Genomic DNA, 56,158 nt, shown 5'->3' on the forward strand with positions numbered 1-56,158 from the left:
TATTATCATTTAAGGTGTGTTATCTTTTAAAGACACTTAGTATAGTGCTAAATGCTATTTCTAGTTGCAGCTAAAGTTATCCCACTTAAAATAAAACTTAATTTTCTCATAATTAATTCCTTTTGTTTTGATTTACAAAAGGAATTGTATTTTGACCTTATGACAGGTTGTGTCATTTTTTTATAAATTATGCAGTCGGTAACTCTTGGTTTAATTCTCCAATGCGATTTTTTATATCTAGCAATTTAGCATTTAGTTCTTTTGCATTAAGTTTTTCAGATATTTTTGTATCAATGATTGGTTTATAAATATCATTAACTTGTTCAGCTATTGCTTTTGTAAAGTTGTTTTTAATACTAAGAATGATATTTTTTATTTCATTTATGATATGCATTTGTTTTGCTTTATTTTTTTTATTTTGATCTTCTGTTTCATCGTCTAAAAAGAAGGATAGTATAACATTTAAAGGTTTAATAAACCTCAGAGCTATTTGTGCATAAGGATGTGGAATTGCTAAAAGTGCAGCTTCTAATCCGTCCAACCATTTTTTCGCATCATTTTTTGAGAAATCTGTTATATCAGTATCTTCATTATAAGTATTAATTTTAACATCACCGCATTTGTTTAATTTATCAAAAGTGTAGTTGATATTTTCAATATTTTTTTTGAGATTTTCAATCTTTTCTTTCGCAGTATTTTCTAACTCTTGTTTTATTTCATCTACATTTTGTTTTATTATATCTTCAAGCAAAGCAGTGCTATATTCGCTTTTATCATATAACTCACATTCTAATTTAGAACATTTTTCATTGACAATACCTAGTAATTCATTCTTTACTGCTTCTTTTTCACGTTGAGTATTGCTGATAAAATTTTCTATAATTTCTATAGATTTATCATCTAACTTTTTATCTATAGAGGTATTAATATCATATACAAATTCATTAATATTTTTATTGCACAATTGTATTATTTCTTTTTCGCCACTGCTATAGAATAAATCTTTGATTTTATTTTCAAGCTCATAAAATCCGCTGTTTTCATATAAAAGTTTTTTATTTTCAGATTTGCCCTTAAAAGCACTTAATGCATTGACTGAATAAACTGATATTTTTTCTTTGGCATCTTCTTTGCTAAAGCCAAATTTTTCAAGATTTAAGTAAATTGCTTCGCGTTGCTTAATATCATCTTCATTACTTACATTTTGTTTTTTATTTAAGATAATAATAGCTGATTTATTATCATCTATAATTTTTTTTATTTTTTCATACAAAAATGTTTGTTCTATATTTTCATTGCTCATCACAAACAAAATCAATTCGCACTGCTTGTAATAATCATCAGCTATTTTTTGATCTTCTTCGGGTGCATTTACACCTGGAGTATCAAAAATTTCAAAATCATTGTATTTGTAAGATTGCACTTGTTTTGTTTCTGGAGCATCACCAGTTTTTGACACTTCTTTACCTATTAAGGCATTTATCAAGGTGCTTTTTCCAGAGTTATACACTCCATAAACCATCATTTTTGGTTTAAAATTTTCTATTTTATCTTGTAAGATATTTTTAAGATAAGTTATTTTTTCTTGATCGCAAATTTGATGATTAGTTAGCTCTAATTCTACATTTTGCAAAATAGCAATTTTGCTTTCGTATTGTTCTATTGTATTTTTCATTTATTCCCCTTTGAGTTTTAATAAGTCGTTTTCTAGGCTTACAATGTTTATTTTTAATCCATCTACTATTTTTTCACAAGGATTTAAAACATCATTATAGAATGTTTTAATGCTCTCATTTATTACTTCCTCATAGTGTTTTTGTAGCAATTTGATATTTTTTTGTATCAATTCAATTTTATTATCACCCGCTTTGATTTTTTCACTTGTTGTTTCTTTCTCGCAAAAAAAGCCAAAAGAAATGAAATTTATAGTCTTTTCTAAAAAATTTCTTGGTATGGTATGTTTGTATGTTCTGTATTTTGTTTTTATTTTTGAATCCAAAGTAGGAGCTATGATATCAAATCGCATAACAAAATCTTTTACAAGCTTGTTGATTTCAGAGCATATTTTATCATTTACTTCTTTTGATATAATTTCTGCTATTTCTTTGAATTTTTCTTCTGCGTTATTTTCGTTGATTTCACTCTCCATAGTGAGTAGCTTTTCATTTAATAATAAAGAAATTTCATTATTTAAATGAGATTGTATGGTTTGTCCTTCTCTATTTTTTTCTTCGATTAGCCTTTCTAAAGCTTGATAGTCATCTTTGGCGTTTGATTTTTCTAAAATAAAATTAATTAAAGAATTTAATCTTTTTTGTGGCACTTCTTCTTTGAGTTTTTGGGCTTTTTTTGTTAGCACTAAAGACATAGAATTGTAAAATTCTTCTATATTGCTATTTTTAAATAATTCTATATTGTTTATTTTAATTCCTTCTTGTGCTGTAAAAACTGAAATTGACATAATTTTTTCATTTTGTTCTAAATTTGGAATTTTTTCTTTTGTTGTATTTAAAACATACTCTTCTTGTTTTTTTCTATCTTCTTCATTTTTATTTTCTAATACAGCAACTATATTTCCATCTACTTCATCTTCGGTCGTTTTATCTGATTTTGTGATGATTAATCTCAAGGCAGAGCCTTTGCCAGAATTTACTAATTCTTTGATTTGTTCTATTTCATCATTTTGCAAAGGTGCATCAGAGCTAGTTGGAAAGATGATATAATCAGCTGCTTCGATGTATTGTTTAGCCAAATTTCCATTTTCCTCTGTTGTAGATAATAATCCTGGAGTATCTACCCATGCTATGCCACCACTTTCATTTTTTCCACCTAGTTTAAACAATTGTATAGAGCTAGTGCATTCTGTAATATCTGTTTTAAATTCTTGAATTTCTTCTAGTTTATTACTTTCTCTTTCTTTTCCTGCTTTCTCATAAACTTTAAAATAAGGTTTTTGACTTTCTAAGCAATTACTAGCCACAAAATTCCCTAAAGTGCTTTTACCAGCTTTAACTTTTCCATAAATGATAACGATGAAATTATTTTCTAATTCATCTCTAAATTTATCTTCATTAGAAAGTTTTAAAATTTCATTTTCCCAATTAGATATTGCTAAGTGTATCGAATCTAATTTTTGTTTTAAAAATTCACCAATATCTTGATTTTTAGCTTCAAGTTGAGCTATATTGATTTTGATACAATTTTCTTTAAATTTTTTGATACAATCTTCTACTTGTTCTCTTTTTTTAAGTAAATTAGTTCCTATGATACTTAATTTTTCTAAGTTGTGATAGAATTGATTGAGTTGTTCTTTCATTATATTTCCTTAGACATCGTTCTTAGATCATTTTGAAATTTTTCTATTTCCTTAATTTCGTTTTCTAGCGAGTGTATTTGCTTATCAAGATTATCGAGCTCTTGACTTTTTAAAAACTCAATAGGTTGAAGAGGGAAATGCTTAGGTTTAGGTGTAATGTGTAAAAACCAAAAACATTGAAGAAGTAAATCCTTAGCTTGAGAATAACTAATAGTTCTGATTTCTATATTTTTAGATCTAAATTTTTTTGTATATTCATCAAGTAAAATATCATAACTTTTCTCTTCATTGGATTTTTCTGATTCATCATTATAATTATCATCATCATAATTATCATTAAGACTATCATATATTTTTTTACCAACTACAGCAGATGCTATAACTCCTCCTATCCATAATAACGGCAACATAATATCTCCTTTAATTTAAAATTTTTGCTAATTCTTCATTAGCTTTTTTGATTTCTTCGTCAATCTTTGTTTTTAGTTGTTTTCTTTTTGTAGTCTTATCTTTTAATTCTTTGTTTTTTAGAGAAATTAAATCATTTATTTTTGTAAAAATTTCATGATTGTATAGCTTATTTTTTCTATTTTCATCTGTTTTTAAATTAGATTTTAAATCATTGAGAGTTTGATTTAATAATTCTATATTGCTATTTTTTATAAGTAGTTTTTTATTTTCATTATGACCCTTAATATAGCTTTCAGATGAAACAGCAATTATTTTTATTTTATCAATTGATTTTTGATCGATAAAATTTATTAATTGTTTTTTTATATTTTCTTTTACTTGCTCGATTTTCTCTTTGTCTATTCCATCAGATTTTGATAAAATAATGACTAAATTTTTAACAAAATTATCATCATTATTTTGAACTAATTTTTTAAGATACTCAAATTCTTGTTTATGTAATTCTCCTGTTGTAACATTATGCACAAAAAGATATATATCAGATTGTAAAAAACCCTTATAAGCATTCGCATCATCATTTTCATCAACATTTAACCCAGGTGTATCGATAAAAATTACATCTTCATATTCTAAAGATTTAATTTCTTTTGTTTCAACTACATCAGCCACTGAAAAATTATTTTTATCAAAAGAATTCGTTAAAGCATTAAGTAGCGAACTTTTACCACTATTATATAAACCTATAACACAAATAGTTAAATTTTTATTAATAGTTCCTAAGATAGTTAAGTAACTTTCATACTCATTTTTTATATCAAATTGATCACATAAAGATCGAACATGTAAAGTTAAGTAACTTTCATACTCCTCATTTTTTATATCAAATCGATATCGATCTAATTCTACTAGTAGATCTGATGCCTCTTGTTTCTCTTTTTTTATTTCCTCAAACAACATTTTTTATCTCCTTGTTTAATAAAAACATAATTTCCCTTTTTTTAATTATATAAAACCCCCCCCCATTGTCAAGATATTTATGATAGTTTGTATTATCATTTAAGGTGTGTTATCTTTTAAAGACACTTAGTATAGTGCTAAATGCCATTTCCAAGACATTAGCATTTTTTCTTTGGAGGGGTTCTTTACATTTTGGACAAGAAAAAATTTCACCATTAAAAGGCATAACATCAGATTTTGGAACTATAATTTTGGAGTATCCACATTTTCTACATACTTTTTTAAATGGCATAGGGCGTATCATTAAATTTCCTTGTTTTATTTAATTTCTTTTTTTGTTAAGTGAATCCATAGAAGATTAAGATTTGTTAAAAATTTTATCTACTGCATCAGATACATCATAAAATTTATCCTCTACTGCATCAGCTGCATCATAAACTTTATTAGCAGCTTGTTTAAACATTTCGCAGGCTATGTCTTTTGGATCATCACTCCAGTATGCATTTTCTTCTTTAGTTTTGTCATACCATTTTTTTATACCATATCCAGTTGCAGCCAAAGCTATCCCGCCTAAAATAAAACTTAATTTTCCCATAATTAATTCCTTTTGTTTTGATTTACAAAAGGAATTGTATTTTACATTTATGACAGGTTGTGTCATTTTAAAGCATTAAAATAAATTATTTTTAAAATACTCTAGATCTTTATTTTCGATAGAGTCGTTTAGATATTTATCTAAAAAGTCATAAGCTGTATCTAGCTTGCTTTCGTTGAGATTATTTTCAAGTATAAAAAATCTTGCTAAAAAGGTAAGATCAAACATTTGTGCAATATGTTTTAGATTTTTTAAAATCTTTGGTGCGATTTTTTGTTTTTTTTCATAGTGATCTTTTAAAGCTTTCATTATATTTTTTCTTTGAAGTTCTAGCAGATTTTCTATTGTTTTAATATCTACATTTTCTAGCCACGCTGAACCAAGTATAACACCATCTTTATAGTTTTTAGCATAGAAATTGTAAATATTATGTTGTATTATTTTTTCATCTATTAATTCATTTAAAGTTGTATTTGAGCTTTGATTGATTTTTACTGCTACTGCTTTGGAAAAACCACCTGAAAAAACTATAGCCGTTCCTATATCTAATTTGCTTAAGAATTCTGCTTGTTCGTCTTCTAAAGCCATAGTGTTTGCGATAGCTTTTTTATCATCTGCAGCAAAAATTCTATGAACAATTTTTGTGTTTGTGTTTTTTAATACTTCTGGTGTTAGCTTATTTGGAATTTGATCAGCTATCATCAAACATTCGCCATACTTTCTAATCTCAGCAAGCATATCGGTAAATACTTCAACACCTTGTTTTTTATTTAAACTATCTCCTGCTTCATATTTGCTTAATAATCTGTGTGCTTCTTCTATTAAAAGTATGTGTTTTAAATCGTGCTTGTTTTTACTAGTTTTGAAATTTGCTTTGATGGCTTCTATAAAATTAGTAAGTATAAATCCCATTACTAAGGACTTTTCATTACCATTTCTAATCTCTTCAAGTTCAAATACTACTTTTTTATCAAGTAACTTTTTAAAATCTATCGATCTTTTAGTATTTAGCATAAAGCCTTTTGAGCCAACTAAAAGTCCGTTTAATCTAGCTTTAATAGAACCTATATAATCATTTTTTAATCTTTCATCAAAACCTTGTGTTTTTACTACATCTTCTATTTTTTCGATTAAATCTTGCAAAGTTGGAAAAGAATAAATCCCCTCATCAAAAGCATTATCTTCATAAATTTCATTTTTATTGGTAGATATATTCCAGCCTTTGTCTTTATAGCATTCATATATTGCACTTTCTATGATTTGTGGTATAGCAGCTTCCATATCAAATGCAGCTTCTATACTAGCTTTTATCATATCTACTCTTGAAGTGATACTCTCGTGAGGAAAAAATTCAAACGGATTTAATCTAAAAGGCGATAATGTGTCATTTCCTAGTGTAAAGATAAGTAAATCATCGTAGATATTTTTTAAAATTCTATATTCTGTTTTAGCAGGTTCTATTACTAAAAATGGTTTGTTTGAGTTAATGAGTATGTTTTGGCAAGTTGTTGTTTTTCCACTTCCTGTTACACCGGTGATAAATATATGTTTATCAAGGTCAAATTTGTTTATGCTTAATTCTTTGTTTGTTATATTGCCACTTTGTATTAATTTTCCAAGAACTAAAGAATTTTCTTGAGAAAATTCTTTATAATTTAAGCCAAATTCAACTTCTTCATTAAGCTCTAAGCCTACTACTTCTTTTTTTGGTAAATCTGCAATCAAGCTTAATTCTTTAGAGCTTATTAAATTTCCAAGAGAATGTGAGCTTTGAGAAAATAATGATGAAATTTTTTCATCATCTTTATTCATTTGTATTTTTGGTAATTGTAAATTTCTAAAAGCGTGAAGTCTTTTGCCATTATCTAGTAAAAATGCTCTAAGTGGAAGTTTGTTTCCGCTTTCTCCGCTAAATAACGATACAATGGTATTTTCAAGCTTTTGCAAAACAGCCTTTGAATTTGCAAAGCAAAACATAGAGCTTGTAAAAAGTCCTTTTCCTTTGCCATAGTCTATTCTAGGTAATAAAATTTCATCTATATATTTTACCCAATCTTGTATTTGTTTATTGGTTGTTTCTGTAGTTGTTGCTGTGGATTCTGTAGTTCCTTCAGTAGTGCCTGTGGTTTTACTTTCATTAGTTCCTGTGGTTTTACTTTGGCTATTTCCATAACTTTTTGATATTGATTGGCTTTTTCCGCCAGTGATTGTTATGCTACTACTTTTAGATGTGCTTTTGGATTCAGAGCTTCCTTTGTTTGTGGAGTAACGATCTTCAGTATTGCTAGAACCACTAGAAGTTCCATAGGTTGTGCTGTCGCTAGTTCCATTTTGCTTGCTTTCTCCAGAATTTGTCGCTTCATTTCTACTTTCACTTTCATTAGTGCTTATAGATTCACTTTTGTTAGTTCCTATACTTTTACTTTCATTAGTGTTAGAATTTTTACCTTGTGTATATTGTTTGCTTTGTTTTATTATAGGACTTAGTATATCATAAATATCAAATATATTTTTTTCAATATCTGCTATAGTTTTATCATCTACTAAAGAAGCTATAATCATAAAGCCAAATTCAGAATTTATCCCCATAGTATCTGCAAGTCTATCTACTCCTTGAAATTCATCTTTGTTTTCTAAAATACCAGGAACGCCTTCTATGATACTTTGGTATTGATTATTTGTGATTTTTTCTAAAAGTTTTTTTTTGGATTCTTTTGTAACAACTTCTACTTTACTACCTCTAAAATTTCCTTTTATACTAGGACATAGCAAAAACTCTCCTATTTCTTGTATATTTAAACTTGGAGATGATTTAGAATAATCTCTACTAATGCCATAGTAAAACTCAATACCCTCATCATTGCCTAAAATTAAATATATAAAATTAACACCTTCTATTCTAAGAGTGCTTAAGACATTTTCTAAAGCTTGTCTTTTTGGTGCATCTTTTTTAAAGGTTATGCTATCTACTTTATATAAAGCAACATCACTTATATCTAATTTATCTGTTTCAAGTGTGGTAATGTTTGTTTTATGGTTTAAATATAAATTGTTTGCATTAATGGTTTCTATGATTCTTTTTTTCATTTTTTGTTCCTTTCTTGTGCTTCTTTTTTCATTAGCTCTCTAAAATATTTTTGTGATTTTGTTTCTTGTTTTAACATCTCCTCTTCTATGTAAATATCTTTTGAAATTTTATTTTGTAAAGTGATATTGGTATAAAATGAGTTTTGCGTATGTGTTTCTTGTTTGTTGGTAAGTTTAGAATGTGGTATATGTTTATCTAGTATTTTTTTTACTATGCTTATATTCCATATAGTATCTTCTAAATTTTCAACAAAAAAAGAATGATTAAAAATCAACTCATTTTTTTTATTCCATACAAAACATAGATCAAGCTCATCATCTTTGACATATTCAACTATCTTTTCCCACCAAATCCAAAAATCCTCATTTATGGTAAAAAAAATTTCACCCTCTCTTTTTATAGCTTCTATTTTTTCATTTCTATATTTAAATACTGCTATTTTTTCATTATCTATTAAAAATAAATTTCTAATCATTTTCTTCCTTGGTTTGTTTTAGTTTTTTTAAGTTGAGTAATAAATTCTTTAATAATTTGTATTTTTTTAAATCTTTATTAAATTTTCGTTGATTAAATATCTTTTCAATATCTTTATCAAAATCAAAAAAATCTTTGTCATCAATTAGAGTGTAATCTTCTTGAAAATCGTATGTTTTCCACTTTGAAGGAGTGCGTATTTTAGCACTCCTTTTTGTGTATTCTTCTTCAGCAATTTTTTTCTGAGTCGCAAAAAATATTCTCTCGCTACTACTAATTGCACCACTAATTGCTCTACCAATTCCACTAACCACACTACTTCTCCCTAACTCTTCTAACTTCTTAATCATACTTGAATCAAAAAGCCCCATTTTATCTCTCTTGTTTTAAACGTTTTTATTGCTTTTAATCTTTTTTTACAAATTTATTAAATTTTTCTGTAATAGCATCATCGCTTAAATTTGGATTAGCTTCTTTGAAACCTTCTTTTATGGTAGCAGAAATTTCACTTTTGCTTGCTCCGCTTTCAAGCTTTTTATCATCTACATAGTTTGCTACATCATTGATATCAATTTTTTTCTCACTTGCAGTTTTTAATAAAGAATCAACATCTGTTGCATCAAGCTTGCCTTCATCTACTTTTTTTGCAGTGAATTTCCAAAATTCAGCACTTGTTTTTAAAGAGTATTTTTCATCTAAAGCTTTTATGGTTAAACTTGAACCCATAGCTGTATCAACTGCTTTTTGTATCTCTGTTTTTTCTTCATTGAGATTAATATTTCCTGTTTTAATCTCATTTTTAAGATAATCAATATAAGTATTAATACTATCAAAATCTTCAGGTTTTTTACCGCTTTGTCTCATAGCTGCACCAAGATTTTCGACATTATCATCTTTATTAATAAACAATCCTATAGCTTGTCCTATTGTATTTAAAACAGATGATATAGTTCCAAGAAAAGGAGCTATAGCTCCAGCTAGCTTTCCAATTCCTCCCGCAATAGCTCCACCTATAGCGCTAACTGCACTACTAATTCCACTAACTACACTACCAATTACACTACCAATTAGACCAAACATATTATCTCCTTTATTTTAATTTTGTTTCGTTAAATTCGTTAAGTTGTTTGCCACCTTCATAAATATAATGTTTTATAGTATCAGGGCCTGTTATTTTTATACATATTACTGCATTATCTGAGTATTCTTTATCATCAAGATGTAATACCTCTTTATTTGTTTCGTTAAGAGGTAGTTTGTTTGTTGTAGCTCTTGAATCTTTAGTGTAATAAATTTCAACACTTTCATCAACAAAATCAAACAATTCTATTGCTTCTCCGCCATTTACTTCTGCCTCTTCTGGATCCATAATAATTTCAAAATTTCCCTCACCATCATCTTTACCAATATAATAATTAAACTTGGCTTCATCATCAACACCTACTTCTGAAATAATGTTGAAATTTCCTCTTTTTCTACCATCGAGCAAACCAAAAACAACCCCTGTTTTGCAAGTTACTTTTTTAGATAGATCTTCTTCTATTAAAGCTTTATCGCCTTTTATTTCTTTTATTATTTCATCTGCTTCTTTAGTTCCAAGTGGAGGGAAAATTTTATATATTGTTTCATCTCCATTTTCTTTTGCTTTGCTTTCCATTTCCTCAAAAGCTTTTTTTACTAGTTTTGACTTAGAAGAATTTCCACCTAAGAAAATGTTTAAAGTTTCTAAACCTTCCATTTTTTGAGATGCTTTTTTGAAAGCTTGATAAAATTTATCAACTCCTTCATTTATTTTTGATTCAAGAATGGAGAGTAATTTTTGTGGATCAAAGTTTAAGCTTATTTCTTTTGTGTCGCCATTTCCATCATTGTTTCTGGCTAAACGTATTTTTATTTTGTAAAGATCAGAATCACCTTTTTCTATTTGTCCAAAATTTAATAACTTGTTAATGTTTTCAATATTTTTAAAATTTTCTACATCTTCCCATAAAGGTCTAAGTGTTTCTTTAAGAATTGAGGTATTTTTTCTAGCTTCTTGAGAATCTTTTATAACACTTTCGTGTCCTCCAAAAATTTGAGCATTTTCAGGTTTAGTAAAAGATATATTTTCTTTTATAAGCTCTTCTTTGTTTGTTTTTACGATTTCATATGCTAAATACTCAAGTAAATTCTCACCACCTAAGTATTGATCTCCATCAGCACCAAAATGTTCTATATCATAATGATATTTTTTATTTTTGCTTTTTTTTAAAATTCCAAAGTCAAAATCAGTAGTTCCACCACCAAAATCAAATACACCATAATGCACAGGTTCTTCTATATCTTTTTTTACAAAGCCATATTCTTTTAACGCACTTATAGCATAAGCAGCAGGTTCGCTTGCACTTAAGATTACTTCAAATCTTTGATTAAATTCCTCACTACAAAGAACAGCATAAGGTATAGAACTTTTAATTCCTCTTTCAAAACTTTCTTTGATTTTATTTCTAACTTGTAAAGAGTATTTAACAGGAAAGGAAAGTAAGTATTCTAAATATATACCACTATACATATTGTTAATATATCTTCCTATATAATAAGCATAGATTTCAATAGGATTTAAGTCTTTTTCTTCACACTTTGCAAAATCTTTTAATGTTTTTACAACATCTTTTTTATCTTTTATACGAAATTTATTTTCACTGCTTCTAGCCCATTGTTTTAAATTTGAGAAAAATCTATAAAAATCATCATCTTTTGCATTTCCTAAATTGTTTAGTGCAACGTGAGAAACTGAAATATCATTAAAATTTGTATAAGGGCGTGATTTGCAGACATTATAAGCTTGCATAAAATTATCAATATCTACAAACTCAATTATTGTTGGATTTTCATAATCGTTTTTATTTTCTATAGCTCTATTGCCACTTCCTATACGTATGAGTTGTTTGTAAGATCTTTCATCTAAAAATCCAGCTGTCGTGCTTTTGGTTCCAAAGTCAATAGCAACTACACCTTTTTTAATATCTAATACAGGCGATCTAGCGATTAACTCACCAGTATTTATTTTGATTGTTTCGGTTTTGCTAGTTCCTCCTGATCTTCTATAAATATCCCAGTGGCCTCTATTAATATCTGTTAATAAACCCACATCATATTCATCTAATCCTACTGCATTATGATCAGATTTTAAAAGAATTTCTGCTATTTCTTTTATATCTATTACTTTATCTTCACTTCTATTTACAATATAGTCTTTTATAGCTTGAAATAAGCCTTCATCTTTGTGTAAAACAAGTTCTTTGATATTTAATGTTTGTTCCATATTTTTCCTTTTATAAAAATTTATTTATTCTACTTCAACAAGTGAGTTGTATTTTTGATCTGATATTTTAAAGCCTGTAAAAAGAACCTTTTTAATTTTGCCTTGATTCACACCTCGGATTTTATCGTGCTTTTGTGTGTCAAATTTTTCACCTTCTTTTGTTTCATAACGCTCTAGGTTATTGTGATATCTTTCCAAGGTTTTATATAGTTTTTCAAAAAAATCAACATAATATTCTAAGTCATTGCTTTCCCTTTGTGTTTTAGTTTGAATTATCTGATAAAGATTTTTTAGAGCATTTAAATTAAATACTTCAACAAGAAAATTGCATTGATCTTTAAGATCATTGTTGGTAAATTCTTTTAAATTTTCTTGGTTTGTTTGATAGTATTTATATAAAGAAAAATGTGTATTTTCTTTTATATTATCTAGCTCGTTTGCAGTTTTTTCTAACTCATTTAACTTAATAGCTAGTTCATTTTGAGTTCGTTTAAACTCGCTTTTGGTTTTTTCTAACTCATTTGACTTAATAGCTAATTTATCTTTAGTTTGATTAAGCTCGTTTGTAGTTTTTTCTAACTCATTTAATGCACTACTTAATTTAACTTGAAAGTCATTAGCTCGTTCTTTTTCAGAATTTAATTTATCTTGAGTTTGCTTAAGCTCGTTTGTAATTTTTTCTAACTCTTTATTTTTTTCTCTCAAAACACAATCAACTTCTATTTTGTTAATAAGCTCGCATTCAATATCTATACCACGTTTATCCTCAATTTTAATACTTATAGTATTAAATTCACTCATTATTTTCTCCTTTTATTAATTTATCTATGATACGACAAGTTCTTTCAAATATTAATTTCTTTTCTTTTATTTTCTCCTTTTGTTCTTGGTTTGCTTTTGCATAAGCTAAAATTTGCATAATAGATAATTTTGGCAATCTACTTGGAGATCCATCTATGCTTAGTATTTCTTGTGCATATGCATAAAGTATTTTTTTATTCTCATCATTAAATAATGTGTTTAAATCTTTTGTATATTGGATATTTATAATCTTTAAAAGCTCTATGAAATTCATACTAATTAAACTAGGTTCTTCATCATATAAAACATAAAGAATATTTTCTTTATTTAATTTTTTAAATTTTTCTTTCACTTTTTCATTTGCTAAATAAAACGCTATATTTTTGCTACTGATAAATATTTTTGGTTCTTTTTGCATATCATCTTGTTCATTTATTTCATCTTGTTCTTTGTCAATGCGTTTTCTTGATTTTTTATTTATTTTTTCAGTTTCTTCTACTAAATCTTTAAATAAATCATCTGCAACTTCTATCAAAGCAGCTAAACGATCAAAATATCTTTTTTTGTCATCATCAAGTTCTTCGCCTGCTTTATATCTAGCCTTATGTTCTACTTCAGCCCAAACGTGTTGCAAAAGAGTTTTAATCTGAATTTCTGCTTTGAAATTTGTGAAATCTTTGCTGTCGTATTTATCGCTATTTTCAATTAGCTTTAGCATTTTATCATCGTAGCTTATAACCAAATGTCTTCCAAGATAGCCAAATTTTCTTTCTTTTTTGATATCTTGTGTTTTATCTATGCTATTTTCCCAATCAATATTATCCTTAAGTTCTATTTTTAAAAGCTCATATAGGATATTTTCATCTTTTAAAGAAGTGAGTAAAATTTTTACACCAACTAAATCAGTAATTTCATCTAAAGGGTTTTTGTATTTTGATTTTTTATCATCTCTTGAAATTTTACCTTTGAAGCTATCTATTGTTTTTGTTCTTGATTTTATTTCTATAGCATTTTTATCAAGCTTAACCTTATTTTCTTTTATGACTTGATCTAGTAATTTATTAATATACTCAACTAAAATACATCTAAAAGATTCGTATAAATTCCATTTGTTTTTATACTCATTTACTGTGTGTTCAATATTGTAGTGAGAAGTTGTATCAATACCATTATTATTATTTGTTAAAGAAGTGTTATTTAAAGATGTCATAATATTTTTCTCCATTTTAGTGTAAAACAAAATTATACAAATCCCCCCCCCCCCGTTGTCAAGATATTTAATTTTGTTAATAAAATTATATTTTGTATTTATGACAGGTTGTGTCATTTAGAAATTTAATTTTAAAATGAGATAAATGATAAGTAAGAAAGTATTGTGTATCACAATACTTGTGTGTTATTTAGGCTTTGCTTTTGAAGTAAAATTCCTTTTAATACGCTAAAAGTATCTATACCTAAGATGAGATTTCTTAATTTTTTAGTTTGTTCTATTGAAGGAATTTTTTCATGCACGGCTGCATTTCTTATGTCTTGTAAGGTATTGATATGTTTAGAAAGTTTATAAATGATGAAATTTTTGCATTTGATTTCAAGTAAATTTTGAATTTGTCTATGTATAAGTAGAAATTTCATAGTGCCTATATTTGGCTTGTGCTTAAAAAAATCATCTAAGGTATAAGATCTTTGTTGCACGCTGTAGCTTATATTTTTTATACTCTCATCTTTTTGATAAAGTTGTAAAAATATTTTTTTACAAAAATCATAAATTTCATATTCTAAAGTTTTAGAATATTTTACTATGATAGAAGTAAAATCATACAAAGGATTTTGCTTATTTTCATCAAATTCTATTTCAGCACATATAAGATTACTAATGCTATCAGGGTGCAACATATTAAAAAGTTTATTTCCAAATATATATTTTTTAAAAATATCTTGGACTTTAAGGTATTCTTGGCTTTTATAAATATCTAAGCAATGTTTGCTTTCATCTAAAAAATAATCAATCTCATTTTTTTGTTTGATAATTAAAGGGTATATATATGAATTTCCGTAGATAGCATAGGAATTATTTTTGTAATTTGGCGTAATAAAATTTGATAAGTAATGATTTTTAATAGTTGTAAAATCTTCACAAACTAATTCTCTTAAATCCTCTATGATAAAATAGTTTTCAATATTTAGTTTTTTTTCTTTATAATAATTTGGCAATAAGCTCTCATCATCTAAATTTTTGCTCACTTGTATGACTTTTGCTACAAACAAATTTGCATAATCACTTAAAAAAAGTTGCAAAGGATTATTTTTGCTAGTGCTAGCATAAATTTCATCTAAGTCTTTTTCAAAAGAATTATTTTGATCGTTGATTTTTGATTTTATTTTAGCAAAGGCAACTTGACCTTTGTTAAGTAAAATTTGCAAATGTTCTTTGATAACATTATCTTGATAGTAAGGATTATAAAGTATTAAAATATTATTCATAATTTTCCTTGAGTTAGTATTTATTTTTTGATATTTTACTTAAATATAAAGCAATTTATCAAGAATAAATTTAATTTTTCTAAAGCATAATCATAGTAAAATGGTAGCTTTCTTTTTATGAAAAAAATTATCCAAAGGATACATATGCCAAAGATGAAAAGCGTTAAAAGTGCTGTTAAACGCTTCAAAGTAGGTAAAAATAAAATCAAAAGAGGCTCAGCTTTTAGAAGCCATATTTTGACTAAAAAACCTGCTAAAAGAATGCGTGATCTTCGCACTTCTAAGTATGTTCATTCAACCAATGTTAAAGCGGTTGAAAAAATGTTAGGAATTTAAGCTCGCTTAAATTTAGTTTTTGACAAAAAAGTCATTCAAACTCCCCTTTAAAAAGGGCAAGATTCGTTCAACGGACGCCAATTTGTGAAAGGATAAATATGGCAAGAGTAAAAACAGGCGTTGTAAGACGTCGCAGACATAAGAAAATTCTAAAGCTTGCACGTGGTTTTTATAGCGGTCGTCGCAAACATTTTAGAAAAGCTAAAGAGCAATTAGAAAGAAGTTTGGTCTATGCGTATCGTGATAGACGTCGTAAAAAACGAGATTTCCGCCGTCTTTGGATAGTGCGTATCAATGCAGCTTGTAGATTAAATGGTATTAGTTATTCAAAATTTATAAATGGTCTTAAAAAAGCAGGCATTGAGCTTGATAGAAAAATTTTAGCTGATTTAGCGATGAATGACGCAGCTGCTTTTGCTAAAATTGCAGATGCTGCTAAAAAAGCACTTTAATCTTATAGCAAGGCTTTTTAGCCTTGTTTTTCTTTATATATCTTTTTTTAATTTTCTTTTTGCAAAAGATATCTTACTTTTTAAAACTTATGATGAAAAAATCTTTCAAGATAAAAATTTAAGTCATTATTTAATGAGCGAAAAGCTTGATGGCGTAAGGGGAATTTGGAATGGTAAAAGTATGCAAACAAGAGCAAGAAATCCTATAAAACTTCCTCAATTTTTCACAAAGAACTTTCCAAATTTTCAATTAGATGGTGAGTTATGGATACAAAGAAATTCTTTTGAACAAATATCATCTTTAGTGCGTCAAGAAGATACTAATTTACAACACTGGAAAAATGTAACTTATAACGTCTTTGATGTGCCAAATGCTTGCGAAGAATTTAAAATCACTTTATGCACTTTAGAAAATAGATTGCAAATTTTAAGGGATTATTTATCTAAAAATCCTAGTAAATTTATAAGGATAATTCCACAAATTCGCATTAAAAATCAAGAGCATTTAATGCAATTTTACCAAGATTTAATAGCACAAAATGCAGAAGGGGTGATTATAAGAAAAAATGACGCGTTATATGAAAGAAAGCGATCTGATAATGCTTATAAATTAAAGCCTTTTAAAGACGCAGAATGTATGGTAAAAAAACACTATGAGGGCAAGGGCAAATTTGCAGGAAAAATGGGATCTTTATTGTGTGAAGGATATATTGATGGTAAAAAAGTAGAATTTAAAATAGGTTCAGGCTTTAAAGATAAAGACCGCATTAATCCCCCAGCCATTGGATCTATAATCACTTATAAATACACTGGCTTTACTGCCAATAAAAAACCAAGATTTGCTACTTATTTAAGAATGTATAGGTGATTTTTTAGGGTATTAAAGCAAAGATAAATTACAAAACCTATACAAGCAGTAAATATAATGCAAGCACCGCTAGATAGATTAAATATATAACTAAAAATTAATCCCACCAAACAAAATATCAAACTCAAAATACTTGCATAAAACATCATCAATCCGAGTTTTTTACTCAATCCTTCTGCTATAAAACTAGGTATGCTAAGCAAAGCGATAATTAAAATCAAGCCGACAAGTCTTATACTCATAACTATACACAAAGCTATCATAAAGATTAAAATATAATAAAACAAACTAGCATTAATGCCTCTAGTTTGAGCAAATTCATTATCAAAACTAATGATTTCAAATTGTCTATAAAAACAAATAATAAGTATCATAAAGATAAGATCACAAATTAACATTAACAAAAGATCATCATAAGAAACAGCTAAAATACTACCAAATAAATATGCCATTAAATCATTATTATAACCAGGACTTAGATCAATTAAAATAATTCCAATAGCCATACCAAGAGCCCATATAACAGCAATAATACTATCGCTTCTATGAGGATAATATTTGCTTAAATATGCCACCATAAAAGCTAAAATAAGTGTAAATAAACTTGTGCTAAGTAGTATAGGCAAGGCAAAATAAAATGCCATTCCAATGCCACCAAAAGCTCCGTGTGTGATACCACCTGCCATAGAAATAAGTCTATTTATCATCACTAAGCTTCCTACACATCCACAAGCTATGCTAATTAAAATTGAAGCTAAAATTGCGTTTTGAAAAAAATTAAAATTTAAGATTTCAAGCATTGTATCCCTTGCATAAACAAGAATTTAAACTCATTTCCACATCACAAATATGATTGTGATTTTGATATAAATGCTTAATATGATCGATTTTAGCTTGATTTTTAACATTAGTATGTATAAACATTTCTTTATTTAAGTATGCAATTTTATCGCTATATGCTAAGATGATATTAATATCGTGGCTAATGCAGATAATTCCTATATTTTGTTGGTGTAGTTTTTTTAGTAAATCAAAAATTTGCAAAGCATTTTTAGTATCAACATTTGCAGTTGGCTCATCTAGTATAAGTAACTTGCAGGAGCTAACTAAGGCTCTTGCTATGAAAATCCTTTGTCTTTGACCGCCACTTAAAGTATTAATTTGTCTATCCCAAAAATCTTGCATATTAACTTGTTTTAACGCTAAAAGAGCTATTTGTTTATCTTTTTTTGTATAAAAGCCAAAAATTTTTTTATCTACTTGACCCATTAATACTACTTCTAATACTCTTGCAGGAAAATTTACATTTGCTAATGTATTTTGCGGAACATAGCCTATTTGATTTGCTTTTATGTTATTAAATTTTATTTCATTTTTGCTTTTTAAAAGTCCAAGTATGAGTTTGATTAATGTAGATTTTCCACCACCATTTGGACCTATTATAGATAAAAAATCATTACTATCATAATGTAGATTGATATCTTTTAACACGCACTCATTATTGTATGCAAAATTTAAGTTTGTAATCTTAAACAACTCCATTAAAATACACCTGCTTTTGTATTAATAAATAAAAACATACCAAAAAACAACATAGCGATAATTCCTAAGTATTCTAATGTAAGTCTTAAGCGTTCTTGTTTTAAGCTTTTGTGAAATTTATTTGTGCTGATTGCAAATAAAAACAATATAAAACACATTCCTAATGTTATAAACACAGCTGAACTTATAGCATAAAAAAAGCCAAATTCATAAGCAAAAACAAACAATAAAACAACTCCTGGACAAGGCACTAAAGCCGCACTTAGTATAATGCCCCATTCATTGAGTTTGCTATGGTTGCAACAGGTGCAATTTGATTTGTGCTTGTGTAGAATTTTTTTACTTAGCATAAATAAAGCTATAAATATAATACACAAACTAGCAATTTGAGTTAGTATATAACTTGCTTGATTATTGACATCTTTTAATAAATTTTCAAGTAAAATTACACCTATGCTTACGAGTAAAAATGCACTTATAATGTGAATAACACCTATTCTTAAAACAAAATAGAAAATTTTTAAAAGAGAGCTTTTGTGCGTCATAAAATAAGCACTAGTTAGCATTTTTGCGTGGCCTGGAGCACTAGCGTGAAAGACTCCATAAGCAAAAGAAATAGATAATAATATTAAAAAAGTTTTTATATCAAATTCTTTTTGTAATAAATTCTTTATATAAGCGAAAAGTTCATTATTTAGTTGATTTAATTTAAAGAGTAAATTTTGTGATTGTTTAGGAGTATTTTTGCTTTTTTCTGCAAGTGTTAAATCAGGTATTTTTCCTTGATGAATTTGTAAAAACATAAGGTTTAAGTTAGGATTTAAAGCAAGATAATAATTAAAATCAAGTGTCATAAAGCCATCATTTTTAAATTTAAAATTAAAAAATCCTTCATCATCGTGAATTTGTATGCTAAAAGTCGTTTTATCTTTAATAGGTAAATTTAATATAACTTTGTATTCAAAAAATAATTGTGAATTTTTTGTGTATAAAATAGGATCTTTAAATTCTTTTATATAAATAGTATCATCTAGATCGTAAAATTGAAATTGTGTTAAAAAATTTTTAGGCTCTATGTAGTCTAAGAGTGTGTATTTTATATTTACAATTTCATCATCATCAAGCTGATTGTTATAGTTTAAATCATAATTTTCTATCAAAACATTAAAAAATTCTTCTGAAAATTCCCATTTTATATCAATTTGAGTAAGATTTTCTTTACTAGTGTTAAAATCTAAATATACATTTGCAGAAGGTGTATAGGCTGCACATAAAGCACAAGCATATAGACCTTTAAAAGTGAAAAAAAATAAAATAAATAAAATTCTCATTGTAATGCCAGATTGAGAGCATTTACACTTTTTAATAACTCCTCATCCCAGTTTCTTGCAAGATGATTTATAGAAATTATCTTAGCATTTAATTCTTTAGCTAAAGTTTTTACCGCATTTTCTGAAAATCCTGGTTGTATAAAAATTATACGTATATCTTTTTCTTTTGCAAGTGAGATTAAATTTTGCAAATCTTTTGCTTTTGGTTCTTTACCATTAATTTGCACTGGGATTTGTATGAGATTGTATCTTTTTGCCAAATAAGCCCAACTAGGATGATATACAATAAATTCATTTTTTTTGATATTTTGTAATTTTGCTTTGATTTTTTCATCTAATTCATCTAATTCTTTAAGAAAAATTTTTAAATTTTCTTCATAAAATGTTTTATTTTGTGGGAATACTTCACTTAAAGCTTTGCTGATATTTTTAGCTTGAATTTTTACTAAAATAGGATCAAGCCATACGTGAGGATCTTTTTCGTGCTCGTGATCTTTATGATGATCTTCCTCCTCGTGTTCTTCAAAAAGTTCGATATTTTGATTGATATTAACAATTTTTACATTTTTTAAAGTATTTTTAAATTTTTCTTCTAAGATTTTTTCAAGTTCTAAATCAGCTAAAAAATAAATTTTACTTTCTTCTAATTTTTTTAAAATTTGAGGTTTAAATTCTACATTGTGCTCATCTGAATTTTGCGGTATAAGAACATTTATCTCTACGCTATCTTTTGCGATTTTTTCTACGAAAAATGCTTGAGGTGGTATGCTAACACTTACTATAGGTTTAGCAAAAATAAAAACACTACAAATACACAATAATAATATTTTAATCATCACTTCTCCTTAAAAAATCAAAATTATACATAATGCAACTTAGTTGCGACTTAAGTATAAAGTTGCAATTATGGGATTTTTTTGTGCTACAATGCTTTTTTATTTTAAGGTGCAAACAATGGAAGCAGTCAAAATACTAAAAAAATACAATATACCCATAACAACTTTACGCTTAGAAATTTTGCAAATTTTAGCTCTTACTAAAATACCTCTAAGCTATGATCAATTTGATCTTCAAGCTAATAAAACAAGCTTTTATCGCAATATGGAGCTTTTTGAAAAGAGTGGTATTGTGATTAAAAGCGAACTCAATCGTAAAAGTTTTTATGAATTAGCCAATCAAGCAAAAGCCCATTTTGTGTGCGATGTGTGTCATATTATTAGCGATATTAAAATGCCTAAAATTAAAGGTGTAATTAAGAGTGTTGTAGTAAAGGGCATATGTGAAAAATGTGAGGACGGACGATGAATTTATGGGATAAAAAGGCGAAAACTTATACAAGATATGATGAAAAATTAAATGAAATTCAAAAATTAACTTTTGATAAATTAAAGGCTTTAAATATACATTTTGATAATAAATATATTATAGATATTGGCTGTGGGACAGGAGTTTGGACCTTGCATTTAGCTAAAAAAGCAAAGGAAATTTTAGCTATTGATAATGCTAAAGCTATGCTAGAAATTTTAAAACAAGACGCATTAACTCATAATATAAATAATATCAAAACATTAAATATAGACTTTAAAGATTTTTGTGAAAATTATAAATTTTCATTTGATTTGGCCTTTTTAAGTATGTCTCCTGCTTTACAAGAGGAAAAAGATTATGCAAATTTTTTAAATTTAGCTCCTAAAAAAGTATATTTAGGCTGGGCAAGTAAGCGTAAAAGTAGCTTTTTAGATCCTATATTTGAGCATTTTAATACCGAATTTAAAGGTTTTTACAAACAAGACTTTCAAAATTTTTTAGATATTAAAAGTATTCCTTATGAGTGTGAAATTTTTAGTGAAACTAGAGTGGTAAAAAGAGATAAAGAAAGTGCTATGGAAAATGCTTTATGGCATTTGAGTATGAATGGCATTAGCATAAGCAAACAAGACTTAGAGCCTTTTGCAAAAGATGAGGTAGAAGAAATTATAGAAGCTAAGATAAAGTTAATTGTTTGTTGATATAAGGAAAATTAATTTTATAAATAAGGGTAATTAATGCAAGATAAAAACATAGAGCAAAACGAGCTTTATAAGACGATATGGAAGGTTGCAAATGAGCTAAGAGGGGCAGTTGATGGCTGGGATTTTAAGCAATATGTGCTAGGGATAATGTTTTATCGCTATATCTCTGAAAATCTTACCCGATATATTAATATCAATGAGCACAAATACAATAGCAAGGATTTTGATTATGCCAAACTCTCTGATGAGCAGGCAAGCAATATAAGAGATACTATTATCAAAGAAAAGGGTTTTTTCATCTCTCCAAGCGGGCTTTTTGTAAATGTAGTTAAAAATGCACAAAATGATGAGAATCTAAACACAACGCTTGAAAATATATTTAAAAATATTGAGCACTCAAGCATTGGAACAACTTCAGAGGATAATGTCAAGGGCTTATTTGCGGATTTAGATGTTAATAGCAATAAGCTTGGAAATAGTGTCAAAACAAGAAATGAAATGCTAAATAAGCTTCTTAATGCAATCAATGCAATGGAGCTAAGAGAGTATCAAAACAGCACTATTGATATATTTGGCGATGCTTATGAGTATCTTATGGGTATGTATGCAAGCAGTGCGGGTAAAAGTGGAGGGGAGTTTTTCACCCCTCAAGAGGTAAGCGAGCTTCTTGCACGCATTGCAATTGGTGATCAAAAATCACTTAATAAGGTTTATGATCCTTGCTGTGGGAGCGGTTCTTTACTCCTTAAATTTGCCAAAGTGCTAGGCAAAGAAAATGTAAAAGATGGCTTTTATGGGCAAGAAATCAACCTAACCACTTATAATCTTTGTCGTATTAATATGTTTTTACACGATATTAATTATAATAAATTTAATATCGCACACGGCGATACCCTTCTTGATCCAAAGCATCAAGATGATGAACCTTTTGATGCTATAGTCTCTAATCCTCCTTATTCTACAAAATGGGTAGGAGATGCAAATCCCTTGCTTATCAATGATCCTAGATTTGCCCCTGCTGGGGTGCTCGCCCCTAAAAGTAGTGCGGATTTAGCCTTTAGTATGCATATGCTTTCTTATCTTTCTGCCAAAGGCACTGCTGCTATTGTAGAGTTTCCCGGTGTGCTTTATCGCACAGGAGCAGAGAGAAAAATCAGAGAATATTTAGTCAATAATAATTTTGTAGATTGTGTTATCGCACTTCCTGCTAATCTTTTCTTTGGGACAAGTATTGCAACTTGTATTTTAGTGCTAAAGAAAAATAAAAAAGATGCAAAAACGCTCTTTATCGATGGGAGTGCAGAGTTTGTTAAAGATGGTAAGAGAAACAAACTCACAGAGCAAAATATCTCTAATATTTTAAGAATCTATAAAGCAAGAGAGGAGCAAAAGCATTTTTCAAGTCTTGCTTGTATGGAGCAAATACAACAAAATGATTATAATCTTTCAGTCAATCGCTATGTAGAGCAAGAAAATACAGAGGAAATCATTGACATCAAAGCACTAAATCAAGAAATCAAAGAGATTGTAAAAAGGCAAACAAGTCTAAGAAAAAGTCTGGATTCTATAATCGAGGAATTGGGGGAATGAAAGAGTTTAAAGTATCCTCGCCCAAAGGAGCACGGGCTATTCATAGCCCTGAGATCTCTAAACTGGGAAAAATTATAGCATTTTTAGGCAAAGCCTTGCAAGAAAATAAAATAGAGCAAATGATAAACTTAGCCACATTGCTAAGATTTAAAAAGGTTTAAGATGAATAAAATAGAGCAATTGATTGAAAAGCTTTGTCCTAATGGCGTAGAGTTTAAGGCGTTTAAAGAAATTGGCGTGTATGTAAGAGGGGTTACATATAAAAAATCTCAAGAAATACCAAATTGCGATAATGGTATAAAAGTGCTAAGGGCAAACAATATTGATATTTTTTACAATAGATTAAATTTTAATGACATAAAGACAATAAGCAGTTTAGTTAAAATTAAAGAAAACCAATATCTAAAAGAAAACGATATTTTAATTTGTGCTGGAAGTGGAAGTAAAGAACATATAGGAAAAGTTGCTTTTATCTCTCAAGATTTAAACTATGTTTTTGGTGGTTTTATGGGGGTTTTAAAAATTAATAATCCATTGGTAAGTAGTCGCTATGCTTTTCATATTTTAACAAGTTCAATTTTTAAAATTCATTTAAATAAAGAACTTGCTTCTACGACTATCAATAATTTGAGCTCTACGATAATAAATGATTTCAAAATCCCCATTCCACCTTTAGAGATTCAGCAAGAAATTGTAAGAATCCTAGATACTTTCACAGAACTTAATGCAGAACTTAATACAGAACTTAATACACGCAAAAAGCAATATAGCTATTATCGTAACTATTTGCTAGATTTTGGAACACCGGAGAATCCAAAAAATGGCGTAGAGTTTAAGGCGTTGGGGGAGGTGTGTAAAATTTATAAAGGAAGCCAACTTAACAAAATGTTGCTTTATAGTAATGGTAAATATCCTGTAATAAATGGTGGCATTTTGCCTTCTGGATATTGGGATAATTTCAATGAGGAGGCTAATACAATTACAATCAGTCAAGGAGGGGCTTCTGCTGGCTATGTGAATTTTATAATTTCGCCTTTTTGGGCTGGTGCGCATTGCTATGTTATTAAGCAAAAATATAATGATGTATTATATAGGTATGTTTATTTCTTTTTAAAAAAATGTCAAAATTTAATGATGAAATCACAATTTGGAGCGGGTATCCCTGCATTGAATAAAAGTGATATTGAATCTCTAAAAATCCCCATTCCACCCTTAGAGATTCAGCAAGAAATTGTAAGAATCCTAGATCAATTTGAAGCCCTTACAAGTGATTTGTGTCAAGGCTTACCCGCAGAGATAGAAGCAAGAAATAAGCAATATGAGTATTATAGAGCTAAGTTATTAAGTTTTAAAGAATTATAAGGAGAAGTTATGCAAAACCCCTATGAGCTTTTGTGTCAAAGTGATTTAAGCACCGTTGTTTATGAGTATGAGCCTAGTTTATCAAGAGATGATACTTATCAAAGTGAAGCACAATTAGAAAAAGAATTTATTGGGATTTTATGCAAGCAAGGTTATGAGTATGTGAAGCTAACTAATATCAAAGAGCTTGAAGCCAACCTAAAAGAGCAAATTCAAAGGCTTAATAATTTTAGCTTTAGCCCCAAAGAATGGGAGGAATTTTATAAGGGATATATCACAAATGATAAAGAGGGCTTTAAAGAAAAGGCAAGAAAGATTCAGCAAGATTATATCTATACGCTAAAGCTTGAGAATGGTCTAAGCAAAAATATTAAATTACTTGATAAAAGCAATATTTTTAACAATCACTTACAAGTGATCAATCAATACCAAGTGCAAGGAAAATATAAAAACCGCTATGATGTGAGTGTGCTTATCAATGGACTTCCTCTTGTGCATATTGAGCTTAAAAAAAGAGGCGTAGCACTCAAAGAGGCTTTTAATCAAATCAAGCGTTATGCCAAAGATAGCTTTTGGGCTGATGGAGGGATTTTTGAGTATGTGCAAATTTTTGTTATCAGTAATGGCGTGCATAGTAAATACTACTCAAATACCACTAGGCAAACAGCACTAGGTAAAAAGGTAGATAGCTTTGAATTTACAAGCTTTTGGACTGATGCACGCAATAAGGTGATTTTAGATTTAGTTGATTTTGCTAAGACCTTTTTTGCAAAACATACCTTACTTAATCTTTTAATGCGTTATTGTGTTTTTACAAGTAATGAGGATTTGCTTGCGATGCGTCCTTATCAAATCGTAGCAACAGAGGAGATTCTCAAAAAAATCAATATCTCTCATTGTAATAAGAAATATGGCAATGTTGGAAATGGGGGTTATATCTGGCACACTACAGGCAGTGGCAAAACACTTACAAGCTTCAAAACCGCACAGCTTGCAGTAGGATTGCCTTATATAAGTAAGGTTTTGTTTGTGGTGGATAGAAAAGATTTGGATTATCAAACGATGAAAGAATACGATAAATTTCAAAAAGATAGTGCAAATTCCAATGCCAATACAAGCATTTTAAAAAAGCAATTAGAAGATCCAAATGCAAAAATCATCATCACCACCATTCAAAAGCTTGATAAATTTATCAAAGCCAATGCAGGACATCAAGTCTTTGAGGAAGAAGTTGTAATGATTTTTGATGAGTGCCACCGCTCGCAACTTGGCTTGATGCACAAGGCTATTATTAGGGCGTTTAAAAAATATCATCTTTTTGGATTCACAGGCACGCCTATTTTTGTGCAAAATTGTGATAAAAATAATCCCAAAGGCACAACAGAGGAAAAATTTGGCGCTTGCTTACATCGCTATACCATTATTGATGCGATTAATGATAAGAATGTCTTGCCCTTTAAGGTAAGCTATGTTAATACCATAAAAGAAAAAGAAAATATCATAGATAAAGAAGTGCGGGCTATTGATACACAAAAAGCACTTTTAGATGATCGTAGAATTAAAAAGATTGCTAAATATATTTTAGATAATTTTGCACATATTACAAAGCATAAGGAAAGTTATACATTTCATAAGCTTGAAAATATCCAAGAGCTTGTAAAAAATTTCAAAAAAGTAAAGGAAAAAAGGGTGCAAAGCCTTATGAGTGGGTTTAATTCTATCTTTGCTTGCTCTGGGATTGATGCGCTTAAAAAATATTATCAAGCTTTTAAAAGTATGGAGCATCAACTTAAAATAGCCTGCATTTTTAGCTATAGCCCTAATGAGGATTTTGATGGATTAGATGATGAGAATAATGAAGGAGTGCAGGGGCTAGATTCTAACTCAAGGGATTTTTTAGAAAATGCGATAAGAGATTATAATGCAATGTTTGCAACAAATTATGATACTTCAGATAAGGGATTTCAAAACTATTATAAAGATGTCTCTTTGAGAATGAAAGATAGAGAGATTGATATTTTAATCGTAGTAAATATGTTTCTTACAGGTTTTGATGCCACTACACTTAATACGCTTTGGGTGGATAAAAATCTAAAATATCACGCCCTTATACAAGCTTTTTCAAGGACAAATAGAATCTTAAATAGTGTAAAGACTTTTGGAAATATTGTTTGTTTTAGAAATTTAGAAAATGATCTTAATGATGCTCTTAGTCTTTTTGGCAATAAAGATTCTAAGGGCATTGTATTGCTTAGAAAATATCAAGATTATTATTATGGCTATGTTGAAAATGGCAAGGAATATGAGGGTTATGAGGCTTTGATAGGGCGTTTGCGTGAGCACTTTGCTTTGGGAGAGCAAATCATTGGTCAAACAAAACAAAAAGAATTTATCAAGCTTTATGGAAAAATCTTAAAAATGAGAAATATTTTAGAATGCTTTGATGAATTTAGAGAGGATAAGCTTATTTCTCAAAGGGATTTACAAAATTATCAAGGAATGTATCTTGATTTGTATCGTGAGCTTAGAGGATTAGGAGATAGCAAGGAAAAAGAAGAAATTAATGATGATATTGTATTTGAAATTGAGCTTATTAAGCAGATTGAAATTAATATTGATTACATCTTAAAGCTTATTAGAGATTATGCACAGGCAAAAACTAAGGAGCATAAGGGAGTGATTAAGCAAGAAATTGAATCAGGACTTAGTGCAAGTTTATTAATGCATAATAAAAAGGACTTGATTTTAGAATTTGTAGAGAGCATAAACCCTCAAAGTCAAGATGTGATTTTAGATTTTGAAAACTTTATTGCACAGGCAAGATCAAGGGAATTTGAAGAGCTTTTAAACGAGCATAAACTCCAAAAGCAAGAGGCTTATGAGTTTGTCAAGAGGGCTTTTGAGTATGGGCATATGGATTTTACGGGCACAGAATTTCCCAAAGTGCTTCCAAAAGAGCATTCCTCATTCTTTAGCAAAAACTCTAATCGCGAGGCGACAAAAGAAAAGATTTCAAGGGTGCTAATGCAATTTTTTGAGAGATTTTATAGCATTTCAAGCTCTGTATTTGGAGATAATGATGAGTAAAGAGCAAAAACAAGAAAAGCAACAAGAGGGTGGAAAAATTTTTTTCTATCAAGGAGTAAAAGAAGTTGGGGGAAATGATGAAAAAAAGTTAGAAATTATTAAAACAAAACTTGTTGATTTATTTAATATCAAAAACATCAATTTTCTCTTTGGTGCTGGAGTGAGTAATAACGCAATCCCAACAATGAATGAATTACAAGAAAAAGTTCAAAAAGAGATCAGAGAAAAAGAGCTGATAGAAGTTTTTTTAGAAGTTAAAAAAGAAAATAGTCGCAATTTAGAAGAAATCTTAGAAATTCTTTATTCTGGGCAGTCGTATTTTGAAAAAACATCACAAACTGATAATTCTAGGCTTAAAAATATTAAAAAGCTTATTGAAAAAATTGAAAATACAATTTTTGAAGCAATTAATATTGATTGTTTTGCGAAAAAAGATGTTATGCAAAATTATAAAAATTTTTATCAAAAGGTAATGTATCGTAATAAGGAACTTAATCAGATCAATGTATTTACAACAAATAATGATTTATTTAATGAAATGGCGCTAGATAGCTTAAACATTGATTATAACAATGGCTTTGGCGGTGGTTTAATTCGCTCTTTTAATCCTGCAAGATTTGAATATATTTTTTCAAAGAGAATGGATGAGAGTATGCAAAAGTATGAGCCTATTAACCATATGGTTTATTTGTATAAATTGCACGGATCGATCAATTGGATTGTTAAGTCAAATGATTCTTTTTTTGATATTCAAGAAATTAGTATTCAACCAAAGCAACAAAAGCCAAATGAAAGTTTGCTTATTTATCCAACACCTTTAAAGGAAAGCAAGAGTCTTACTTCTCCTTATACAGATATGATTAGAGAGTTTCAAAAGAAATTATCTTATCCTCATAGCGTGCTTTTTATTATCGGGTATAGTTTTAGTGATGAACATATTAATTCTATTATTTATAGAGCACTTGCTTCAAATGCTTCATTGTCTATTGTTGTTTTTGCAGATAAAAATAAGATCCAAAAAAAAATCTGCGAGATAGATGATAGAAGAATTTATACAATTTATGGAAAAGAGCAAAATAATAAGACAATTCATTACTTTGATTACATTGTAGAGAATTTTATTCCTCATATAGATGAAGAGCAAGACAAAGAGATGCTTGAAAGATTTATCAAGGCTTTGAAACAGGAAGGCAAAATAAATGAGGGTGAAAAATGAAAATTGGCAAAATCACTTCAATACAATTTAATCAATTTAAGGTGCAGATCTTTTCTGACATCAAGGGTGGCTCACTTAATGTCAAGGGAGAGGTTTATTATTTTGGAAATATTGGTAGCTATCTTAAAACAACAAATACATTGGGAGAGACAATTATTTGTGAAGTGATTGCAATTTTTGATTCTGATGCAAAAAATGTGCAACAAACTTTTAATATTGGAGGAAATAGGGAGTTGCTTTTAAAGCCAATTGGGACTTATCAAAACAAAAATTTTTCACTAGGAATTGGAATCTATCCTAGCCTTTATAGTGATGTAAAACTTGTAAAAAGCGAAGATTTAAATCATATTCTTGTGCAACAAGGCGATAATTATAGATTTGAGTTAGGCATTAGCAAGAATCTTATTAATTATCGTGTTGAAATAGGGATTGATAGTTTTTTCAACATTCATTCAGCTATTCTTGGAAGCTCTGGGAGTGGGAAATCAAATACAATTGCCCATATTCTTCAATCTATTTATAAAAACAAAAACCCTTCTGTAAGCGGGGCTAGAATCATTATTTTTGATGTGAATGGTGAATACAAGCAAGCATTTCAAGAAGGATTTAGCAATGATATAAAAATAAAATACTTTAAGCCAAATATTAAAAACCAAGAAGATGGATATAAACCCTTTTATATGCCGCATTTTTTGATGAATTTAGATGAGTGGAGTGCTTTTCTTTTGGCTACTGATGCCACACAAAAGCCATTTTGGGATAAGGTATTACAAGAGGCATATCGATTTTATAAGATTTCAAATTCCAATGCTAAGCAAGAAAAATACATCAATTATCTAAGACATAAGCTTTGTTTTTTGGCAGAACAAACTTTAAAACAAACAGATTCAGATACAGTGATAGTTACAACAACATTTTCTCTTCTGTCAAAAATCATTAGTCTTGTTAAAGATATGCATCTACAAAATAAGAATGAATTACAGGAGATTATCCAAGATGCAGAAAATTTGCGTGAGCATTGCAAGATAAATTTTGGAAAACAAGATGAAAGATTGTCTAAAGTCTTAGAAAAAATTAAAGAAAAAGTTAAATCTGATGAGCTTAGGGAAATTTATGAGCAAAAAATCAAAAATGAGGCGTTTTTTGATTATAAGTTTTTAAAAATCTCTACAGAGTTTGTTTTGCTAGATGAGGAAGTAAGAGGTAATAAAATGATGCGAGGATATGTTTCAACAATGCTTAATCGTTTAGATTACTTTCTTGAAAATTCAGAATGTGATTTTATGAGAGAAAATAGTAATAATATAAAAGATAAGCAAGGATTTATGCATTTTCTTTGGGGTAAAGAGGGAGAAGAAAATCAACTAATAATCATTGACACAAGTGAGTTAGAAACAAATATTTTAGAAACACTTACAAGCGTTGTTTCAAGATTAATTTTTACAGAAAAGAAAAGAGAAAAAGGCGAGGGAAGGAGAAAAAATCCTGTGCATCTCATTTTAGATGAAGCACACCGATATATTAGAAAAGATTATAAATATTTGCTCAAAGATAACATCTTTGAGCGCATTGCGCGAGAAGGGAGAAAATATTCACTTTATCTTTTGATTTCTTCACAAAGACCTGCTGAATTATCAGAAACGGTTTTGTCTCAATGTGCAAATTTTATTATTCATCGCATTCAAAATGAAAATGATATGCGTCATATTTATTCTGTTTTGCCTTATTTTTCAGATGATTTTGTCAATAAAATCAAACAATCCGTTCCTGGTGAAGCGTTGGTTTTTGGGAATTGTGTTCCAATGCCTATGCATATTAAGATTTATAAATCTAATCCTGAACCACATAGTAAAAATTGTGAAATCTCAAAAGAATGGTTTAGGATACGAGATACTTAGCAATATTTATTTTAAATTTATTTTTGTATTTTTCAAATACTTGAACTATGTATTTACAAGCAGGGTTATAGTAAATATAAGCTTAAAAAACATAAAAATCTAAAGCAAGTGATGAAATGATGATTTCATTTTTATCGTTTAAATTTAATAAAATAAAATTTAAATAATCTGTTAAGATGATATTTGGGCTTAATTTTGTGTATTTTCTAATTTGCTCACTTTTTATAATAACGTCAAGATTTTCATTTACTCTTTTATTTTCTATGTAGCCTAGCGTTAAAAAATCTTTTGTAACTAAAAAATCAGGAGCACCTCTGCCTTCTTTGTCGTTGTTTGGCTCTTGTTTGATGTAAATTTGATTTGCTTTGTCTTGAGTTTGTTTTATGGAATTTAAAAAATTTTCTAAAGCACTGCGGTGTGTGTGTTCTTTATCGCTTGGGGAGATATTTTTGATTGCTTCTAGATAGGTTTTTAGCATTAATTTCCTTTTAATTTACAACTTTAAATTCTAAATTCTTTCCTGCCATAAATGGCACTACATCGCCGTATTTTTGAGGCACTTGCCATTCTTGTTTCTCTAAGGTGATGATTTTATCTTTTTCAAATTTAAGATTATGGATTTTACAAGCATTATCACTAATGAATTTTTGTAAATTTACTTCATTTGAATTTTTTTCAAAAAGTTCAGCTAGTATCACGAGTGCCACAGGTGCGCTAAATACTCCAGCAGCACAGCCACAACACTCTTTTGTGTGCAATAAATGAGGTGCGCTATCGCTACCAAACATAGCTTTTTCATAGCCACTAAAGGCAAGCTCGCAAAGTGCTTCTTTGTCTTCATAGCGTTTTGCTATAGGCTTGCAAAATAAATGCGGATCCATTTTGCCACCTATTACATCATCAAGTGTTATGATTAAATGGTGTAAGGTTATAGTTGCATATAAGTTCTCATAATCTTTTAGTAAATTGCATAAAACTTTAGTAGTAATATGCTCCATAATTATCTTTAAATTTGGAAAATTTTTAGCTAAATTTTCATAGATTTTTGCAAAATTTGCTTCTCTATCCATAACAAAATCATTGGTTTCGCCATGGACTAGCAAAGGTATATTTAAATCACTCATAGCATTTAAAGTAGGTTTTAATTTTTCTAAATCAAAGCTTGAAATTCCATTATCAGAATTTGTTGTTATGCCAGCAGGATAAAGCTTGATAGCAAATATTTCATTTTTAGCAAGCTCTAAGAATTTTTCCTCATAATTTTGAAAAAAAAGAGTCATAAAAGGCGTAAAATCTTCATCTAAGCACGCTTTTAAAATACGATTTTTGTAAGCTTTTAAATCATTTAAATTCGTCAAAGGTTGTATTAAATTTGGCATTATAACACCAGCTTTAAAATCTTTCGCACTTAGTGGTGCTACTAAAGTTAAAACCTCTTCATCTCTTAAATGTAAATGCATATCTAGTGGATTTTTAAGTATCATTTTTTTCTCCTATTTTAGTTTATATAAACCATTTTTGAGTTTTTCTAGCAAAGCCTTTTCCTCTAAAAATTTAAAAGTATTGATTATAGTAGGTTTGCTTATATTTAATTTTTTACTAAGCTCTTCAATGCTAATAAAAACAAAACCATTTTCATCGGCATTTAAAGCTAAAAATTCTATAAGCTCAAAACGTTTTTTTCCATGAATTTTTTCACATAAAATTTTAACACGCTTATCCATATAAAAGCCATTTGATTAAGATAAAACACCAAGTGCTTATAGCAAATAATACACTAAAAAATACCCCCGCACTTGCACAATCTTTTGCTTTTTTAGCTAGTAAGTGAAAATCATTTGTGCAAAGATCTACGCAAGCTTCTATGGCGGAATTTAAAGCTTCTATGATTAAAATCAAAACTAATACAAAAATCAATACAAAATGCTCTATAAAATTTATAGGCAAAAAAAGACTTATTATAATTAAAGGTATGATTATCAATGTTTCTATCTTAAAAGCCATCTCATCTTTAAATAAAAATTTAATTCCACTTAAAGCATAAGAGGTATTTTTAAATAGGGAATAATTTGGCTTCATTAAGGATTTTCCTTTAAATTTTTACTAAATAAATCATAATTTTTTTCATATTCACTGGTATTGATATTAAAATATCCCAACAAACTTGAAAAAAGGTTATCATGAGATAGTTTATAATCTTTTTTAGCTTTTAATGTTTTGCTTAAATTAGTATCATTGCTCCAGAAAATCATAGGTATATGAGTTTGCTCTTTTGGAGCTATAAAATAAGGCATTCCATGAAGGTAAATTCCATTTTCTCCTAAACTTTCACCATGATCTGACATATAAAGCAAGGAAGTTTCTTGAGTGGAATTTTGTTTTAGCATATTTATAAGACTTTTTATAATAAAATCAGTATATAGTAAAGTATTATCATAAGTGTTAAATAATTCTTCTTGAGTGCATTTTTGTAATTCATTAGTATCGCAAGTTGGGGTAAATTTTTTAAATTCATCAGGGTAGCGTTTAAAATACGATGGCCCGTGAGAACCTTGTAAATGAACGATAATGATTTTGCTTGAAGTTGTGTTTTCTAATTCTTTTTTAACTAATCCGAGCAAACTTTCATCATAATTTTCTGAAATAATTTTATTTTTGATACGATTGCAATTTCCTTTACAACCTCCAGAATTATTATCAAGCCAAATACTTTGCACTCCAACTTTTTGCAAAATATCTAAAATATTTTCTTCATATAAATTATCATTAAAAGTTTCTTTTTTATGCCTTGAAAACATACAAGGTAAGCTTTTTGCAGTAGCTGTTCCGCACGAACTTACTTGATTAAAATATATGAGATTTTCTTCGTTTTTTGTGTAAAAATTAGTGTCGTTATTGGTGTATCCGCCTAAGGAATAATTTGCTGCTCTAGCGGTTTCTCCAACGACTAAAATCATAATTTTTTTAGGGTCTTTTTCCCATTTGGCATCTGAGGCTATAGTTTGGAGGTATTTTTGTGAGGCAAGCTTTAATTTTATGTATTTAATACTTGAATAAATTTGATAAAAAGGAGTGTTATAGACTCTTATTTCATTATAAGTTCTTAGAAAAGGTATGATATTTTTTGAAAAAATACCAAGTAAGCCAAAAACAATAATAAAAGCTACTAATATAGTATAAAATTTAATCAATAAATGTTTTTTAAAATTACAATAATGAATTTTTATTTTGATGATAAAAAAAGTAGGGATAATAAAAGTAAAAAATATATATAAAAACATTTTAATATTTAGCAAGTCAAACACTTCTTTTGTATCAGTTTGCATAGCATTTTTAATCATATCACTATCAATAATCACGCCATAATTTAACATAAAATAACTACTAATTGAACTTACCGCAGTAAAAAAAATCATTAAAATTTTGCTAAGATAAGGTAAAAATAATAAGGCAAAAATCCCAACTAATAACCCAAAATAAATAACAATATACAATATCACATAATAACCATCATTATTAGCGTATAAGTTATTGTAAATGTAAGAAAATAATTTAAAATTTATAGCACTAATATAAATAGCACTAATAAGCACGAATTTAAGCCAAGAGATATTAAAAATTTTCATATTTTCCTTTCAAACAAATAAAGATTATAAATTAAAATAGTTAATTTATATTATTAGCTTTATGATATGATTATGATTTTTTAAGGATAATTATGAAATTACTTTCGTGGAATGTAAATGGCTTAAGAGCTATTTGTGATAAGAATGCATTAGACTGGATAGAAGAAGAAAATATTGATTTTATAGGTTTTCAAGAAATAAAAGCACACGAAGAGAAATTTCCAAAAAGAATTTATGAATATAATTTTAATCATATGTATTTTAATAGTGCCAAAAGGGCTGGCTATTCTGGTGTTATGAGTTTGTGTAATTTTGATTGTGAAACTAAAAAGTGTGAATTTTTTGATGATGATGAGGGTAGGGTTTTAGAGCATAGATTTAAAAATATTGTGCTTTTTAATATTTATTTTCCAAACGGACAAAAAGATGATGAGCGTTTAAAATTTAAGATGAAATTTTACACTGATTTTTTAGTTTATTTAGATAAGCTTTTAAAGGAAGGCAAAGAGATTATCATCTGTGGTGATGTCAATACTGCTCATAAGGAGATTGATTTAACACACCCTAAGGCAAATGCCAATACCTCTGGATTTTTGCCTATGGAGCGTGCTTGGATTGATGATTTATTAGCACTTGGTTTTATTGACACTTTTAGAGCAATTAATGGGGATATAAAAGAAAAATATTCTTGGTGGAGCTATAGAATGAAAGCTAGAGAAAGAAATGTAGGCTGGAGAATTGATTATTTTTTTATATCTAATAATTTAAAAAATAAGCTTAAAAATGCTTTTATAAAAGATGATATTTTAGGTTCTGATCACGCTCCTGTAGGGATAGAATTAGATATTTAAAAAGTTTTAATTATTTGCCTAAGAAATTATAAAATTAATCAATCATTAAGTAATAAAAATATACAATTACCTCTTTTAAAATGGCCCATTCGTCTAGCGGTTAGGACATCGCCCTTTCACGGCGGTAACACGAGTTCGAGTCTCGTATGGGTCACCACTTCGTATCTTCTAGCTATTATAAAGAGTTATTTAGTTTTTAATTTATCTGTGTTAAAATTATTTGCATAAAATTTAAATATTAAGGAGAAAGATATGTTTGAGTTAAGAAAATTACCTTATGAAGTAGATGCTTTTGGGGATTTTTTAAGTGCTGAAACTTTTTCTTTTCATTATGGAAAACATCATCAAGCTTATGTAAATAATCTAAATAATCTTATCAAAGATACTAAATTTGAAGGCAAAGATTTAGTTTATATTATTAAAAATTCAGATGGTGGTATTTTCAATAATGCAGCACAAGTTTATAATCACGATTTTTATTTTGATTGCATAAAGCCAAAAGTATGTTGTGGCTGTGGTTGCTCTTTATATGAATCATTTAAAATGGCAGTTGAAAAAGATTTTAATTCAATGGAAAATTTAAAAGATGAATTCATAAAAGGTGCAACAGGAGTTTTTGGGTCAGGGTGGTTTTGGCTAGTTTATAATATTAAAAACAAAAAGCTAGAGCTTGTTGGGACAAGTAATGCAGCTACACCTATTACAGAAGATAAAATTCCACTTTTAGTGGTAGATATTTGGGAGCATGCTTATTATATTGATCATCGTAATGCTCGCCCTGTGTATTTAGAAAAATTTTATACACATATAAATTGGGAATTTGTGTCTAAAGCTTATGAGTGGGCCGTTAAAGAAGGTATTAATTCTGTAAGTTTTTATGCTAATGAATTACACCCTGTAAAATAACACAAATTTTTAATAAATTCCACTGAAATTATATGTGGAATTTATTGTTATTATTGACTTAGAATGCAATAATACAGCATTTAATTTATTATTTTTATTTGATTATATTTTATTAATACTTGCAAAATTTAGATTTATAGATTGATATTTTATTATAAAATATAGCTATTCTAAAATAATCCCTTCATTTAATATCACTTCTCCTATGATATAAGCATTTGAATTTTCTAAAATTTTACTCACATTAGCAGGATTTACTACCATTACCATTCCTACGCCCATATTAAAACTTCTATACATTTCATTTTCTTCTACGCTTTGACCTATTTGATAAAATATTTCTTGAGTTTTTAAATGGTGCTTTTTAATCACTGCTCCAATACCTTGTGGGAAAATTCTAGGTAAATTTTCTACCAATCCACCGCCTGTAATATGTGCTAAAGCATTGATATAAGGCTTTAATTTTAAAAAATCTTTTACATAAATTTTTGTAGGCTCAAGCAAAATATCAATTAGCGTTTTATCCCCTATTTTATCATCAAATTTAAGTTTTTGCACTTCAAATAATACTTTTCTAGCTAGAGAATATCCATTAGAATGAAGACCACTGCTAGGTAAAGCTAATAAAATATCACCATTTTTTACAAAAACTCTTCTATCTATTTCGTCTTTTTCAGCCATTCCTACCGAAAAACCAGCTAAATCAAAATCTCCTATATGATACATACCAGGCATTTCTGCGGTTTCTCCTCCTATTAAAGCACATTTTGCTTTTTTGCACCCATTTGCTATACCCATTACAACTTTTTTAGCATTTTCAACTTCTAATTTTGCACTTGCATAATAATCTAAGAAAAAAAGTGGAGTAGCAAAATTACAAATTAAATCATTCACACACATTGCCACTAAATCTTCACCTATGGTGTTGAAATTTTGTGCATCAATTGCAAGACGTAGCTTTGTCCCAACTCCATCAGTCGCAGCTAACATTACGGGATTTTTAAAACCTTGTGGCATAGCAAAAGCACCTGAAAAAGAGCCTATTCCACCTAAAACATTTTCATTAAAAGTTTCTTTGACTATAGGCTTTATAGCCTCCACAAAGGCATTGCCATTATCTATACTTACTCCAGCATCTTCGTAGCTTATATTCATTTATATTCCTTTAAGAATTTAAAGGTATTTTAGCTAAAAATCTTTTAAGGCTAAATTATGCAAAATGCTTATTTTGTAACTTCAAGTATAGCAGGTGGAAAATCAACCTTTATCAAAATAGTTAAAAATTTAGGATTTGATACTATAAGTGCTGATGAAATTACTCATATGTTATTAAATAAAAATGCACAATGTATTGCAAAACTTTTTGATGATTTGATTTTAAATATTGATGGTAGTGTAGATAGAAAAAAACTTGGAAATATAATTTTTAACGATTTATTTGCTAAAGAAAAATTAGAAACTTTCATTCATCCAAAAATTAAAGATGAAATTTTAAAACAAGCTATAAAAATTGATAAAAAAAATAAAGCTTTTTTTATAGAATTACCATTATTTTTTGAAAATAATAATTATCAAAATTTAGGGAAAAGTATTTTAATTTATGCACCAAGAGAGCTTTTGCTTCAAAGACTTATGTTAAGAGAATGTATAAGTAAAGATGAAGCATTAAATAAGATAAATTCCCAGCTTGACATAGAAAAAAAGAAACAAATGGCTGATTATGTAGTAGAAAATATATATAGTTATAAAATATTTGAAAAAAGTGTGTTAAATTTTTTAAAATACAACTTAAAGGTTATTGTGTGAAATATTTTAAATATTGTGCTAGCGGAAATGATTTTATTATATTTGCAGATGAAGAAAAAAAAGATAGATCTAAAATAGCACAAATTCTTTGTAATAGATACGAGGGCATAGGTGCAGATGGGTTAATAGCGATAATCCCTCATAAAAGGTATGATTTTCAATGGCAGTTTTATAATTGTGATGGAAGTGAAGCAAATATGTGCGGTAATGGCTCAAGAGCAGCAGCACATTTTGCACATCATTTTTTAAAGAAATCTAAATATTTAAATTTTATTACCGGTGCAGGACTTATTAAATCTTATGTAGAAGATGATATGGTTGAAGTTAAATTAAGTAGTGTTGAAAATATTAAAGAAGCCTTTAAATACAAGCAAAAGCAGTGGCAATTATGCGATACAGGCGTCCCTCATCTTGTAACTTTTGTAAATGATTTAAATGATTTTGATGAAAAAATATGCAAAGAACTTCGTCAAAAATATAATGCGAATGTAAATTTTGCTAAAATTGTAAATGATAGATTGCTTATGGTAAGAACATTTGAACGAGGTGTAGAAAGTGAAACCTTAGCGTGTGGAACAGGTATGAGTGCGTGTTTTTATTTAGCACAATTAGATGAAAAAGTTAAATCAGAAGTTACAATAAAGCCAAAAAGTGGCGAGGAATTATTTTTTAGATTTGAAGAAAATCAAATATTTTTTAAAGGAAAGGTAAAGTATTGTTTTGAAGCTAATTATAATTTTTCTTATTAATTGTATTTTATTACAAGCTAAATTTATCCCAGGTTTTGATGAAAGTTTTTATACTCTTGATATTAATCAAAAAAGAGAAGTATTTATAGGAAAAATTAACACCTTGCTTGATAATTCTTTTAAAAATATAGAAAATGAACAAGAATTTGTAAATAATTTTTTTAATGAAGCATTAAAATTAAATTTTAGAAATTTAAATCAAACAGCTTTAAATAGATTGATAGAACTAAAGGAAAAATACAGAATAAAAAATTTATACGACATACAAGAGTATCAAAAAAAAATTCAAAAAATCCCTAAATCTTTGGCCATAGCTCAAGCTATTATAGAAAGTGCTACCGGAACGAGTCGTTTTGTAAAAGAAGCAAATAATCTTTTTGGAGAATGGACTTGGGGAGAAAAAGGTTTAGTGCCTAAAGAAAGAAGTTTAAATAAAACACATAAAATTAGAATTTTTGATACTTTAGAAGAAAGTGTTGATTCTTATGTTTTGAATTTAAATCGTCATTATGCTTATGAAGATTTTAGGATATGGCGTCAGAGTATATTAAAAAAAAGAGAAAAACTAGATGGCAAAGAAGCAGCTAGATATTTAGAAAAATATTCTGAAATAAAAAATAAATATATCCAGTTAATTTTAGCTATCATAAAAAAACATAAATTAGATAAATTTGATTAATTTCCTAAAGCCCACTCATCAAATGGAAGCAGTAAAATTCTAACCCCATTGATAAAAAATTCAGTATTTTGCGAAAGTGTGATAACAAAAATCGAAGAAATCTTAAGATGATTTTTACTAAGAATTTTTTTAATTTTTAATAAAATTAAATCTTTATCTTTAAAAGGTAAGCACAAAAAAGCAATTTTTAAATTTGGGATATAAAAATCAAAATATTTAGTATAAAAAATTTCTTGTTTAAATTTAAACATTTCATTTAAAACTAAATTTTCAAACAAAGCATTAAAATCTTTTTGTATGCTTAAAGAGTTTTTTAAAGAAAAATCCCAAAAATATACTTTTTTTAAGTTTTTTTCATAATTTTTCACAAAATATAAAGTGTAATTTTGTTCTAATTTTGTTATATTTTTGTATAAAGTATCTTTTGAAATTTGCATTTTTTCTTTCATCGATTTAAATAAATCATTGGTGCTAAATTCTCCAGAGATATTTGAGGAGATAAATTTTAAAATATTTAATTCTAAAGGGCTATAAAAACTTTTTAAATAAGTAGAATTTACTTCTTGGTTTTGAGTTATAGTGTTTCTTCCAATATGCAAAAAATAACTTACCATAGATTTTATATCAATATTTTTTTTATTTAAGCTTATGAATTCTTCAAAATCTAAAAAGTCAAGATGAAGTTCTTCAAAATCATTTAATTTAAAATCAATCATATTAACACTTAATATGATTTGTAAATTTAAATGTTTTAAAATACTAAAATCAAATTCATAGCAAAAATTACAAAGCACTAAAAATTTAATTTGAGGATTGTAAATTAAAAAAGAATTAAGATGTAATAAACTTTTTTCATCAAATTTTAAATCAGCACAATCAATAAAGAGTATATTTTCATTTTTATAAGAAGATAAAAAATTTAAAATAAGATTTTTTTTACCGCTGGCAAATCCACCTTTTACGATGAGATTTTTATTAGTTTGAATTTGAATTTTTCTTTCTTTAAAGCTTTGATTTTTTGGATAATTATCATAAAAAAATTGTAATATCTTCATAGTTATAAATTATGGTGGAGTATAGCGGGTTCGAACCGCTGACCCCAACGCTGCCAGCGTTGTGCTCTCCCAGCTGAGCTAATACCCCTTTTATTTGGTTTAATGAGAAAAGGATAATACATTTTAGCTTATATTTTATTAAATTAAGTATTCTTAGTATATTAAATATAAAAATTATCCTTATAATAAGGAAAAAATATAAAAAAATATCTATAAATTCTTGACTTTATGAAACTTGTTTTTATATAATTGCTCCATCATTAACTATGGTGGTTAGATTTTATCTAACGAGTTCTTTATAAAGGAAAAAATATGGAAAGAATTAGGCTTAAGCTAAAAGCTTATGACCACAGAGTTCTAGATCGCACAGTTGCAGCAATTGTAGAGGCTGTTAAGAGAACAGGTGCTGATATTAGGGGACCAGTACCGATGCCTACAAAGATAAAAAGATACACAGTTTTGAAATCTCCACATATAAATAAAGACTCACGCGAACAATTTGAGATGAGAATTCACGCGCGTATGCTTGATATTGTGGCAGCTACTCCAGATACGGTAGATTCACTCACAAAACTTGACTTAGCTCCTGAAGTTAATGTCGAGGTAAGAGCTATGGGTAAATAAGGATAAAATATGGAATACATTGTAGAAAAAATTGGTATGAGTAGAACAATTAGCACACCAAGCATTCCTGTAACCCTACTTAAGCTTGTTCAAACTAAAGTATGTGAAGTTGAAAATGGAAAAGCTCTGGTTGCTTATGTTAAAGGCAAAGTAAATAATAAATGTATCTCTGGTCAGCAAAAAAAATATAATCTTTCTACTGAATATAATAGATTTGCTAATTTAAAAGTAGCAAATACCCAAGCAGGAGATATTGATTTAAATCCTTTGAAAGAAGCTTCTGTTTTAAAAGTAAGTTTTAATTCTAAAGGTAGAGGCTATAGTGGGGTTATGAAAAGACACGGATTTGCTGGAGGTCCTGCAAGTCATGGTTCAAGATTTCATAGACGCCACGGATCAATAGGTAATCGCGAATGGCCAGGTCGTGTTCAGCCAGGTATGAAAATGGCAGGTCATTATGGTAATGTAAAAGTTACCGTGAAAAATGAAATAGTATCATTTGATGAAGAAAATAGCATTTTAGTAGTTAAGGGTGCTGTGCCAGGATATAATGGTGCTATGGGTAGAATAAGGATTGCAAAATGAGTAAAGTAACTATTTTAAATGATAAATTTGAAAAAGCTAGCGAACTCGATCTTCCAGCAAAATATGCAGAAGTTAATTCTCACAACCTTTATTTGTATGTAAAATCTTACCTTTCTAGTCTTAGAGCAAATACAGCTCACACTAAAGGTAGAAGTGATGTAAGTGGTGGCGGTAAAAAACCATGGAGACAAAAAGGACGTGGTGGTGCAAGAGCTGGTTCAACAAGAACAAATGTTTGGGTAGGTGGTGCTGTGGCATTTGGTCCTACAAACAATCGTAACTATATTCAAAAAGTGAATAAAAAACAAAAACGTTTAGCACTTGAAAGAGCATTAGCTGATAAGGCTCAAAATAATGCGTTGTTTTCAGTAGATTGTTTAAACATTGAAAGTGGCAAAACAAAAGACGCAAATGCAGTTATTAAAAAGCTTGGTTTAAAAGACGCTTTAATTATAAAAGATTTACTAGATGAAAAAACACTTCTTGCTTTTAGAAATTTAGCAAATTGTTATGTTATTGATGCAAGTGAAGTTAATGCTTATTTAGTATCTGTATTTAATGCTGTTATTATTGAAAAAGCAGCACTTGAATCTATCGTAAAAGAGGGTTAAAATGGCAGATATTACTGATATAAAAACAATACTTTACACTGAAAAAAGTTTAAACCTTCAAGAGCAAGGTGTTGTAGTTATTCAAACTTCTCCAAAAATGACTAAAAATGGTTTAAAAGAAGTTTTAAAAGAATACTTTGGTGTAACTCCATTGAGAATTAATTCTTTAAAAATGGATGGAAAGATAAAGCGTTTTAGAGGCCGTGAAGGTCAAAGAAATAGCTTTAAAAAATTCTATGTTAAGCTACCAGAAGGTGTTAGCTTAGAAAATTCGGAGGCGTAAGATGGCAATTAAAACATATAAACCATATACTCCAAGTAGAAGATATATTACGGGTATAAGTTCTGCAGATATTACTGCAAAAGCTAGCGTTCGTTCATTACTTGTGAAGCTTCCAGTGCATGCAGGCCGTAATAACAATGGTAGAATTACAAGTCGCCATAAAGAAGCAGGTGCTAAGAAACTTTATAGAATTATAGATTTTAAAAGAAGAAAATTTGGCATAGAAGGTAAAGTTGAAGCGATTGAGTATGATCCATATAGAAATTGTCGTATCGCACTAATTTCTTATAGAGATGGTGAAAAAAGATATATTTTACAAGCTAAAGGTTTAAGTGTTGGCGATATTGTATGTGCAGCAGAAAGTGGTCTTGATATTAAACCAGGTAATGCAATGAAGCTTAAAAATATTCCTGTTGGTACTATTGTGCATAATATCGAGTTAAAACCAGGTAAAGGCGGTCAAATGATTCGTTCAGCTGGTGCTTATGCACAACTTATGGGTAAGGAAGAAAAATATGTTATTTTAAGACTTGCAAGTGGTGAGATGAGACAAGTTTTAGCTGAATGTATGGCTAGTATCGGTGAAGTTGGTAACGAAGAGTGGTCAAATGTAACTATAGGTAAGGCAGGAAGAAATCGTCATAGAGGTATTCGTCCTCAAACGAGAGGTTCTGCTATGAATCCAGTTGATCACCCACACGGAGGGGGAGAAGGTAAGAAAAATTCTGGTCGTCATCCAGTTACTCCTTGGGGTAAACCAACTAAGGGTGCTAAAACTCGCCGTAAAAAAGCTAGCGATAAGCTAATAATTTCAAGAAGAAAAGGAAAGTAAGATGGCTAGGTCACTAAAAAAAGGTCCTTTTGTTGATGACCATGTAATGAAAAAAGTCATCGCTGCTAAAAAAGCTAACGATGGCAAGCCGATTAAAACTTGGTCAAGACGTAGCACTATTATACCTGATATGATAGGTTTAACTTTTAATGTTCATAATGGAAAAAGCTTTATACCTGTATATATAACTGAAAATCATATTGGTTATAAATTAGGTGAATTTGCACCTACTAGAACATTTAAGGGTCATAAAGGCTCTGTGCAAAAGAAAATAGGTAAATAAGGAGAAAGTTATGAGTAGAGCGTTAATTAAATTCATAAGATTATCTCCAACTAAAGCAAGATTGATTGCTAGAGAAGTTCAAGGTATGAATGCTGAACTTGCATTAGCAAGTTTAAAATTTATGCCAAATAAAGGTGCTAAATTTATAGCAAATGCTATTTCAAGTGCTGTTGCAAATGGTAGTTTTGAAGCAAATGAAGTTATTGTTTCAAGTTGTCGTGTCGATGCTGGTGCAGTGTTGAAAAGATTTAGACCAAGAGCAAGAGGAAGCGCTAGTCGTATTAGAAAGCCAACCTCACACATTTTAGTAGAAGTTAGCAAAGTAGAAGCAAGTGCTGGAAAAACTACAAAAGCTAAAAAAGCATCAGTGAAAAAGGAAAGCTAATATGGGACAAAAAGTAAATCCGATTGGTTTGAGATTAGGGATTAATAGAAATTGGGAATCAAGATGGTTTCCTACTAAAGCTAATGTAGCAGAAAATATTGGTGAAGATTATAAAATTAGAACTTTCTTAAAGAGAAAATTATATTATGCTGGAATTAGTCAAATTCTTGTAGAAAGAACAGCAAAAAAATTAAGAGTAACTGTTGTAGCTGCAAGACCGGGAATTATTATTGGTAAAAAAGGTAGTGATGTTGATGTTTTAAGAAAAGATCTTCAAAATTTGATCGGTAAAGAAGTTAATATCAACATTAAAGAAGAAAGGAAAGCAGGTGCTTCAGCACAACTTGCTGCTGAAAGTGTTGCTACTCAACTTGAAAAAAGAATTGCTTTTAGAAGAGCAATGAAAAAAGTGATCCAAGGAGCACAAAAAGCAGGTGCTAAAGGTATCAAGGTATCAGTTTCAGGCCGTTTAGGTGGAGCTGAAATGGCAAGAACAGAATGGTATCTAGAAGGTCGTGTTCCGCTTCATACTTTAAGAGCAAAGATTGATTATGGTTTTGCTGAGGCTCATACTACCTATGGAAATATAGGCATTAAAGTATGGATATTTAAAGGTGAAGTTTTGCAAAAAGGTGTTCAAACTGAAAAAGCCGAAGACAATGCTCCAGCTAAAAAAACAAGAAGAGCAAGAAGAGGTAAATAATCATGTTAATGCCAAAAAGAACAAAATATCGTAAAATGATGAAAGGGCGTAATAGAGGTTATGCCAACAGGGGAACAGAATTTACTTTTGGTGATTATGCTTTAAAAGCAACAGAAGCAGGTCGCATAAATTCGCGTCAAATTGAAGCAGCTCGTATTGCTTTAACTCGTTTTGTAAAAAGACAAGGTAAAACTTGGATTAGAGTTTTTCCAGATAAACCATTAACTAAAAAGCCTTTAGAAACTCGTATGGGTAAAGGTAAAGGTGCAGTAGAAGAATGGGTAATGAATATCAAGCCAGGTCGTATTATTTATGAAATGGCAGGTGTTAATGAGGAAATGGCAAGACAAGCTTTAACTTTAGCTATGCATAAATTACCATTTAAAACTAAGTTTGTTACAAGAGAGAGCCAAAATGAAATATATTGATATTAAAGACAAAACAGCAGCCGAGCTTGCAACAATGCTAAAAGAAAAAAAGGTGCTTTTATTTACACTAAAACAAAAGCTAAAAACAATGCAGCTAACTAATCCTAAAGAAATTAGCGAAGTTAAAAAAGACATTGCTAGAATCAACACTGCAATTAATGCTTTACAATAAGGATAGAAAATGGCATTTAAAAGAGAAATTCAAGGCGTTGTTGTTCAAATTGCTGGGGATAAAACAGCTACAATTTTAGTTGAAAGAAAAGTTGTGCATCCAAAGTATAGAAAGATCGTAAAACGCTTTAAAAAATATTTAATTCACGATGAAAGAAATGAGCTTAAAATAGGAAATACTATTATAGCAATTGAGTGCAGACCACTTTCTAAAAGAAAATCATTTCGTTTGAAAACTATAATATCAGCAGGAGTTGAGTAATGATTCAAAGTTTTACTAGGCTTGCAGTTGCTGATAATAGCGGTGCAAAAGAATTAATGTGTATTAAGGTGCTAGGTGGTAGCAAAAGAAGATATGCTACCATAGGTGATGTAATTGTCGCATCTGTAAAAAAAGCTTTGCCAAATGGTAAAGTAAAAAAAGGTCAAGTAGTAAAAGCTGTTATTGTTAGAACTAAAAAAGAAATTCATAGAGATAATGGTTCTTTGATTCGTTTTGATGAGAATGCAGCTGTAATTCTTGATGCTAAAAGAGAGCCAGTAGGAACTCGTATTTTTGGACCAGTAGGTCGTGAAGTAAGATATGGTGGCTTTATGAAAATTGTTTCACTAGCACCGGAGGTGTTGTAATGAAATTAAAAATTAAAAAAAATGATATGGTAAAGATTATTGCCGGAGATGATAAAGGTAAAACAGGAAAAGTTTTAGCAGTATTTCCTAAAACAAATAAAGTAATTGTTGAAGGATGTAAGATGGTAAAAAAAGCTGTTAAGCCAAGTGATAAGAATCCAAATGGTGGTTTTGTAAATAAAGAAATGCCAATGGATATTTCAAATGTAGCAAAGGCAGGTGAGTAAGATGATGAGATTAAAAGAAAAATACAATCAAAGCATCAAAACTGCTTTAGCAAAGGAATTTGATATAAAAAATCCTATGTTGATTCCTTTTATTGAAAAAATTGTTATAAGTGTAGGTGCTGGAGAATTAGCTAAAGATCAAAAGGTTTTGCAAAATATTGCAGATACTATTTCTTTAATTGCTGGACAAAAGGCAGTTATCACAAAAGCTAAGAAATCTGTTGCAGGTTTTAAAGTAAGAGAAGGTTTTCCAGTGGGTGTAATGGTTACTTTAAGAAAAGATAATATGTATGCTTTTTTAGATAAATTAATTACTATTGCACTTCCTCGTGTTAAAGATTTTAGAGGTCTTCCAATAGACGGCTTTGATGGAAGAGGAAATTACAATTTCGGTTTAGACGAGCAGTTAATGTTCCCAGAGGTAGAGTATGATAAAATTTTAAGAACTCATGGTATGAATATTTCTATCGTTACAACAGCAAATTTAGATAAAGAGGCACAAAAATTATTAGAGTTATTTGGCGTGCCATTTGCAAAAGGAAAGTAAGATGGCTAAGAAATCAATGATTGCAAAAGCTGCCCGCAAACCTAAATTTAGTGTTAGAGGGTATACTAGATGCCAAATTTGTGGAAGACCACATTCAGTTTATAGAGATTTTGGAATTTGTAGAGTTTGCTTAAGAAAAATGGCAAATGAAGGTTTAATTCCTGGTCTTAAAAAAGCAAGTTGGTAAGAGGAAAGAACCATGATAAATGATTTAATTTCAGATTCGCTAACAAGAATTAGAAATGCAGGTATGAGAAGACTAGAGACTACTCAACTTTTGTATTCTAAAGTTATTGAAGCTTTGCTTGGAATTTTTCAAGCTAAAGGTTATATTGAAAGTTTTAACGTAATAGAAGAAAACAAGAAGAAATTCATCAATGTAGTTTTAAAATACGATGAAAAAGGTAGAAGTGTTATTAATGAAATTAAGCGTATTTCTAAACCAGGTCGTCGTGTTTATAAAGGTAAAGATGAAATAAAAAGATTTAAAAATGGTTATGGTACTATCGTAGTAAGCACATCTAAAGGTGTGTTAGCCAATGATGAAGCTTATAAAGCTGGCGTTGGCGGTGAAGTTTTATGTACCATTTGGTAAAAGTTTCTACTTTTTATGGTATTCGGTATCCATTCTTATAAAGTAGTCATATCGTAGGCAAATAAAAAGGAAAAATATGTCGCGTATAGGAAAACAACCAGTTTCTATTCCAAGTGGAGTAGAAGTAAAATTAGAAGGTAATTTGCTAAAGTTTAAAAAAGGAAATTTGGCAAAAGAACTTGACACAAAAGCAAATGTAAATATTGAGATTAAAGAAGGACAAATTCTTTTTTCTCCTAAAGGTGAAGATAGACAAAGTAGAGCATATTGGGGAACTTATAGAGCTTTAACTCAAAATATTATCATTGGTTTAACTGATGGTTTTAGTAAAACTTTAGAAATTAATGGTGTAGGTTATAAAGCTGCATTAAAAGGTAAAGTTTTAGAGCTTGCTTTAGGTTTTTCTCATCCTATTAACTATGCTATACCAGAAGGTATAGAGATTAATGTAGAAAAAAACAATATTATTGTTAAAGGAAGTGATAAACAAGTTGTAGGTCAAGTTGCTGCTCAAATTCGTGAATTTAGACCACCTGAGCCTTACAAAGGAAAAGGTGTTAAATATTCAGATGAGCGTATTATCCGCAAAGCTGGTAAAACATCTAAAAAGTAAGGATAGAATATGAGAGCAAATGTATTAAAAAGAAAAATATCTTTAAGAATTAAAAGAAAAAAGAGAATTAGAGCAAAAATTTCAGGAACTCAAAATATTCCAAGATTGTCTGTTTTTAAGTCAAATAGAACCTTGTATATCCAAGCTATTGACGATGTAAAAGCAGTAACTTTAGCAGCTATTGATGGTAGAAAAATTGGTGTAAAAGCAAATAAAGATGGTGCTAAAAAAATAGCAACTGAATTTGCAAAGATTTTGAAAGATAAGAATATAAAAGAAGTGGTATTTGATAGAAATGGTTATTTATACCATGGTGTAATTGCAACTTTAGCTGAAGCGTTAAGAGAGAACGCAATTAAATTATAGCCCAAAAGGAAGATCGATGGAAAAATATAATAGAGAAGAATTTGAAGAAGTAATCGTCGATATCGGCAGGGTTACTAAGGTTGTAAAAGGTGGTAGAAGATTTAGATTTACCGCTTTAGTTATCGTTGGAAATAGAAAAGGTTTAGTTGGTGTAGGATATGGAAAGGCTAAAGAAGTTCCAGATGCTATAAGAAAAGCTGTTGATGATGCTTTTAAAAATATTGTTGAAGTAAAAATTAAAGGCTCAACTATACCTCACGATGTGGAAGTAAAATATAACGCAAGTAGAATTTTACTTAAACCAGCAAGTGAAGGTACTGGAGTTATTGCCGGTGGATCAACTCGTCCAATAGTAGAGCTTGCAGGTATCAAAGATATTTTAACTAAATCTTTAGGTTCAAATAATTCAGCAAATGTTGTTCGTGCTACAATCAAAGCACTCACAATGCTTAAAGGATAATCAATGAATTTAACAAAAGCACCAGGTTCAACACATAAAATTAAAAGAATAGGTCGTGGTCAAGGTAGCGGTATGGGTAAAACTTCTACTAAAGGTGGAAAAGGTCAAACTGCTAGAAAAGGTTATAATGAAAAAAGAGGTTTTGAAGGTGGTCAGCAACCACTTCAAAGAAGATTACCAAAAGTTGGTTTTACTTCTAAATTTGAAAAACCTTATGTGATTAATGTAGAAAAAATTACAGCTATAAAAAATCTTAGCGAGATAACTTTTGAAACTATCAATAGTGTTCATAAAATTTCAAAAAATATAAACAAAGTGAAGCTTATTGGTGCAAGTGCAAAAGATCTTGCGAGTAAAATAAAAGATGAAAAGATCATTTTTAGCGGACAAAAATAATGAATAAAACATTGACAAATAAAATTCTCATCACATTAGCTTTTTTATTTGCTTATAGAATTTTAGCTTATGTGCCAGTTCCTGGAGTAAATGTCAATGTTATCAAGGAATTTTTTGATTCTAATGCATCTAATGCATTAGGCTTGTTTAATATGTTTAGTGGAGGTGCTGCTGAGAGACTTAGCATTATCTCTCTAGGCATTATGCCATATATTACTGCTTCTATTATTATGGAGCTTTTAGCTGCTACTTTTCCTAATATAAGCAAAATGAAAAAAGAACGTGATGGTATGCAAAAATATATGCAAATCATTCGTTATGCTACTATAGTTATTACTTTAATCCAAAGTATTGGAGTATCTATAGGCTTACAAAGCCTTCATGGAAATACTGGACAATCAGCTATTATGATTGATATGAATATTTTTATCGCATTATCTGCGGTATCTATGTTGGCAGGCACTATGCTTTTGATGTGGATTGGTGAGCAAATTACACAACGTGGAATTGGAAATGGTATCTCATTGATTATATTTAGTGGTATTGTTTCTTCTATTCCTAGTGCAATTAGCGGAACGATAAATTTGGTTAATACAGGTGAGATGAATTTCTTGACTATCATTGCTATTTTGGCGGTAATTTTACTTACTATTTGGGCTATTATCGTTGTAGAACTTGGAGAAAGAAGAATTCCTATTTCTTATTCTAGAAAAGTTATTATGCAAAATCAAAATAAGCGTATTATGAATTATATTCCTATTAAAATTAATTTAAGTGGGGTAATTCCTCCGATTTTTGCTAGTGCTATTTTGATGTTTCCAAGCACTATTTTACAAACAAGCACCAATGAATATGTATTAAAAATTTATGATTTTTTAAGTCCTAATGGGCTTTTCTTTCATATTTTAACATTTTTACTTGTTATTTTCTTTGCGTATTTTTATGCATCAATTGTATTTAATGCAAAGGATATAGCTGAAAATCTTAAAAGGCAGGGTGGTTTTATACCAGGAATTAGACCAGGTGAGGGGACGGCAAATTATTTAAATGAAATTGCCTCAAGATTAACTCTTTCAGGTTCTATTTATTTAGGACTTGTATCAACTTTACCTTGGCTAATAGTAAAATTATTTGGTGTGCCTTTTTATTTTGGTGGAACTTCTGTTTTGATTGTTGTTCAAGTTGCCCTTGATACTATGCGAAAGATTGAGGCTCAAATTTATATGAATAAATATCAAACTTTAAGCGCAGTGGGCTTGTAAGAAAGTAGTTTTCTACTTTCTTATTTTGAGTGATGAAATTAGGAATTTTTGATAGTGGTGTTGGCGGGCTTAGTGTCTTAAAACCATTATTACAAACAAATTTTTTTAAAGAATGTATTTATTATGGAGATACTGCTAGAGTTCCATATGGTGTTAAGGATAAAGACACTATCATAAAATTTTCTTTAGAGGCTTTAGAATTTTTTAAAACAAAACAAGTTGATATGCTTATTATTGCTTGCAACACCGTTAGTGCTTATGCTTTAGAAATTTTAAGAGCAAATGCAAATTTTCCAGTTTTAGGCGTGATTGATGCGGGAATTATGGCAGTAAAAAATACTTTATTAGATAAAAAATCAAAGATTTTAGTTATTGCTACAAGAGCTACTGCGGATTCTCATAAATATCAAAAAGGTTTGCATAAAGAAGGCTTTTTAAATATCGAGGAAAAAGCTACTGGACTTTTTGTTCCAATGGTAGAAGAGGGTATTTTTCAAGGATATTTTTTAGAATCAGCTTTTAAATATTATTTTAATGATCTTGCTTATACGCCAGATGCTTTAATTTTAGCTTGCACTCATTTTCCATTAATTTCATCATCTTTACAAAAGTATTTTGGAGATAATACCAAGTTAATTCATTCAGGAGAAGCTATAGCTTTGCAAATTGAGCAAGAATATAATTTAAGAAAAAAATATAAAAATACCAAACTTTCTTTTTTTGCATCAAGTGATGAGAAAAAATTAAAAAATATTGCAAAATTATGGTTGATTTGATTATTATTTAATATTTTTTATATTTTTATTTATTGTTTATTTTAATTTAAACTTATGTGCATTATAATCCTTATCATTTTATACGAAAGGATTAACAATGAAAAGAATGCTAATATGTGCTGCAATGGCACTTAGTTTAGGAGCTGGAATTTTGGAAGCAAAACCAAAAATTGCGATTTTAGCTACCGGTGGCACTATAGCCGGATCAATTAATAATGCTGTAGCTACTACAGGTTATACAGCTGGTGTTTTAGGTGTAGATACTTTAATCAAAGCTGTGCCTGAAATTCAAGATTTAGCAGTAATTAGCGGTGAGCAAATTGCAAATATCGATAGCAAAGATATGACAGATGAAATTTGGCTAAAATTAGCTAAAGAAGTAAATAAATTGTTAAAATCTGACATTGATGGAGTTGTTATCACTCACGGCACAGATACAATGGAAGAAACGGCTTATTTTTTGAATTTAACGATAAAAAGCGACAAGCCAGTTGTATTAGTAGGTGCTATGCGTCCATCAACTGCAATAAGTGCTGATGGCCCTAAAAATCTTTATAATGCAGTAGCATTAGCCGCAGATCCAAAAGCTAAAGACAAAGGTGTAATGGTAGCTATAGATGATAAAATTCAAAGTGCAAGAGGTGTTGTAAAAACCCATAGCTTAAATGTTGATGCGTTTAGCTCACCTGATATGGGCGATATGGGCTATATTGTAGATGGAAAGGTATTTTTTTATAATACTAATACAAAATTACATACTAAGAAATCCCCATTTGATGTAAGTAAATTAAAAGAGTTGCCAAAAGTGGATATCCTTTATAGTTATGCAAATGATGGTAGTGCTGTTGCAGCTAAGGCTTTATTTGATAATGGAACTAAAGGTATAGTAGTAGCTGGCACTGGTGCAGGTAGTATTCATTATTATCAAAAAGATGTTTTAAAAGAGCTCATTAAAAAAGGATTAAATGTTGCTGTAAGTTCTCGCGTGGTAGCTGGTAGAGTAGTTGTAAGTGAAGCAGATGCACGACTTGGTTTTATTGATACAGGCGATATGAATCCGCAAAAAGCTAGAGTTTTGTTAATGCTTGCTTTGACAAAAACAAATGATCCTCAAAAAATTCAAGAATATTTCTTAAAATACTAAAATTTAATTACCTAAATTTTTGATACAATCTAAATTTGGGTAAATTTTCTTATACCTAAAAATTTAATTCTAGGAGAATATAATGAAACAATATGAAATGTATAAGTGCCAAAAATGTGGCAATGAAGTTGAGGTTCAAAATGTCGGTGGTGGTAAGTTAAGTTGCTGTAATCAAGATATGGAATGTATAACAAAGGATTTAACCGCAGTAAATTTAATGAAAGCTTTTGCTGGTGAATCAATGGCTAGAAATAAATATGATTTATTTGCTGATATAGCGCAAGAAGAGGGGTGGCACGCTATTGCAAAACATTTTAGAGAAGCTGCTGAAAATGAAAAATGGCACGCAAGAGCTGAATTTAAAGCTTATCACGAATTAGTAGATGGTAAAGCTTTAGAAGAAACTGCGAAAAATTTACTTTGTGCTGCTGATGGTGAAAATTATGAACATACTATTATGTATCCAAATTTTGCACAAATTGCTGAAGATGAAGGAAAGAAAAATATAGCAAGATTATTTACTGCTATTGGTAAAGTTGAAATTGAACACGAAAGAGAATATTTAGCACTTAAAAAAATGTTAGAAGAAGAGGACTTTTTTAATTCTGAAACTGAAGATTTATGGGTTTGTGAAGTTTGTGGTCATATTCACAGAGGCAAGAAAGCACCTGCAGCCTGTCCTTTGTGTAAAGCTCCAAAAGAATACTTCAAACGTGAATTTTTAGGATAATTTAATTCCTTGGTAGAATTTACCAAGGATTGTTATATTTAAATTTGATAAAAATACTAAGATGTTGAGGTAAAATGGCATTAGTTGGAGTTGATGAGGCAGGACGTGGAGCTTTAGCTGGAGATATGCATATTGGAGCTTGTAAGCTTTTAAAAAACATAGATGGCTTAGCAGATTCTAAAAAATTAAACAATCAACAAAGACAAAGACTATACGAAAAGATTTTAAAAAATTCGAATTTTTTAATACTTGCGTTTTCTCCTTTTCAAATTGACACTTTAGGACTTAGTAAGTGTTTAAAACTCGCATTAGAAATTATACAAAATCACTTTAATAAAGATGAAATTTTATATGATGGAAATTTAAATTATGGAGTATCTGGTATAAAAACTATGATAAAAGCAGACGCTAAAATTCAAGAAGTTTCAGCTGCTAGTATTTTAGCTAAGGTAAGCCGTGATATAAAAATGTGTTATTTGCCTACTATTTATGAAAAATATGAATTTCATAAACATAAAGGCTATGGCACTAAAATTCATATAGAAAAAATTAAAATATATGGTTATTCCCCTTTGCATAGAAAAAGCTTTGCACTAAAATGCTTTGAAAAAAATTTATTTGATTAAGATATTGTCAATAATTGCTATGCTTAAATAAATTTAAAAAAAAGTAATAAAAATTTTTTTTTATTATTTTTTTTAATAAATTATTATTATATATTTAAGAAAAATTAATCTTTTTCTATATATAGTAGCGAAAAATATTTGAATGAATTTGTATTTTTAGTAAAATAAAATTTATCAATTTTAAATTACATATTTAAATAATACAAAAAGTTTTTTTATCTAAAAAGCTTTTTTTATTATTTTTTATTAAGGAGAAAATGTGGATAAGCTTAAATGGAATTCTTTTGATACTCGTTGGATGCTTTCTCTTTTTGGAACCGCAGTTGGTGCAGGAATTTTATTTTTACCTATTAAAGCAGGTGTTGGTGGATTTTGGCCAGTTATTGTAATGGCTTTGATTATTTTTCCTATGGTGTATTTAAGTCATAGGGCTTTGAGTCGTTTTGTTTGTCAAGCTAATGGACAAGATAAAGACATTACCCACGCAGCTGAAGAGTATTTTGGTAGAAAAATTAGTATTTTTATTTCTATACTTTATTTTTTTGCTATTTTTCCAATTTGTTTAGCATATTGTGTAGGTATAACAAATACTTTTGAAAGTTTTGTTTATAATCAATTTTTACCATTATTAGACGCTGAAGGTTCATTAGCAAATACTATTTATTTAATGTATGAAACACATATAGCAGAATCTGGCAAAGAGGTAGCAAATCTTTTACCATTTTATAGAGCAGCTTTTGCTTTTGTTTTAGTGAGTATTTTTATGCTTATTATGCTTTTTAATGAAGATTTAATTACTAAAGTTTGCGAATGGCTTGTTTATCCTTTGTGTGCTATTTTATTTTTATTTTCTTTATATCTTATCCCACAATGGTCTTTTGAAAGTTTTAGTGCTATACCACAAACTAAAGATTTTATTACTATAGTGTGGCTTACTTTACCTGTTTTAGTATTTTCTTTTAATCACTCTCCAGCCATTTCTACTTTTTCTTTAAGTATTAAAAGGCATTATGCTGAAAATTCAGTATTAAAAGCAAATCAAATTTTATTTAGAACTTCTACAATGTTACTTGCTTTTGTAATGTTTTTTGTAATTTCTTGCGTGCTTTCTTTAACACCAGCAGAATTAGCCGATGCAAGATCTCAAAATATACCTGTGCTTTCTTATTTTGCTAATAAACTTGATAATCCTTTTATTTCTTATGGTGGGCCATTGATTGCATTTTTGGCAATTTCAAGCTCATTTTTTGGACATTATTTTGGTGCTAGAGAAGGTGCTTATGGTATAGTTAGAAAATGTTGCAAATTAACAGGAAATGAAAATCCTAATTTAAAATTAATTGCGATTTGTTCAACTTTGACTATGTATATTGTAATGTTAATAGTTGCTTATGTAAATCCAAGCATACTAGGTTTTATAGAAAATCTTGGAGGTCCAATTATAGCTGCAATACTATTTATAATGCCAATGATTGCAATTTACACTATTTCTAAAATGAAAAAATTCCAAAATAAAGCTTTAGACGCTTTTGTATTTATAACAGGAATTTTAACTATCATTACCGTAATTTTTACTTTTTGAGGTTTAGCTAAATGAGTAGTAATTTAAGTATATTTAAAGTAGGTGTCGGTCCTTCTTCTTCTCATACTTTAGGACCAATGTTGGCTGGAAATATGTTTTGTGAAAAAATTAAAGATAAAATCACACAAATTACAAAAATTCAAATTAAACTTTATGGCTCTTTATCATTAACTGGTAAAGGGCATTTAAGTGATAAAGCTGTTATATGGGGATTGAGTGGTTTAAAAGCTAAAGAACTAAATGCCGCTTTACAAGATCGCATATTTAATAAAATTTTACAAAATAAAATTTTAACTTTAAATGCTCAAAAAGATCTTGATTTTGACTATGATAAAGATTTAATTTTTGAAAAATCATTTTTATCTTTGCACGAAAATGGTTTGAAAATTGGTGCTTATGATGAAAACAATGAGCTTATCATTGAAGAAACTTATTACTCAATAGGTGGCGGTTTTGTTATGAGTGAAAATGAGCTTTTAAAATATAAAAACGGAATGTGCAAGCAA

Annotated in this window: 68 protein-coding genes and 2 tRNA genes (1 of these 70 cut by a window edge); 44 read left to right on the forward strand and 26 right to left on the reverse strand. The window is 28.9% G+C overall.

The window, feature by feature from the left end; all coding sequences use genetic code 11:
* Positions 1–187: 187 nt before the first annotated feature.
* The 14 genes from QZ429_RS00005 to QZ429_RS00070 all read right to left on the reverse strand — a co-directional run bounded on the left by QZ429_RS00005 (position 188) and on the right by QZ429_RS00070 (position 15,427).
* Positions 188–1,675 carry a GTPase gene (locus QZ429_RS00005; RefSeq protein WP_291946859.1) on the reverse strand — a complete coding sequence of 496 codons (1,488 nt, stop codon included), beginning with the start codon at positions 1,673–1,675 and terminating at the stop codon, positions 188–190.
* Positions 1,676–3,316, reverse strand: coding sequence for a dynamin family protein (locus QZ429_RS00010; protein ID WP_291946861.1), 1,641 nt, complete (start codon positions 3,314–3,316; stop codon positions 1,676–1,678).
* Positions 3,316–3,726, reverse strand: a complete 411-nt coding sequence (locus tag QZ429_RS00015; RefSeq protein WP_291946863.1) for a hypothetical protein — start codon at positions 3,724–3,726, stop codon at positions 3,316–3,318. The genes QZ429_RS00010 and QZ429_RS00015 overlap by 1 nt, the downstream gene beginning before the upstream one ends.
* Before the next feature lie 10 nt (positions 3,727–3,736).
* On the reverse strand, positions 3,737–4,684 hold the full coding sequence (locus QZ429_RS00020) for a GTPase (protein WP_291946865.1): 948 nt from the start codon (positions 4,682–4,684) through the stop codon (positions 3,737–3,739).
* A 109-nt stretch (positions 4,685–4,793) separates the two neighbouring features.
* Positions 4,794–4,988 carry a hypothetical protein gene (locus tag QZ429_RS00025; protein WP_291946867.1) on the reverse strand — a complete coding sequence of 65 codons (195 nt, stop codon included), beginning with the start codon at positions 4,986–4,988 and terminating at the stop codon, positions 4,794–4,796.
* 54 nt (positions 4,989–5,042) lie between these two features.
* Entirely contained in the window at positions 5,043–5,279 is a 237-nt protein-coding gene (locus tag QZ429_RS00030; RefSeq protein ID WP_291946869.1) for a hypothetical protein, read from the reverse strand.
* 75 nt (positions 5,280–5,354) lie between these two features.
* Positions 5,355–8,366 (reverse strand): ATP-binding protein, encoded by a 3,012-nt coding sequence (locus QZ429_RS00035; protein ID WP_291946871.1) that lies wholly within the window; start codon positions 8,364–8,366, stop codon positions 5,355–5,357.
* Positions 8,363–8,842, reverse strand: a complete 480-nt coding sequence (locus tag QZ429_RS00040) for a hypothetical protein (RefSeq protein WP_291946873.1) — start codon at positions 8,840–8,842, stop codon at positions 8,363–8,365. Before QZ429_RS00040 ends, QZ429_RS00035 begins: the two co-directional genes overlap by 4 nt.
* Positions 8,835–9,212: a hypothetical protein gene (locus tag QZ429_RS00045; RefSeq protein WP_291946874.1), complete on the reverse strand. Its 378-nt coding sequence runs from the start codon at positions 9,210–9,212 to the stop codon at positions 8,835–8,837. Before QZ429_RS00045 ends, QZ429_RS00040 begins: the two co-directional genes overlap by 8 nt.
* Positions 9,213–9,246: 34 nt before the next feature.
* The gene (locus tag QZ429_RS00050; RefSeq protein ID WP_291946875.1) at positions 9,247–9,921 is read right to left on the reverse strand and encodes a hypothetical protein; all 675 of its coding nucleotides are present in this window, start codon (positions 9,919–9,921) and stop codon (positions 9,247–9,249) included.
* A gap of 10 nt (positions 9,922–9,931) precedes the next feature.
* On the reverse strand, positions 9,932–12,145 hold the full coding sequence (locus QZ429_RS00055; RefSeq protein ID WP_291946876.1) for a hypothetical protein: 2,214 nt from the start codon (positions 12,143–12,145) through the stop codon (positions 9,932–9,934).
* Between the two features lie 24 nt (positions 12,146–12,169).
* Complete coding sequence (locus QZ429_RS00060; protein WP_291946877.1) at positions 12,170–12,946, reverse strand: hypothetical protein; 777 nt, start codon at positions 12,944–12,946, stop codon at positions 12,170–12,172.
* The gene (locus tag QZ429_RS00065) at positions 12,939–14,273 is read right to left on the reverse strand and encodes a hypothetical protein (RefSeq protein ID WP_291946879.1); all 1,335 of its coding nucleotides are present in this window, start codon (positions 14,271–14,273) and stop codon (positions 12,939–12,941) included. Before QZ429_RS00065 ends, QZ429_RS00060 begins: the two co-directional genes overlap by 8 nt.
* Before the next feature lie 53 nt (positions 14,274–14,326).
* Positions 14,327–15,427, reverse strand: coding sequence for an HP0729 family protein (locus QZ429_RS00070; protein ID WP_291946881.1), 1,101 nt, complete (start codon positions 15,425–15,427; stop codon positions 14,327–14,329).
* A gap of 144 nt (positions 15,428–15,571) precedes the next feature.
* On the opposite strand from QZ429_RS00070, the gene rpmI reads away from it, so the two are divergent.
* From rpmI to QZ429_RS00085, 3 genes are all read left to right on the forward strand, one after another.
* Positions 15,572–15,763, forward strand: coding sequence for a 50S ribosomal protein L35 (rpmI, locus tag QZ429_RS00075; protein WP_012660788.1), 192 nt, complete (start codon positions 15,572–15,574; stop codon positions 15,761–15,763).
* 98 nt (positions 15,764–15,861) lie between these two features.
* Positions 15,862–16,215: a 50S ribosomal protein L20 gene (gene rplT / locus QZ429_RS00080; RefSeq protein ID WP_291946915.1), complete on the forward strand. Its 354-nt coding sequence runs from the start codon at positions 15,862–15,864 to the stop codon at positions 16,213–16,215.
* Positions 16,193–17,083 (forward strand): DNA ligase, encoded by an 891-nt coding sequence (locus QZ429_RS00085; protein WP_291946918.1) that lies wholly within the window; start codon positions 16,193–16,195, stop codon positions 17,081–17,083. The genes rplT and QZ429_RS00085 overlap by 23 nt, the downstream gene beginning before the upstream one ends.
* Here the strand turns inward: QZ429_RS00085 and QZ429_RS00090 are convergent.
* Genes QZ429_RS00090 through QZ429_RS00105 form a run of 4 tightly spaced genes read right to left on the reverse strand, consistent with a single transcriptional unit; the run spans position 17,062 to position 20,792 of the window.
* Positions 17,062–17,883, reverse strand: coding sequence for a metal ABC transporter permease (locus QZ429_RS00090; protein ID WP_291946921.1), 822 nt, complete (start codon positions 17,881–17,883; stop codon positions 17,062–17,064). The two genes, QZ429_RS00085 and QZ429_RS00090, sit on opposite strands and share 22 nt — an antisense overlap.
* Positions 17,876–18,625, reverse strand: coding sequence for a metal ABC transporter ATP-binding protein (locus tag QZ429_RS00095; RefSeq protein WP_291946924.1), 750 nt, complete (start codon positions 18,623–18,625; stop codon positions 17,876–17,878). The genes QZ429_RS00090 and QZ429_RS00095 overlap by 8 nt, the downstream gene beginning before the upstream one ends.
* A complete protein-coding gene (locus tag QZ429_RS00100; RefSeq protein WP_291946928.1) occupies positions 18,625–19,956 on the reverse strand; it encodes a nickel/cobalt transporter in 1,332 nt (443 codons plus the stop codon). Before QZ429_RS00100 ends, QZ429_RS00095 begins: the two co-directional genes overlap by 1 nt.
* Complete coding sequence (locus QZ429_RS00105; protein WP_291946931.1) at positions 19,953–20,792, reverse strand: zinc ABC transporter substrate-binding protein; 840 nt, start codon at positions 20,790–20,792, stop codon at positions 19,953–19,955. Before QZ429_RS00105 ends, QZ429_RS00100 begins: the two co-directional genes overlap by 4 nt.
* A gap of 118 nt (positions 20,793–20,910) precedes the next feature.
* Between QZ429_RS00105 and QZ429_RS00110 the strand changes: the two genes are divergently transcribed.
* Genes QZ429_RS00110 through QZ429_RS00145 form a run of 8 tightly spaced genes read left to right on the forward strand, consistent with a single transcriptional unit; the run spans position 20,911 to position 31,121 of the window.
* Positions 20,911–21,261, forward strand: a complete 351-nt coding sequence (locus tag QZ429_RS00110) for a transcriptional repressor (RefSeq protein ID WP_291946934.1) — start codon at positions 20,911–20,913, stop codon at positions 21,259–21,261.
* Positions 21,258–21,965, forward strand: coding sequence for a class I SAM-dependent methyltransferase (locus QZ429_RS00115; protein ID WP_291946937.1), 708 nt, complete (start codon positions 21,258–21,260; stop codon positions 21,963–21,965). Before QZ429_RS00110 ends, QZ429_RS00115 begins: the two co-directional genes overlap by 4 nt.
* 36 nt (positions 21,966–22,001) lie before the next feature.
* The gene (locus tag QZ429_RS00120; RefSeq protein ID WP_291946940.1) at positions 22,002–23,558 is read left to right on the forward strand and encodes a type I restriction-modification system subunit M; all 1,557 of its coding nucleotides are present in this window, start codon (positions 22,002–22,004) and stop codon (positions 23,556–23,558) included.
* Complete coding sequence (locus QZ429_RS00125) at positions 23,555–23,719, forward strand: hypothetical protein (protein WP_291946943.1); 165 nt, start codon at positions 23,555–23,557, stop codon at positions 23,717–23,719. The genes QZ429_RS00120 and QZ429_RS00125 overlap by 4 nt, the downstream gene beginning before the upstream one ends.
* A gap of 1 nt (position 23,720) precedes the next feature.
* Positions 23,721–24,920 carry a restriction endonuclease subunit S gene (locus QZ429_RS00130; RefSeq protein ID WP_291946946.1) on the forward strand — a complete coding sequence of 400 codons (1,200 nt, stop codon included), beginning with the start codon at positions 23,721–23,723 and terminating at the stop codon, positions 24,918–24,920.
* Between the two features lie 9 nt (positions 24,921–24,929).
* Positions 24,930–28,007, forward strand: a complete 3,078-nt coding sequence (locus tag QZ429_RS00135; protein WP_291946949.1) for a type I restriction endonuclease subunit R — start codon at positions 24,930–24,932, stop codon at positions 28,005–28,007.
* Complete coding sequence (locus tag QZ429_RS00140) at positions 28,000–29,223, forward strand: SIR2 family protein (protein ID WP_291946952.1); 1,224 nt, start codon at positions 28,000–28,002, stop codon at positions 29,221–29,223. The genes QZ429_RS00135 and QZ429_RS00140 overlap by 8 nt, the downstream gene beginning before the upstream one ends.
* Positions 29,220–31,121, forward strand: a complete 1,902-nt coding sequence (locus QZ429_RS00145; RefSeq protein ID WP_291946955.1) for a DUF87 domain-containing protein — start codon at positions 29,220–29,222, stop codon at positions 31,119–31,121. The genes QZ429_RS00140 and QZ429_RS00145 overlap by 4 nt, the downstream gene beginning before the upstream one ends.
* A gap of 82 nt (positions 31,122–31,203) precedes the next feature.
* Here QZ429_RS00145 and QZ429_RS00150 read toward each other — a convergent pair whose 3' ends face one another.
* From QZ429_RS00150 to QZ429_RS00170, 5 genes are read right to left on the reverse strand one after another with little or no spacing between them, the layout of a single operon-like run.
* Positions 31,204–31,599, reverse strand: coding sequence for a hypothetical protein (locus QZ429_RS00150; protein ID WP_366559212.1), 396 nt, complete (start codon positions 31,597–31,599; stop codon positions 31,204–31,206).
* A gap of 10 nt (positions 31,600–31,609) precedes the next feature.
* Entirely contained in the window at positions 31,610–32,605 is a 996-nt protein-coding gene (gene pyrC, locus QZ429_RS00155; RefSeq protein ID WP_291946959.1) for a dihydroorotase, read from the reverse strand.
* Between the two features lie 9 nt (positions 32,606–32,614).
* Positions 32,615–32,845, reverse strand: coding sequence for a replication/maintenance protein RepL (locus QZ429_RS00160; protein WP_291946962.1), 231 nt, complete (start codon positions 32,843–32,845; stop codon positions 32,615–32,617).
* Positions 32,838–33,200, reverse strand: a complete 363-nt coding sequence (locus QZ429_RS00165; RefSeq protein WP_291946966.1) for a diacylglycerol kinase — start codon at positions 33,198–33,200, stop codon at positions 32,838–32,840. The genes QZ429_RS00160 and QZ429_RS00165 overlap by 8 nt, the downstream gene beginning before the upstream one ends.
* Complete coding sequence (locus QZ429_RS00170; protein WP_291946969.1) at positions 33,200–34,747, reverse strand: phosphoethanolamine--lipid A transferase; 1,548 nt, start codon at positions 34,745–34,747, stop codon at positions 33,200–33,202. The genes QZ429_RS00165 and QZ429_RS00170 overlap by 1 nt, the downstream gene beginning before the upstream one ends.
* Before the next feature lie 92 nt (positions 34,748–34,839).
* Between QZ429_RS00170 and QZ429_RS00175 the strand changes: the two genes are divergently transcribed.
* From QZ429_RS00175 to sodB, 3 genes are all read left to right on the forward strand, one after another.
* Positions 34,840–35,598, forward strand: coding sequence for an exodeoxyribonuclease III (locus QZ429_RS00175; RefSeq protein ID WP_291946972.1), 759 nt, complete (start codon positions 34,840–34,842; stop codon positions 35,596–35,598).
* Positions 35,599–35,680: 82 nt separating this feature from the next.
* Positions 35,681–35,755: transfer RNA gene (locus QZ429_RS00180), tRNA-Glu, on the forward strand.
* A gap of 95 nt (positions 35,756–35,850) precedes the next feature.
* Positions 35,851–36,504, forward strand: coding sequence for a superoxide dismutase [Fe] (gene sodB / locus QZ429_RS00185; protein ID WP_291946975.1), 654 nt, complete (start codon positions 35,851–35,853; stop codon positions 36,502–36,504).
* A 165-nt stretch (positions 36,505–36,669) separates the two neighbouring features.
* On the opposite strand, the gene purM is transcribed toward sodB, so the two are convergent.
* A complete protein-coding gene (purM, locus tag QZ429_RS00190) occupies positions 36,670–37,659 on the reverse strand; it encodes a phosphoribosylformylglycinamidine cyclo-ligase (RefSeq protein ID WP_291946977.1) in 990 nt (329 codons plus the stop codon).
* Between the two features lie 57 nt (positions 37,660–37,716).
* On the opposite strand from purM, the gene coaE reads away from it, so the two are divergent.
* Genes coaE through QZ429_RS00205 form a run of 3 tightly spaced genes read left to right on the forward strand, consistent with a single transcriptional unit; the run spans position 37,717 to position 39,738 of the window.
* Positions 37,717–38,310: a dephospho-CoA kinase gene (gene coaE, locus QZ429_RS00195; protein WP_291946980.1), complete on the forward strand. Its 594-nt coding sequence runs from the start codon at positions 37,717–37,719 to the stop codon at positions 38,308–38,310.
* A complete protein-coding gene (dapF, locus tag QZ429_RS00200; RefSeq protein ID WP_291946982.1) occupies positions 38,307–39,059 on the forward strand; it encodes a diaminopimelate epimerase in 753 nt (250 codons plus the stop codon). The genes coaE and dapF overlap by 4 nt, the downstream gene beginning before the upstream one ends.
* Positions 39,031–39,738 carry a glucosaminidase domain-containing protein gene (locus tag QZ429_RS00205; RefSeq protein ID WP_291946985.1) on the forward strand — a complete coding sequence of 236 codons (708 nt, stop codon included), beginning with the start codon at positions 39,031–39,033 and terminating at the stop codon, positions 39,736–39,738. Before dapF ends, QZ429_RS00205 begins: the two co-directional genes overlap by 29 nt.
* Here the strand turns inward: QZ429_RS00205 and QZ429_RS00210 are convergent.
* Positions 39,735–40,793, reverse strand: a complete 1,059-nt coding sequence (locus QZ429_RS00210; protein ID WP_291946987.1) for an ATP-binding protein — start codon at positions 40,791–40,793, stop codon at positions 39,735–39,737. The genes QZ429_RS00205 and QZ429_RS00210 overlap by 4 nt on opposite strands.
* 12 nt (positions 40,794–40,805) lie before the next feature.
* Positions 40,806–40,881, reverse strand: a tRNA-Ala gene (locus tag QZ429_RS00215).
* Between the two features lie 224 nt (positions 40,882–41,105).
* Between QZ429_RS00215 and rpsJ the strand changes: the two genes are divergently transcribed.
* The 27 genes from rpsJ to QZ429_RS00350 all read left to right on the forward strand — a co-directional run.
* The gene (gene rpsJ, locus QZ429_RS00220; RefSeq protein WP_012660810.1) at positions 41,106–41,417 is read left to right on the forward strand and encodes a 30S ribosomal protein S10; all 312 of its coding nucleotides are present in this window, start codon (positions 41,106–41,108) and stop codon (positions 41,415–41,417) included.
* Between the two features lie 9 nt (positions 41,418–41,426).
* The gene (rplC, locus tag QZ429_RS00225; RefSeq protein WP_291947040.1) at positions 41,427–42,002 is read left to right on the forward strand and encodes a 50S ribosomal protein L3; all 576 of its coding nucleotides are present in this window, start codon (positions 41,427–41,429) and stop codon (positions 42,000–42,002) included.
* The gene (gene rplD, locus QZ429_RS00230; protein WP_291947043.1) at positions 41,999–42,613 is read left to right on the forward strand and encodes a 50S ribosomal protein L4; all 615 of its coding nucleotides are present in this window, start codon (positions 41,999–42,001) and stop codon (positions 42,611–42,613) included. The genes rplC and rplD overlap by 4 nt, the downstream gene beginning before the upstream one ends.
* Before the next feature lies 1 nt (position 42,614).
* Entirely contained in the window at positions 42,615–42,896 is a 282-nt protein-coding gene (locus tag QZ429_RS00235; RefSeq protein ID WP_291947045.1) for a 50S ribosomal protein L23, read from the forward strand.
* A gap of 1 nt (position 42,897) precedes the next feature.
* Positions 42,898–43,728 (forward strand): 50S ribosomal protein L2, encoded by an 831-nt coding sequence (gene rplB, locus QZ429_RS00240; protein WP_291947048.1) that lies wholly within the window; start codon positions 42,898–42,900, stop codon positions 43,726–43,728.
* A 1-nt stretch (position 43,729) separates the two neighbouring features.
* Positions 43,730–44,011 (forward strand): 30S ribosomal protein S19, encoded by a 282-nt coding sequence (rpsS, locus tag QZ429_RS00245; RefSeq protein ID WP_039664929.1) that lies wholly within the window; start codon positions 43,730–43,732, stop codon positions 44,009–44,011.
* Between the two features lie 10 nt (positions 44,012–44,021).
* The gene (gene rplV, locus QZ429_RS00250; RefSeq protein ID WP_291947057.1) at positions 44,022–44,396 is read left to right on the forward strand and encodes a 50S ribosomal protein L22; all 375 of its coding nucleotides are present in this window, start codon (positions 44,022–44,024) and stop codon (positions 44,394–44,396) included.
* 1 nt (position 44,397) lies between these two features.
* Positions 44,398–45,099 (forward strand): 30S ribosomal protein S3, encoded by a 702-nt coding sequence (rpsC, locus tag QZ429_RS00255; RefSeq protein ID WP_291947059.1) that lies wholly within the window; start codon positions 44,398–44,400, stop codon positions 45,097–45,099.
* Positions 45,100–45,101: 2 nt separating this feature from the next.
* Positions 45,102–45,527 (forward strand): 50S ribosomal protein L16, encoded by a 426-nt coding sequence (gene rplP, locus QZ429_RS00260; RefSeq protein WP_039648881.1) that lies wholly within the window; start codon positions 45,102–45,104, stop codon positions 45,525–45,527.
* A complete protein-coding gene (gene rpmC, locus QZ429_RS00265) occupies positions 45,514–45,699 on the forward strand; it encodes a 50S ribosomal protein L29 (protein ID WP_291947065.1) in 186 nt (61 codons plus the stop codon). The genes rplP and rpmC overlap by 14 nt, the downstream gene beginning before the upstream one ends.
* Before the next feature lie 9 nt (positions 45,700–45,708).
* On the forward strand, positions 45,709–45,960 hold the full coding sequence (gene rpsQ, locus QZ429_RS00270; protein ID WP_291947068.1) for a 30S ribosomal protein S17: 252 nt from the start codon (positions 45,709–45,711) through the stop codon (positions 45,958–45,960).
* A complete protein-coding gene (gene rplN, locus QZ429_RS00275; protein ID WP_289233365.1) occupies positions 45,960–46,328 on the forward strand; it encodes a 50S ribosomal protein L14 in 369 nt (122 codons plus the stop codon). The genes rpsQ and rplN overlap by 1 nt, the downstream gene beginning before the upstream one ends.
* Positions 46,328–46,555 (forward strand): 50S ribosomal protein L24, encoded by a 228-nt coding sequence (gene rplX, locus QZ429_RS00280; RefSeq protein ID WP_291947077.1) that lies wholly within the window; start codon positions 46,328–46,330, stop codon positions 46,553–46,555. The genes rplN and rplX overlap by 1 nt, the downstream gene beginning before the upstream one ends.
* 1 nt (position 46,556) lies before the next feature.
* Positions 46,557–47,102 carry a 50S ribosomal protein L5 gene (gene rplE, locus QZ429_RS00285; RefSeq protein ID WP_291947080.1) on the forward strand — a complete coding sequence of 182 codons (546 nt, stop codon included), beginning with the start codon at positions 46,557–46,559 and terminating at the stop codon, positions 47,100–47,102.
* Between the two features lies 1 nt (position 47,103).
* Positions 47,104–47,289, forward strand: coding sequence for a type Z 30S ribosomal protein S14 (locus QZ429_RS00290; protein WP_012660824.1), 186 nt, complete (start codon positions 47,104–47,106; stop codon positions 47,287–47,289).
* 12 nt (positions 47,290–47,301) lie between these two features.
* Positions 47,302–47,697, forward strand: coding sequence for a 30S ribosomal protein S8 (gene rpsH, locus QZ429_RS00295; RefSeq protein ID WP_291947095.1), 396 nt, complete (start codon positions 47,302–47,304; stop codon positions 47,695–47,697).
* A gap of 76 nt (positions 47,698–47,773) precedes the next feature.
* Positions 47,774–48,310, forward strand: coding sequence for a 50S ribosomal protein L6 (gene rplF / locus QZ429_RS00300; RefSeq protein ID WP_291947098.1), 537 nt, complete (start codon positions 47,774–47,776; stop codon positions 48,308–48,310).
* Positions 48,311–48,319: 9 nt separating this feature from the next.
* A complete protein-coding gene (gene rplR / locus QZ429_RS00305; RefSeq protein ID WP_291947101.1) occupies positions 48,320–48,676 on the forward strand; it encodes a 50S ribosomal protein L18 in 357 nt (118 codons plus the stop codon).
* Positions 48,677–48,692: 16 nt separating this feature from the next.
* On the forward strand, positions 48,693–49,136 hold the full coding sequence (rpsE, locus tag QZ429_RS00310) for a 30S ribosomal protein S5 (RefSeq protein WP_039648896.1): 444 nt from the start codon (positions 48,693–48,695) through the stop codon (positions 49,134–49,136).
* Between the two features lie 3 nt (positions 49,137–49,139).
* Positions 49,140–49,532: a 50S ribosomal protein L15 gene (gene rplO, locus QZ429_RS00315; protein WP_291947106.1), complete on the forward strand. Its 393-nt coding sequence runs from the start codon at positions 49,140–49,142 to the stop codon at positions 49,530–49,532.
* Positions 49,532–50,794, forward strand: coding sequence for a preprotein translocase subunit SecY (gene secY, locus QZ429_RS00320; protein WP_291947109.1), 1,263 nt, complete (start codon positions 49,532–49,534; stop codon positions 50,792–50,794). The genes rplO and secY overlap by 1 nt, the downstream gene beginning before the upstream one ends.
* A gap of 32 nt (positions 50,795–50,826) precedes the next feature.
* Positions 50,827–51,570, forward strand: a complete 744-nt coding sequence (murI, locus tag QZ429_RS00325) for a glutamate racemase (RefSeq protein ID WP_291947112.1) — start codon at positions 50,827–50,829, stop codon at positions 51,568–51,570.
* A 124-nt stretch (positions 51,571–51,694) separates the two neighbouring features.
* The gene (locus QZ429_RS00330) at positions 51,695–52,714 is read left to right on the forward strand and encodes a type II asparaginase (RefSeq protein WP_291949423.1); all 1,020 of its coding nucleotides are present in this window, start codon (positions 51,695–51,697) and stop codon (positions 52,712–52,714) included.
* 82 nt (positions 52,715–52,796) lie between these two features.
* Positions 52,797–53,444: a ferritin family protein gene (locus tag QZ429_RS00335; RefSeq protein WP_291947115.1), complete on the forward strand. Its 648-nt coding sequence runs from the start codon at positions 52,797–52,799 to the stop codon at positions 53,442–53,444.
* A gap of 74 nt (positions 53,445–53,518) precedes the next feature.
* Positions 53,519–54,070, forward strand: coding sequence for a ribonuclease HII (locus QZ429_RS00340; protein ID WP_291947118.1), 552 nt, complete (start codon positions 53,519–53,521; stop codon positions 54,068–54,070).
* 259 nt (positions 54,071–54,329) lie between these two features.
* On the forward strand, positions 54,330–55,652 hold the full coding sequence (locus tag QZ429_RS00345; RefSeq protein ID WP_291947121.1) for an aromatic amino acid transport family protein: 1,323 nt from the start codon (positions 54,330–54,332) through the stop codon (positions 55,650–55,652).
* 11 nt (positions 55,653–55,663) lie between these two features.
* Positions 55,664–56,158, forward strand: partial view of an L-serine ammonia-lyase gene (locus QZ429_RS00350; protein ID WP_291947124.1) — the 5' end (the start) only. 873 nt of this gene lie beyond the right edge of the window; 495 of the gene's 1,368 nt are visible here — the first part of the coding sequence; it begins with the start codon at positions 55,664–55,666; the stop codon falls past the right edge of the window.

It is taken from the genome of Campylobacter sp. (genome assembly GCF_020024835.1).
Lineage (GTDB): Bacteria > Campylobacterota > Campylobacteria > Campylobacterales > Campylobacteraceae > Campylobacter_D.

Excerpts from the sequence above, each read along its gene's own strand:
- QZ429_RS00085 (WP_291946918.1), top strand. The coding sequence starts at position 16,193 with ATGCTGCTAAAAAAGCACTTTAATCTTATAGCAAGGCTTTTTAGCCTT.
- QZ429_RS00140 (WP_291946952.1), top strand. The coding sequence starts at position 28,000 with ATGAGTAAAGAGCAAAAACAAGAAAAGCAACAAGAGGGTGGAAAAATT.
- QZ429_RS00150 (WP_366559212.1), bottom strand. The coding sequence starts at position 31,599 with ATGCTAAAAACCTATCTAGAAGCAATCAAAAATATCTCCCCAAGCGAT.
- rpsH (WP_291947095.1), top strand. The coding sequence starts at position 47,302 with ATGATAAATGATTTAATTTCAGATTCGCTAACAAGAATTAGAAATGCA.
- sodB (WP_291946975.1), top strand. The coding sequence starts at position 35,851 with ATGTTTGAGTTAAGAAAATTACCTTATGAAGTAGATGCTTTTGGGGAT.
- rplV (WP_291947057.1), top strand. The coding sequence starts at position 44,022 with ATGAGTAGAGCGTTAATTAAATTCATAAGATTATCTCCAACTAAAGCA.
- QZ429_RS00290 (WP_012660824.1), top strand. The coding sequence starts at position 47,104 with ATGGCTAAGAAATCAATGATTGCAAAAGCTGCCCGCAAACCTAAATTT.
- coaE (WP_291946980.1), top strand. The coding sequence starts at position 37,717 with ATGCAAAATGCTTATTTTGTAACTTCAAGTATAGCAGGTGGAAAATCA.
- QZ429_RS00095 (WP_291946924.1), bottom strand. The coding sequence starts at position 18,625 with ATGGAGTTGTTTAAGATTACAAACTTAAATTTTGCATACAATAATGAG.
- QZ429_RS00100 (WP_291946928.1), bottom strand. The coding sequence starts at position 19,956 with ATGAGAATTTTATTTATTTTATTTTTTTTCACTTTTAAAGGTCTATAT.
- murI (WP_291947112.1), top strand. The coding sequence starts at position 50,827 with ATGAAATTAGGAATTTTTGATAGTGGTGTTGGCGGGCTTAGTGTCTTA.
- rplO (WP_291947106.1), top strand. The coding sequence starts at position 49,140 with ATGAATTTAACAAAAGCACCAGGTTCAACACATAAAATTAAAAGAATA.
- rpmC (WP_291947065.1), top strand. The coding sequence starts at position 45,514 with ATGAAATATATTGATATTAAAGACAAAACAGCAGCCGAGCTTGCAACA.
- rplX (WP_291947077.1), top strand. The coding sequence starts at position 46,328 with ATGAAATTAAAAATTAAAAAAAATGATATGGTAAAGATTATTGCCGGA.
- QZ429_RS00010 (WP_291946861.1), bottom strand. The coding sequence starts at position 3,316 with ATGAAAGAACAACTCAATCAATTCTATCACAACTTAGAAAAATTAAGT.
- rplR (WP_291947101.1), top strand. The coding sequence starts at position 48,320 with ATGAGAGCAAATGTATTAAAAAGAAAAATATCTTTAAGAATTAAAAGA.
- QZ429_RS00060 (WP_291946877.1), bottom strand. The coding sequence starts at position 12,946 with ATGAGTGAATTTAATACTATAAGTATTAAAATTGAGGATAAACGTGGT.
- QZ429_RS00175 (WP_291946972.1), top strand. The coding sequence starts at position 34,840 with ATGAAATTACTTTCGTGGAATGTAAATGGCTTAAGAGCTATTTGTGAT.
- QZ429_RS00110 (WP_291946934.1), top strand. The coding sequence starts at position 20,911 with ATGGAAGCAGTCAAAATACTAAAAAAATACAATATACCCATAACAACT.
- QZ429_RS00340 (WP_291947118.1), top strand. The coding sequence starts at position 53,519 with ATGGCATTAGTTGGAGTTGATGAGGCAGGACGTGGAGCTTTAGCTGGA.
- rplF (WP_291947098.1), top strand. The coding sequence starts at position 47,774 with ATGTCGCGTATAGGAAAACAACCAGTTTCTATTCCAAGTGGAGTAGAA.
- QZ429_RS00235 (WP_291947045.1), top strand. The coding sequence starts at position 42,615 with ATGGCAGATATTACTGATATAAAAACAATACTTTACACTGAAAAAAGT.
- rpmI (WP_012660788.1), top strand. The coding sequence starts at position 15,572 with ATGCCAAAGATGAAAAGCGTTAAAAGTGCTGTTAAACGCTTCAAAGTA.
- rplP (WP_039648881.1), top strand. The coding sequence starts at position 45,102 with ATGTTAATGCCAAAAAGAACAAAATATCGTAAAATGATGAAAGGGCGT.
- QZ429_RS00160 (WP_291946962.1), bottom strand. The coding sequence starts at position 32,845 with ATGGATAAGCGTGTTAAAATTTTATGTGAAAAAATTCATGGAAAAAAA.
- rplC (WP_291947040.1), top strand. The coding sequence starts at position 41,427 with ATGGAATACATTGTAGAAAAAATTGGTATGAGTAGAACAATTAGCACA.
- rplB (WP_291947048.1), top strand. The coding sequence starts at position 42,898 with ATGGCAATTAAAACATATAAACCATATACTCCAAGTAGAAGATATATT.
- QZ429_RS00115 (WP_291946937.1), top strand. The coding sequence starts at position 21,258 with ATGAATTTATGGGATAAAAAGGCGAAAACTTATACAAGATATGATGAA.
- QZ429_RS00050 (WP_291946875.1), bottom strand. The coding sequence starts at position 9,921 with ATGTTTGGTCTAATTGGTAGTGTAATTGGTAGTGTAGTTAGTGGAATT.
- QZ429_RS00040 (WP_291946873.1), bottom strand. The coding sequence starts at position 8,842 with ATGATTAGAAATTTATTTTTAATAGATAATGAAAAAATAGCAGTATTT.
- rpsE (WP_039648896.1), top strand. The coding sequence starts at position 48,693 with ATGGAAAAATATAATAGAGAAGAATTTGAAGAAGTAATCGTCGATATC.
- QZ429_RS00165 (WP_291946966.1), bottom strand. The coding sequence starts at position 33,200 with ATGAAGCCAAATTATTCCCTATTTAAAAATACCTCTTATGCTTTAAGT.
- QZ429_RS00210 (WP_291946987.1), bottom strand. The coding sequence starts at position 40,793 with ATGAAGATATTACAATTTTTTTATGATAATTATCCAAAAAATCAAAGC.
- QZ429_RS00170 (WP_291946969.1), bottom strand. The coding sequence starts at position 34,747 with ATGAAAATTTTTAATATCTCTTGGCTTAAATTCGTGCTTATTAGTGCT.
- QZ429_RS00020 (WP_291946865.1), bottom strand. The coding sequence starts at position 4,684 with ATGTTGTTTGAGGAAATAAAAAAAGAGAAACAAGAGGCATCAGATCTA.
- QZ429_RS00045 (WP_291946874.1), bottom strand. The coding sequence starts at position 9,212 with ATGGGGCTTTTTGATTCAAGTATGATTAAGAAGTTAGAAGAGTTAGGG.
- QZ429_RS00070 (WP_291946881.1), bottom strand. The coding sequence starts at position 15,427 with ATGAATAATATTTTAATACTTTATAATCCTTACTATCAAGATAATGTT.
- QZ429_RS00330 (WP_291949423.1), top strand. The coding sequence starts at position 51,695 with ATGGCACTTAGTTTAGGAGCTGGAATTTTGGAAGCAAAACCAAAAATT.
- QZ429_RS00135 (WP_291946949.1), top strand. The coding sequence starts at position 24,930 with ATGCAAAACCCCTATGAGCTTTTGTGTCAAAGTGATTTAAGCACCGTT.
- QZ429_RS00015 (WP_291946863.1), bottom strand. The coding sequence starts at position 3,726 with ATGTTGCCGTTATTATGGATAGGAGGAGTTATAGCATCTGCTGTAGTT.
- rplN (WP_289233365.1), top strand. The coding sequence starts at position 45,960 with ATGATTCAAAGTTTTACTAGGCTTGCAGTTGCTGATAATAGCGGTGCA.
- rplE (WP_291947080.1), top strand. The coding sequence starts at position 46,557 with ATGATGAGATTAAAAGAAAAATACAATCAAAGCATCAAAACTGCTTTA.
- rpsQ (WP_291947068.1), top strand. The coding sequence starts at position 45,709 with ATGGCATTTAAAAGAGAAATTCAAGGCGTTGTTGTTCAAATTGCTGGG.
- QZ429_RS00130 (WP_291946946.1), top strand. The coding sequence starts at position 23,721 with ATGAATAAAATAGAGCAATTGATTGAAAAGCTTTGTCCTAATGGCGTA.
- QZ429_RS00065 (WP_291946879.1), bottom strand. The coding sequence starts at position 14,273 with ATGACACAACCTGTCATAAATACAAAATATAATTTTATTAACAAAATT.
- QZ429_RS00120 (WP_291946940.1), top strand. The coding sequence starts at position 22,002 with ATGCAAGATAAAAACATAGAGCAAAACGAGCTTTATAAGACGATATGG.
- pyrC (WP_291946959.1), bottom strand. The coding sequence starts at position 32,605 with ATGATACTTAAAAATCCACTAGATATGCATTTACATTTAAGAGATGAA.
- rpsJ (WP_012660810.1), top strand. The coding sequence starts at position 41,106 with ATGGAAAGAATTAGGCTTAAGCTAAAAGCTTATGACCACAGAGTTCTA.
- QZ429_RS00025 (WP_291946867.1), bottom strand. The coding sequence starts at position 4,988 with ATGATACGCCCTATGCCATTTAAAAAAGTATGTAGAAAATGTGGATAC.
- QZ429_RS00125 (WP_291946943.1), top strand. The coding sequence starts at position 23,555 with ATGAAAGAGTTTAAAGTATCCTCGCCCAAAGGAGCACGGGCTATTCAT.
- rplD (WP_291947043.1), top strand. The coding sequence starts at position 41,999 with ATGAGTAAAGTAACTATTTTAAATGATAAATTTGAAAAAGCTAGCGAA.
- QZ429_RS00055 (WP_291946876.1), bottom strand. The coding sequence starts at position 12,145 with ATGGAACAAACATTAAATATCAAAGAACTTGTTTTACACAAAGATGAA.
- QZ429_RS00335 (WP_291947115.1), top strand. The coding sequence starts at position 52,797 with ATGAAACAATATGAAATGTATAAGTGCCAAAAATGTGGCAATGAAGTT.
- QZ429_RS00105 (WP_291946931.1), bottom strand. The coding sequence starts at position 20,792 with ATGATTAAAATATTATTATTGTGTATTTGTAGTGTTTTTATTTTTGCT.
- rpsS (WP_039664929.1), top strand. The coding sequence starts at position 43,730 with ATGGCTAGGTCACTAAAAAAAGGTCCTTTTGTTGATGACCATGTAATG.
- rpsC (WP_291947059.1), top strand. The coding sequence starts at position 44,398 with ATGGGACAAAAAGTAAATCCGATTGGTTTGAGATTAGGGATTAATAGA.
- QZ429_RS00090 (WP_291946921.1), bottom strand. The coding sequence starts at position 17,883 with ATGCTTGAAATCTTAAATTTTAATTTTTTTCAAAACGCAATTTTAGCT.
- rplT (WP_291946915.1), top strand. The coding sequence starts at position 15,862 with ATGGCAAGAGTAAAAACAGGCGTTGTAAGACGTCGCAGACATAAGAAA.
- secY (WP_291947109.1), top strand. The coding sequence starts at position 49,532 with ATGAATAAAACATTGACAAATAAAATTCTCATCACATTAGCTTTTTTA.
- QZ429_RS00030 (WP_291946869.1), bottom strand. The coding sequence starts at position 5,279 with ATGGGAAAATTAAGTTTTATTTTAGGCGGGATAGCTTTGGCTGCAACT.
- QZ429_RS00035 (WP_291946871.1), bottom strand. The coding sequence starts at position 8,366 with ATGAAAAAAAGAATCATAGAAACCATTAATGCAAACAATTTATATTTA.
- purM (WP_291946977.1), bottom strand. The coding sequence starts at position 37,659 with ATGAATATAAGCTACGAAGATGCTGGAGTAAGTATAGATAATGGCAAT.
- QZ429_RS00005 (WP_291946859.1), bottom strand. The coding sequence starts at position 1,675 with ATGAAAAATACAATAGAACAATACGAAAGCAAAATTGCTATTTTGCAA.
- QZ429_RS00145 (WP_291946955.1), top strand. The coding sequence starts at position 29,220 with ATGAAAATTGGCAAAATCACTTCAATACAATTTAATCAATTTAAGGTG.